The 57,671-nt window shown below is 64.5% G+C and carries 41 protein-coding genes and 1 pseudogene (1 of these 42 running past the window's edge); 15 read left to right on the top strand and 27 right to left on the bottom strand.

All coding sequences use genetic code 11. The annotated features are described in order from the left end of the window. The 9 genes from ACIA5H_RS30145 to ACIA5H_RS30105 all read right to left on the bottom strand — a co-directional run. Window positions 1-3,703 carry the 5' portion of a neuraminidase-like domain-containing protein gene (locus tag ACIA5H_RS30145; protein ID WP_397078952.1) on the bottom strand. The gene continues 2,702 nt to the left of window position 1, outside the view, so 3,703 of the gene's 6,405 nt are visible here — the first part of the coding sequence; the start codon lies at window positions 3,701-3,703; its stop codon lies off the left edge, out of view. Window positions 3,704-3,724: 21 nt separating this feature from the next. Beyond that, window positions 3,725-11,728, bottom strand: coding sequence for a SpvB/TcaC N-terminal domain-containing protein (locus tag ACIA5H_RS30140; RefSeq protein ID WP_397078950.1), 8,004 nt, complete (start codon window positions 11,726-11,728; stop codon window positions 3,725-3,727). 461 nt (window positions 11,729-12,189) lie between these two features. Further along, a complete protein-coding gene (locus ACIA5H_RS30135) occupies window positions 12,190-12,639 on the bottom strand; it encodes a hypothetical protein (RefSeq protein WP_397078948.1) in 450 nt (149 codons plus the stop codon). Between the two features lies 1 nt (window position 12,640). Next, complete coding sequence (locus ACIA5H_RS30130) at window positions 12,641-14,824, bottom strand: site-specific integrase (protein WP_397078946.1); 2,184 nt, start codon at window positions 14,822-14,824, stop codon at window positions 12,641-12,643. Then, entirely contained in the window at window positions 14,821-16,584 is a 1,764-nt protein-coding gene (locus tag ACIA5H_RS30125; RefSeq protein ID WP_397078944.1) for a hypothetical protein, read from the bottom strand. The genes ACIA5H_RS30130 and ACIA5H_RS30125 overlap by 4 nt, the downstream gene beginning before the upstream one ends. Next, window positions 16,584-18,047 carry a tyrosine-type recombinase/integrase gene (locus tag ACIA5H_RS30120; protein WP_397078942.1) on the bottom strand — a complete coding sequence of 488 codons (1,464 nt, stop codon included), beginning with the start codon at window positions 18,045-18,047 and terminating at the stop codon, window positions 16,584-16,586. Before ACIA5H_RS30120 ends, ACIA5H_RS30125 begins: the two co-directional genes overlap by 1 nt. A 51-nt stretch (window positions 18,048-18,098) precedes the next feature. Further along, window positions 18,099-18,761 carry a hypothetical protein gene (locus ACIA5H_RS30115; protein ID WP_397078941.1) on the bottom strand — a complete coding sequence of 221 codons (663 nt, stop codon included), beginning with the start codon at window positions 18,759-18,761 and terminating at the stop codon, window positions 18,099-18,101. Window positions 18,762-18,849: 88 nt separating this feature from the next. Further along, window positions 18,850-23,283, bottom strand: coding sequence for a caspase family protein (locus ACIA5H_RS30110; protein ID WP_397078939.1), 4,434 nt, complete (start codon window positions 23,281-23,283; stop codon window positions 18,850-18,852). After that, the gene (locus tag ACIA5H_RS30105; protein WP_397079100.1) at window positions 23,280-23,657 is read right to left on the bottom strand and encodes a hypothetical protein; all 378 of its coding nucleotides are present in this window, start codon (window positions 23,655-23,657) and stop codon (window positions 23,280-23,282) included. The genes ACIA5H_RS30110 and ACIA5H_RS30105 overlap by 4 nt, the downstream gene beginning before the upstream one ends. Window positions 23,658-24,102: 445 nt before the next feature. Here ACIA5H_RS30105 and ACIA5H_RS30100 point away from each other — a divergent pair, with 445 nt between their 5' ends. Beyond that, entirely contained in the window at window positions 24,103-25,296 is a 1,194-nt protein-coding gene (locus ACIA5H_RS30100; RefSeq protein WP_397078937.1) for a lipase family protein, read from the top strand. Between the two features lie 261 nt (window positions 25,297-25,557). Here ACIA5H_RS30100 and ACIA5H_RS30095 read toward each other — a convergent pair whose 3' ends face one another. From ACIA5H_RS30095 to ACIA5H_RS30080, 4 genes and pseudogenes are all read right to left on the bottom strand, one after another. After that, the gene (locus tag ACIA5H_RS30095) at window positions 25,558-26,025 is read right to left on the bottom strand and encodes a hypothetical protein (RefSeq protein WP_397078935.1); all 468 of its coding nucleotides are present in this window, start codon (window positions 26,023-26,025) and stop codon (window positions 25,558-25,560) included. Beyond that, entirely contained in the window at window positions 26,022-26,828 is an 807-nt protein-coding gene (locus tag ACIA5H_RS30090) for a hypothetical protein (protein ID WP_397078933.1), read from the bottom strand. The genes ACIA5H_RS30095 and ACIA5H_RS30090 overlap by 4 nt, the downstream gene beginning before the upstream one ends. Continuing rightward, window positions 26,753-27,538 carry a hypothetical protein gene (locus ACIA5H_RS30085; protein WP_397078931.1) on the bottom strand — a complete coding sequence of 262 codons (786 nt, stop codon included), beginning with the start codon at window positions 27,536-27,538 and terminating at the stop codon, window positions 26,753-26,755. Before ACIA5H_RS30085 ends, ACIA5H_RS30090 begins: the two co-directional genes overlap by 76 nt. 86 nt (window positions 27,539-27,624) lie before the next feature. Beyond that, window positions 27,625-28,015: pseudogene (locus ACIA5H_RS30080) on the bottom strand (hypothetical protein); the annotation flags it as partial. A 272-nt stretch (window positions 28,016-28,287) separates the two neighbouring features. On the opposite strand from ACIA5H_RS30080, the gene ACIA5H_RS30075 reads away from it, so the two are divergent. Both ACIA5H_RS30075 and ACIA5H_RS30070 read left to right on the top strand, forming a co-directional pair. Then, window positions 28,288-28,518 carry a hypothetical protein gene (locus tag ACIA5H_RS30075; RefSeq protein ID WP_397078929.1) on the top strand — a complete coding sequence of 77 codons (231 nt, stop codon included), beginning with the start codon at window positions 28,288-28,290 and terminating at the stop codon, window positions 28,516-28,518. Next, complete coding sequence (locus tag ACIA5H_RS30070) at window positions 28,515-29,417, top strand: hypothetical protein (protein ID WP_397078927.1); 903 nt, start codon at window positions 28,515-28,517, stop codon at window positions 29,415-29,417. Before ACIA5H_RS30075 ends, ACIA5H_RS30070 begins: the two co-directional genes overlap by 4 nt. A 124-nt stretch (window positions 29,418-29,541) precedes the next feature. On the opposite strand, the gene ACIA5H_RS30065 is transcribed toward ACIA5H_RS30070, so the two are convergent. The 7 genes from ACIA5H_RS30065 to ACIA5H_RS30035 all read right to left on the bottom strand — a co-directional run bounded on the left by ACIA5H_RS30065 (window position 29,542) and on the right by ACIA5H_RS30035 (window position 38,316). After that, on the bottom strand, window positions 29,542-30,027 hold the full coding sequence (locus ACIA5H_RS30065) for a hypothetical protein (protein WP_397078925.1): 486 nt from the start codon (window positions 30,025-30,027) through the stop codon (window positions 29,542-29,544). Further along, complete coding sequence (locus ACIA5H_RS30060) at window positions 30,024-32,048, bottom strand: hypothetical protein (protein ID WP_397078923.1); 2,025 nt, start codon at window positions 32,046-32,048, stop codon at window positions 30,024-30,026. Before ACIA5H_RS30060 ends, ACIA5H_RS30065 begins: the two co-directional genes overlap by 4 nt. Window positions 32,049-32,141: 93 nt before the next feature. Next, the gene (locus tag ACIA5H_RS30055; protein WP_397078921.1) at window positions 32,142-33,104 is read right to left on the bottom strand and encodes a hypothetical protein; all 963 of its coding nucleotides are present in this window, start codon (window positions 33,102-33,104) and stop codon (window positions 32,142-32,144) included. Between the two features lie 141 nt (window positions 33,105-33,245). Further along, the gene (locus tag ACIA5H_RS30050; protein WP_397078919.1) at window positions 33,246-34,070 is read right to left on the bottom strand and encodes a hypothetical protein; all 825 of its coding nucleotides are present in this window, start codon (window positions 34,068-34,070) and stop codon (window positions 33,246-33,248) included. Further along, on the bottom strand, window positions 34,070-35,533 hold the full coding sequence (locus tag ACIA5H_RS30045) for a hypothetical protein (protein WP_397078917.1): 1,464 nt from the start codon (window positions 35,531-35,533) through the stop codon (window positions 34,070-34,072). The genes ACIA5H_RS30050 and ACIA5H_RS30045 overlap by 1 nt, the downstream gene beginning before the upstream one ends. Window positions 35,534-36,295: 762 nt before the next feature. Next, window positions 36,296-38,152 carry a hypothetical protein gene (locus ACIA5H_RS30040; protein ID WP_397078915.1) on the bottom strand — a complete coding sequence of 619 codons (1,857 nt, stop codon included), beginning with the start codon at window positions 38,150-38,152 and terminating at the stop codon, window positions 36,296-36,298. Window positions 38,153-38,169: 17 nt separating this feature from the next. Next, window positions 38,170-38,316: a hypothetical protein gene (locus ACIA5H_RS30035; RefSeq protein ID WP_397078913.1), complete on the bottom strand. Its 147-nt coding sequence runs from the start codon at window positions 38,314-38,316 to the stop codon at window positions 38,170-38,172. Window positions 38,317-38,359: 43 nt separating this feature from the next. On the opposite strand from ACIA5H_RS30035, the gene ACIA5H_RS30030 reads away from it, so the two are divergent. Further along, window positions 38,360-39,754, top strand: a complete 1,395-nt coding sequence (locus ACIA5H_RS30030) for an IS30 family transposase (RefSeq protein WP_397079098.1) — start codon at window positions 38,360-38,362, stop codon at window positions 39,752-39,754. Here the strand turns inward: ACIA5H_RS30030 and ACIA5H_RS30025 are convergent. The 4 genes from ACIA5H_RS30025 to ACIA5H_RS30010 all read right to left on the bottom strand — a co-directional run bounded on the left by ACIA5H_RS30025 (window position 39,702) and on the right by ACIA5H_RS30010 (window position 42,831). Next, complete coding sequence (locus tag ACIA5H_RS30025) at window positions 39,702-40,382, bottom strand: IS3 family transposase (protein ID WP_397078911.1); 681 nt, start codon at window positions 40,380-40,382, stop codon at window positions 39,702-39,704. The genes ACIA5H_RS30030 and ACIA5H_RS30025 overlap by 53 nt on opposite strands. A 35-nt stretch (window positions 40,383-40,417) precedes the next feature. Continuing rightward, entirely contained in the window at window positions 40,418-40,786 is a 369-nt protein-coding gene (locus ACIA5H_RS30020) for a transposase (protein ID WP_364439255.1), read from the bottom strand. Next, complete coding sequence (locus ACIA5H_RS30015) at window positions 40,783-41,355, bottom strand: transposase (protein WP_364439267.1); 573 nt, start codon at window positions 41,353-41,355, stop codon at window positions 40,783-40,785. The genes ACIA5H_RS30020 and ACIA5H_RS30015 overlap by 4 nt, the downstream gene beginning before the upstream one ends. Before the next feature lie 951 nt (window positions 41,356-42,306). Further along, a complete protein-coding gene (locus ACIA5H_RS30010; RefSeq protein WP_364439264.1) occupies window positions 42,307-42,831 on the bottom strand; it encodes a TetR/AcrR family transcriptional regulator C-terminal ligand-binding domain-containing protein in 525 nt (174 codons plus the stop codon). Window positions 42,832-43,248: 417 nt separating this feature from the next. Here ACIA5H_RS30010 and ACIA5H_RS30005 point away from each other — a divergent pair, with 417 nt between their 5' ends. The 3 genes from ACIA5H_RS30005 to ACIA5H_RS29995 all read left to right on the top strand — a co-directional run bounded on the left by ACIA5H_RS30005 (window position 43,249) and on the right by ACIA5H_RS29995 (window position 45,748). Further along, window positions 43,249-43,761, top strand: coding sequence for a hypothetical protein (locus ACIA5H_RS30005; protein ID WP_397079095.1), 513 nt, complete (start codon window positions 43,249-43,251; stop codon window positions 43,759-43,761). Between the two features lie 444 nt (window positions 43,762-44,205). Further along, on the top strand, window positions 44,206-45,075 hold the full coding sequence (locus ACIA5H_RS30000) for an SDR family oxidoreductase (protein WP_364439252.1): 870 nt from the start codon (window positions 44,206-44,208) through the stop codon (window positions 45,073-45,075). Between the two features lie 412 nt (window positions 45,076-45,487). After that, a complete protein-coding gene (locus ACIA5H_RS29995; RefSeq protein ID WP_364439249.1) occupies window positions 45,488-45,748 on the top strand; it encodes a hypothetical protein in 261 nt (86 codons plus the stop codon). 573 nt (window positions 45,749-46,321) lie between these two features. On the opposite strand, the gene ACIA5H_RS29990 is transcribed toward ACIA5H_RS29995, so the two are convergent. Together ACIA5H_RS29990 and ACIA5H_RS29985 are read right to left on the bottom strand one after the other, a co-directional pair. Beyond that, the gene (locus tag ACIA5H_RS29990; protein ID WP_364439246.1) at window positions 46,322-46,465 is read right to left on the bottom strand and encodes an NAD(P)-binding domain-containing protein; all 144 of its coding nucleotides are present in this window, start codon (window positions 46,463-46,465) and stop codon (window positions 46,322-46,324) included. 820 nt (window positions 46,466-47,285) lie between these two features. After that, on the bottom strand, window positions 47,286-47,825 hold the full coding sequence (locus tag ACIA5H_RS29985; RefSeq protein ID WP_364439243.1) for a hypothetical protein: 540 nt from the start codon (window positions 47,823-47,825) through the stop codon (window positions 47,286-47,288). Between the two features lie 283 nt (window positions 47,826-48,108). Between ACIA5H_RS29985 and ACIA5H_RS29980 the strand changes: the two genes are divergently transcribed. Continuing rightward, window positions 48,109-48,555, top strand: coding sequence for a transposase (locus ACIA5H_RS29980; protein WP_397078907.1), 447 nt, complete (start codon window positions 48,109-48,111; stop codon window positions 48,553-48,555). Window positions 48,556-48,807: 252 nt separating this feature from the next. Here the strand turns inward: ACIA5H_RS29980 and ACIA5H_RS29975 are convergent, their stop codons facing one another. Beyond that, window positions 48,808-49,446, bottom strand: coding sequence for a TetR/AcrR family transcriptional regulator (locus ACIA5H_RS29975; protein ID WP_364439240.1), 639 nt, complete (start codon window positions 49,444-49,446; stop codon window positions 48,808-48,810). 114 nt (window positions 49,447-49,560) lie between these two features. On the opposite strand from ACIA5H_RS29975, the gene ACIA5H_RS29970 reads away from it, so the two are divergent. From ACIA5H_RS29970 to mmsB, 7 genes are all read left to right on the top strand, one after another. Further along, window positions 49,561-50,550, top strand: a complete 990-nt coding sequence (locus ACIA5H_RS29970; protein ID WP_397078905.1) for a pyridoxamine 5'-phosphate oxidase family protein — start codon at window positions 49,561-49,563, stop codon at window positions 50,548-50,550. Window positions 50,551-50,559: 9 nt separating this feature from the next. Beyond that, complete coding sequence (locus tag ACIA5H_RS29965; RefSeq protein WP_364439234.1) at window positions 50,560-51,435, top strand: alpha/beta hydrolase; 876 nt, start codon at window positions 50,560-50,562, stop codon at window positions 51,433-51,435. Window positions 51,436-51,455: 20 nt separating this feature from the next. Further along, complete coding sequence (locus ACIA5H_RS29960) at window positions 51,456-52,634, top strand: acyl-CoA dehydrogenase family protein (protein WP_397078902.1); 1,179 nt, start codon at window positions 51,456-51,458, stop codon at window positions 52,632-52,634. Window positions 52,635-52,831: 197 nt separating this feature from the next. Continuing rightward, window positions 52,832-53,419, top strand: a complete 588-nt coding sequence (hsaB, locus tag ACIA5H_RS29955; protein WP_364439229.1) for a 3-hydroxy-9,10-secoandrosta-1,3,5(10)-triene-9,17-dione monooxygenase reductase subunit — start codon at window positions 52,832-52,834, stop codon at window positions 53,417-53,419. A gap of 169 nt (window positions 53,420-53,588) precedes the next feature. Next, entirely contained in the window at window positions 53,589-54,437 is an 849-nt protein-coding gene (locus tag ACIA5H_RS29950; protein ID WP_364439226.1) for an SDR family NAD(P)-dependent oxidoreductase, read from the top strand. A 68-nt stretch (window positions 54,438-54,505) separates the two neighbouring features. After that, on the top strand, window positions 54,506-56,026 hold the full coding sequence (locus ACIA5H_RS29945; RefSeq protein WP_397078899.1) for a CoA-acylating methylmalonate-semialdehyde dehydrogenase: 1,521 nt from the start codon (window positions 54,506-54,508) through the stop codon (window positions 56,024-56,026). A gap of 145 nt (window positions 56,027-56,171) precedes the next feature. Continuing rightward, the gene (gene mmsB, locus ACIA5H_RS29940) at window positions 56,172-57,071 is read left to right on the top strand and encodes a 3-hydroxyisobutyrate dehydrogenase (RefSeq protein WP_397078897.1); all 900 of its coding nucleotides are present in this window, start codon (window positions 56,172-56,174) and stop codon (window positions 57,069-57,071) included. Window positions 57,072-57,671 lie beyond the last annotated feature (600 nt).

The following is a 57,671-nucleotide window of genomic DNA, read 5'->3' as shown; positions in this document are numbered from 1 at the left end:
CCGCCCGCGGGCCCATCGCCGCGGCGACCAGGGAAGCGGCGACCTCGGCCGGTGTAGGTGGCGTCGGGGGTTCGGCGCCGGCAGCGGGCTCCGCGTCCGCGCGGGCGGCCTTCAGTCGCGCCAGCGACTCGGTCAGTTTGGCCGCGATCCCGTCGAGCAGCGCGGTCGTGGTGTCGGCATCGGGCCGCAGATCGTTGACCGGATCGACCCGGTGAGCGAGCAGGTAGTCCAGTTCGGCGGTCGTCAGCCCCGCCTTGGCGATCGTGATCGCGGCCTTGACGAAGGGCAACGTCGACCGCTGCGGATGGTCGTCGGCCTTGGCCGCGATCGGCCCGGCGGCCAGCGGTTCGAAAGGATGCAGCCCACTCAGACGCTCGATCGCCAGGACGTCGCTGACGGTGGCGTCGAGGGAATCGGCGAGAAACACGTACCGATGCACGTCGGAGACCGATTCGAGCGAAAGCTTCAACGTCGACCAGGCCTCGCCGGAGCGGTTCACGATCGCCTGCAGGTCCCCGGCGCGCACGCCCAGCGCGCCGCACAGCGTGGCGGCGTGAGCGCTTGCCAGCGGTGCGGCACCGACGGCGTCTTCGGACAGCACATCGCCCAGTGGTGCGGCAAAGGACGGGTCGCGTTGCCCGGGTGCCCGCTGTCCGAACAACTCTGTGTACAGCGACGAGGCGCCGTGCGTGCCGATCGTGCTCCACGCCGAGACCCAGCGCCGCCGCGCCGACTCGCCGGTGTCGAGCAGGGTGCTCAGCTCGGTGACATGGGCGAGGTAGATCAGGGCTGTGCGCATCGGCGCACCGAACAACCCCGTGCCCACGGTCCCACCGGGGACGAACACACGAAGCGCCTCGTCGAGGTCGGCGGTGGACCAGCCGGTCGCGCGCTGCAGCCGGACGAAAAGGTCGAGTTTCACCACGATTTCAGGGAGACGTTCGTTGTCGAGGGCCTCGCCGGTGGCCGCGGATCCCAACAGAGTGCGGTCGAAATCGCAGGAGCCGTCGGGGTCGAGCAGCACGACAACGTCGGCGAGTGTGTCGTCGTCAACGGCGCGAAGCCATGCCTCGGCGGTTCGATCGCCGGTGAGGCCATAGGTCGTCGTGACTGTGGTCAGCCGTTGCTGTACGGACTGCACCTGAAGCCATGTCTCGTGTTCGCTGGGGTCGGTTGGCTCCGGGGCCGCGATCATCGGCTCGTTGGCGCGCCACAGTATCGCGTCGGCGACGCTGACGCCGGCCGTGCTGAGCACACCGAGCTCATCGAGGGCCGGGTTGATGAAATGCGTGCCGAGGAGGTCGGCCAGCTCCTGGTAGCTCACGCCGAGACGACCGGCGAGTTGCTTTGCGCGTTGCAGGTTTTCGACGGCGACAGCCTTTTGGTCGTCCTCGACGCCGAAGCCGAGGCGCGTCCACCAATCCGTCAGCGGGTCGTCGTCGGTGAGGACGTCGGAGGCCACCCGGGTCAGGCCGAGCCGTTCGATCGCGGCCGCGTACCGGTCGTCGGCGGCATCGGCGAATACCGGGAACAGCCCCACCAGCGATGAGAGTGGTTCGCCGAACCAGCCCAGGAACTCCCGGACGGTCTCGTGCCATAGATCGAAAGGCAGTACCGAGGGGAATGTGGCCTTGCGCAGCTGTGCGTACGCCTTGTCGACGACGAACTCCGGCTCGGCCATCACGTCCTCGGAGTCCACCGCGCCGCTGTCGCGAACGGCGTTGGGGGAAAGGGTCTCCGCCACCACGAGGTACTCCAGGATCTCGTTGACGATGTCGATGACGGGCAGTTCAGTGTTGGTGTTCTCGCAGCTGAGTTGAAGATGGGCCAGGTCGGGCCTGCGGGCGATGAGTTCCTCGTAGGGGCTGCCGTACGGGTAGGCCTCGCCGTTGTGGTGATTCGCCCAGTTCGCCTTGAAGCCCTCCCAAGCCAGCGGATCGGGGTCGAGGAACTTCAGCACATCCACCACGTAAGCGGCGGGACCGAGCACCGAGCGGCAATGATCGCAGTCGCAGTAGTCCATCGAACCGAACAGCGACTCCATCGTCGGTGTCACAGGCAGGACACGCTTGATGTTGTCGACCGCCTGCTGTCGCTGCTCGGCGGTGCCCGACACGGGCGCGATCGCGGGCGCATCGGCCGCCTGCTTGGCCATCGAATAGGAGCTGTAGAGGACAGCCTGCACCTGTTCGGACTTGCGAAACACCAGGCGGGCTTCCCGATCGGAGGGGAACAGTGACCCGTACCGGTCGATGAAGATGGGCTCAGTCAGCGCCGCGATGTCATACGCCGACGTAAGCTTGTGATCGAGCAGCACCTTCATCGCCTCATTGCTCGGCGACAGTTGGTAAGCGCGCTGCAGGGTGGCCAGCGCCGACTCGATGGGAGCGCGGCGAGCATCGGGGACGCCGTCGAATACGTCGGGATGCTCCGCGAGGAACGTCTTCATGTTGGTCGCACCAAGTTGCAGACCTTGCTCACCCGCCCGGATCAGCACCTTGGCGAGCCTGTCGTCGGCCTCGGCATCGCCGACAGGAGCGATATCAGCGCGTTGCACCATCGCGGCCACCACGTGCGTGGGATACGCGACGCGAACCCGTCTCGCCAGTTCGGAAGAGTAGGCGCTGACAGGATCATCGTCGTCTTTGAAAGCGGCAGGAACGACATCGACACCACCGAGTGCGGTCAGTGCCATCGACCACTTGCCGGGGGCATCCCAGCCGGCGGCGGTCAGGCCCTCGCCGAAGCTGACCTCGTCATCGAGGTCAGCCTTCACCTGGGCCATCAACGAGACATTATTCGTCGTGAGAAAGGCAAGTCGCGCTTGACGTTTCAGCGATGCTATCTGGTCGTCGCCGAGTCCCGCGTTGGCGGCCCGGGCCCACAGAGGCTGATCGGTCGAGGTATCGAGGACCACCTTCTCAAAGCGTTGCCGCGGCGAGTTGTCTCCGCCCTGAGTCGACAGCTCGGACGCGTCGAGCAACTCCTGCAGCGTCGACACCCCCCCGCCGGGCCGGGACGCCAGCCGTTGCGCAGTCGCGAACGCCTCGAACGCTGCCACTTGCCGGTCGCGCCCGGCGGCGTCCAGCGATATCACTCCCGCCTCCGCGGACTTATCGAGTGCCGCCCGCACGGTCGCCGCAGGCACCCGGGCCAGCAGGTCGCGGTCGGACGGCAGCCCGCTGCGCAGCAGCCCGTAAATCGCTTCCTCGGACATGCCGATCGCCGGTTGCCCGTCAGTCGCGGCGCTTAGCCGAGCCGAGTAGACCGACAGCGCGAGAAGTCTTGCATCCCAGCCCGTCTCACGTTGAATCACGCTGAGGTCGCGACGCGCCGAGTTCTCGGTGGCCTCGGCCAGTGGAAGGCCGCCCAGCGCCGGTGTCACCGCGCCGGTCAGCCGGGTGAACTCACTGGCCAGGTCAGCGTGCGACTCGGGAAGTACCAAGCGCATTGCCGACGGGTCCTGCGCGGTAGTCAGCGGGGTGAGCACCACGTCCCCGACGCCGTCCTGGTGGATCCGGGCGACCAGGATTGCGCCCGGGTCCACCGCGATGTCCTCCGAGGTGAACTGCCCGGACTCATTGGTCTCCAGCGTCGCGACTACTTCTGGACCGCCGCCTACACGCTCCCGAAGGAGTTGGAACGTCACACCTTTGGCTGGCAACCCGTTGGCAACGCGGATCTGTCCTGCGAACTCAGCCATTGTCTCGTCCTTGCGATTGGATCAATCCGGATGTGTGAATCTTTGCCAGGTGTTGTTGAGGACGTCGTTCTGTTTTACGGTCGTCTTCACGACAGCCAGCTCCGGCTCCAGCCCTTGTTCGACAAGAACCCGATTGGCGGATGGCCATTTGTAGCCGAGCACACTGTGGGTTACGTCTGGGTTGTAGCCCTTTTCGAAGAACTCGGTGGCGTCTCCCAAAGAGAATTGAGCGATCCCGGACGTGGGGTGGGTGTGCAACGTCGATGTCACGTTTGGACCAATTTCAATCCGCGTGCTGGTTGCATCACCCCACCAGATTTTGGCATCGCCCCCCGCCATTTGAGATATCGATACCTCCTGTTTGACCGAAACGCTGTCCAAGAACCGTGCGGTCTCCGCTTCAGTTGCCGCGATAGTTTGTTGGCCGGTCACGCGAACTCCAGTGAACCCGCCCGACGAAACTCTGCCGACCGGTGGCTTGCTCAGCGCTCCCGCGGCGCCCTTTGCCAGGTTTACGCCACCCTCAACGGTCAGGAAGATCTGTGGTCCGTCGGTAGCGATATCGGTGATGGCGCTGGCGACCTTGGCATTGGCGCCCTGTTCGTGTGCATGCGACTTGAGCATCCCCCCAAGCCCGACAAACTCGGGCCGGTAGTAGGCCACGTCGCCGAGCGCATTGCCGACGGTCTTCAGTTGGCCGTGAAATCCCTTGACTATGCCAACAGCCATCTCGACGGATGCCTTCTGTCGCCGATCGATAGCCGCGTTGAGCTTCTGCTTGGCGCCCTGTTCATTAAGGTGGGTTGCGGCGTAAGCGATATCACCGTAGTCATTGCCGGCCTGCTTGCCCATCTCACTGGCGCCCTGGATCATTCCTTCGCCGCGTTTGGCCATGTTGTTCAGAACGGCGGCGGCAATGGGGCGGGCTTCCGGTTTGAACGCGTTGTCGACGGCCTCGAACACCGCGTCGCCGGGTTTGACCGCCGCGACGGCGCGGTTGGCGCCCTCGTTGACGAAACTTTTCGTCTTGTCCCATAGTCCGCGCCCCGTGACGTCGACGTGGCGCACCGGGTTGTTCGCGACGTATTCGTAGAGATTCGTGGAATCCGTTGTGCCCGAGGGGTCGCAACTGATCCACCGACACAGCCACGACGCGTAGTAGCGCACGCCCATGGCGTCGAACCCGGTTTCCTCGTCACGCTCGTGGCCGGTGTAGCGGTAACGTTTCGGTGTCTCGGTCTGGCTGCGGACCGCCTGGTAGGTGGCGGCGCCGAATGGCGCGTATTCCTCGTAGCTGATGATCCGGCCGATCTCGTCGAGCTCCACGTGAGACGACGAAAGGTGATCTGCGAGCTGGAATCGCATGAGCTGTGCCGGAGCGGGATCGTCGCCGGCCGTGTCCACTGTGCGCGATTCGATGAGCGCGACTCGATTGGTGCCGTCGCGGACATGGATGGTCTCGCGCTCTAGCATGGCGGCGCCCTGCCGTCTACGGAAGATGTCGACGTCGCCGAGATCGATGCGTTCTTCGGTGAGAGTGACCGATTTCTCGCGGATTGTTCGGATCCGGTGTCCGCCCGCGTCGTAGACGTAGTACGTGGTGCCGCCGCCGCCGTGATCCACGCGCACCAGTTGGTCGAGATGGTTCCAGTGCATGTTCGGCACCGGGTTGCCGTCACCGAGGTGTGTCATCCGGATGACGTTGCCGTGCTCGTCGTACTCCAACGGCTCGGCCGGCGCGTGGGCGACGAAGCTGACGGTGAGCCGGTTGCCGTGCTTGCGCAGACCGGGTGCACCGCCCTCGAGTGTGCTGACCGCTTCGCATTCGAAGGTCCGCGTCCAGCTGAACGCGGCTTCGCTGGAGATGTGGTGCAGCTCGGTCAGATTGCCGGCGCGGTCGTAGGAGTAGTGCTCCATATAGGTGCCCATGGCGGTGCCGTCGTCGGTGCCCCACGCGATGCCGATCTTGCCGGGATCTTCCGCTCGCGACGGCGCGTCGGCGGCCTGCCCGAGGTGTTCGCGGCCGGTCGCTGAAACCAGTTGATACGTAGCGTCGTAGATGTAGGTGGTGCTCGGCTCGACGCGGCGGTTGGCGAAGAAGATCCGCTGTTGCGCCCCGTCGGTGATGCGGGTCGGGTTCCCGGCGGCGTCATAGGTGAAAGTGATGTCTTGGAGCCCGCACCCCGGCCAGTCCGCAGGAGGCGGTTGGATGCAGTCGTCGGGAAACGCGGCCTTGTCGCGGCGGGTCCTGACCCGCATCAGTTGGAAGGTCAGCGGGTCGTACTCGAGGTCGGTGGCGGTGCCGTTGCCACGCTCGACGCGCAGGCGTTGCCCCTTCGCGTCGTAATCGATGTTGGTGATCACCGGTGTCCACTGCGTCTGCCCTGCGGCCAAGGCGCTCTGCACATTCACGTCAACGCGTTCCAGCAGATTGGCGGAGTTGTAGCTGTTGCGGATCACCGAGGCCGCCGATGCCGGGCCATGTGGGGTGACCAGTTCGCGCGGCCGGTTCAGCGCGTCATAGGTGCTGTGACTGGTGTATGCGGTGTCCTCGAGACGTTGTGCGAGCGCGCTGTCGAGCGCCGCGAGATCCAGGAGCGCTTTCGGATCCACAGGCAGCTGGGCATCGATAAACATCCAGTCGACGTCACCGCGGTAGCGGGTCCCGCTGGTCAACCGGCGGACCGCGCCGAGGGGGTTGCCCTTGAAGTCGTGGCCGGCGTTGGTCAGCGCACCGGCCTGGTCGAGATGTAGGTAGACGGTGCCGCGTAGGTTGTGCAGCGCGCCGTCGGGGTGCTGCTCGCCGTAGATAACTCTCTCCGTGAGTATCTCGTGGTCCGGGTCAGCGGCGTCAGTGCCCGCGACGAATTCGTGGGTGGGTCGGCGCAGCGCATCGTGGGAGGTGCGGTGTTGGTGTCCCCGGCTGTCCCATCGGCGGATGACCTTGCCGGTGACGTCGAGCAGCGTCCAGCGGGTGCCTGCGTCGATGCTCTGTTCCCGGACCGGGTGTCCGAGCAGGTCGTAGGTGGTGCGGGTGATCTGTCGGCCACGCGGGTCTGTTGTCGGGTTGCCGGCCGAGTCCCAGGCGTCGGTGACGCCGTCGCGTACCGACAGTTTGTTGCCGTCGATGTCGAGTTCGATTCGGTGCTCGATGGTTTCGTTGCTGCCGTCGAGCGGGTGCGCCGGGTCGGTGACGCGATTGTGCAACACATGCAGGATCGGCCGTCCCAGTGGATCGACGTGCACCACGGTCGGTGTGTCGGCATGTGCGGCGGTCTGTTCGGCGGCGTCGCGCGCGAACGGACCGAGTGCGCCGCTGATCCGCTGTTGGTACCACGTCTGCCATGGATTGGCCGGTTCGGTGTCGATCGCGTCGATGTAGCGTTTGACGAGCGCGCCGACGTCGATGTCGGTACGTGGATCGCCGGTCTGTCCGTTGCGGGGTGCCGATGTGTCGTTGACGTCGAAAGTCGCTGTGCGCCAGGGGCCGACAACCACCTTTGTATAGCTGTTGTTCGGGTTGAGCGCCGCGACCACGCGCTGGGGTGGATCGTAGAACAGCACTGGGCTGACCCCGTGCAGCCGCCCGAACTCGAACTGATGGCCCTTGTCGAGCCGGCTGAAGAACGGTTCGTACTGTCGGACGGGGTTTCCCTTGTTGTTGAAGATGGTCCAGCCACTGCCGACCCACCGGGGGCCGATGATCGGTCCTCCGGCGACCACCGGGCCCGGCTCGGCCTGGATCTTCTTCTGGATGACGCGCCCGAAGCCGTCGGAGTAAGCGAATGACATCTGGATGCGCAGCGATTCGCCGTCGAGGGGCTGGCTGAGGTGAGTCTCGCGGGCCAGCGTCACGGTGTAGACGGGCTGCCACACATCGGGGTTGTCGGGAGCGGCGGCCCGCGAGGCACGAAAACGGTTGAGGTCATACAGAATCCGCGTGGTCGCACCGCCGAGCAGGTCCGGTGCCAACTCGTGGGGATCGGCGGCGGAGTGGAACGCGTCGAGTTCGTCCTGGCCGACGTCGGCGACGAAGTCGGTGAGCTCGTCGCCTTCGGCGGTGGCCGGTGGCGGCTTGCCCATGGTTGCCGTGCCGACCACCATGCCGAGCACGTCGAACGCGACGGCGGCGCGGTTGCCGTTAGCGTTGCTCAGTTGTTGCGGTTGCAGCAGTCTGTAGTCGTATGAGTCGACCGTGGCTGAGTTGCCGACGGGGTCGGTCGTCTGCACGACGAGCAGATCGTGAGCGTCGTAGCGCACCACCGTGTCGTGACCGAACGAGTCGCGGTATCGCCGCGGCATGAAGAAGTGTTGGACGGCCTCACCGAATTCGGCGCTAGCGGCCGCATCGGCATCCGCAGCGAGGAACACGACGCCGCTGGGTATCCACCAGTCGGCGTCGGCCTCTTCGGTCGGGAAGCCGTGCAGGGCCTTGAGGGTGGCGCCGGACAGATAGCCGCCGCCATCGCCTCCAGTTGCCGCGAAAACGGGATCGTCGTGCAATACCAGCTGTGTCGTGTTGCGCCGATATGCCGCGTCGATCAGGCCAGCGGTGAACGCGAGCGTGTAGGTCTGTCCGGTGAGCCCGCGGGGATCGAGCTGACCGAGAGGCAGAAGCGACGACAGGTCGTCGGCGCGGAATACGGTGCAACTGCGTTCGATGAGTCGGCGCTGCATCCCAGGTGGCGTGGGCTGCTCGTAGCGAAGCGGCGCTGTCGATTTCGAACGAACCCGTCGAGGGTTGTCGGGATCCGGTTCGACGAGGTCGCTCGCCTGGAAGCGGCCGTCGGGTCCGGTCGTGTCGTAGCCGGTCAGCTCGTAGGTCGCGGTCTGCCAGGAAAGCGGCAGCCGGAGATCGTCGGGGTGAGAGGCGATGTCGTCGATCGCGTTGGTCAACGTCGTCTCGGTGTAGGTCATGAGTGGTCGTGATTGGACGCTCTGTTCGGTGGCCGCGAGCGCGGCGAGTCCCGGATTCGTGACATCGATGCGCTGGCCACCGGCGCTGAGCACGCGGATCGTCGGTCGACGCGGGTAGGCGATGTCGGCCCGCTTGAGGACCGTGGCGTACTGGTCCACTTCTAGGGTGATGCCGTGGCTGACACGGGGATCAGCAGCGTCACGTTCGTAGTTGGCGGTCAGCGTCTGGCTCATGTAGCTGAGGTACACACCGTGCCGGTTGCCGCCGCGGCGCTGCAGCCGCCTCACCTCGTAGCAGTGCTCGGTCACCACATAGGGAATCGCGTCCTTGGCGGATCCGTCGCGGCCGAACACCTCTTGGCGCAATACCAGTCCCTTGAGTGACCGGCACAGCTCACGGCGGTCGATGTCGTCGATAGGGTCGGGCACGACGTTCGCTGGCAACCGCCGGGCCACGGCCTCTTCGTGGCGCAGCCCAGGTTCGCAGAACGCGTCGCGCCAGTCGGGGGCCCGCATGGAACCTGTGTGGTACCACGTCTTGGTGTGCACCGGTGCCAGCCGCAGCGAGTCCGCGACCACGTCGGCGGCGGGATTGTCGATCTCCTCGGTGTCCCACTGCTCGACGAGGCCGAATCCGCGGAACTCGCGTTCGTCGCCGTCGAAAAACCCGTCGTGGTAGGCGTATCGCGCGGTGTAGGAGGTGCGGCTGACCAGGTCACGGGTCACCACCCGCTCCACGACGTGCACCGGAAAGGGAAGCCGGGTCCGCCACGGCCTGCCCTCGCGCCGATCGACCAGCGAAAAGTGGGTCGAGGGAAGGTAGTACACCTCCGTGTCGGTGCCGAGGTTGTTGCTCGCGCCGACCAACAGGTGAGGTTTGGTGGCACCCATGAGGTTCACGTACGTGAGAGGTCGCCGGTCACGCCCCGGCCGCGATGACGACCACACCAGGCACGCAGTGCCGTTACCGAGCAGATCGGTGACCTCCACCGAGGTGAGGATGTCCACCTGGGGTGCGACGGTGAGCATTTGGGGCTCGCTCCACGCATTTCCGCACAGGTTGAAGTACAGGCGAACACCGTCGCGGTGCAGGTAGATGATGTCGGTAGTTCCGCTGCCGTCGATGTCGGCCAGGCGCAGCCGTGCCGGATCGAACGCGTCCGGATTGTCGAACTGCGGGCAGTGGTCCATGGTGACTTTAGCGCCGAAGCGACCGTGTCCCACGTTCGGCCAGTAGCAGACCTCGCCGTTGCATATCCGGACGAGGTCGGTCAGTCCATCGCCGGACAGATCGGCGAGCACCATCGCTTCGGCGCTTCCCCCGGCCACCGCTCGTGGACCCCGCTCGTCATCGAGTGCTGCCGCGACGCGTCGGCGTGCGCCGAAGCCGTCCTCGCCGAGCGACGGGTGCCACGCCCACGCGTCGTCCTCGGCGATCAGGACATCGGCGTGCCCGTCGCCGTCGAGGTCGACGAACGTGACTTCCCTGGAGTTCAGATCGAAGTCAAGTCCAGAAGTGAAGGGACGGAACGGATTCCATCCCTCGCCCTCGTCGTGTTCGAAAAACCCCGGGGTGGGCGCCGCGAGCATCACCAGGTCGGGTTGACCGTCACCGGCGAGGTCCATGAAATGCGCCTTGTCAGCGGTCAGGGTGGCGGAGGGACGCATCGTGACGAGCTCGGTGGGCGAGAACAGAACGTCGTTGCCCGCAGCGGGGCTGACGTTGCGGGTGTAGAACCACGCATCCCCTTGTTCGGTGAGGATGCCGGGGATCCCGTCCCCGTGCAGGTCGATCCATCGATAGACGGTGCCGTCGACGCCGATCGGCAGGTGCTCGAGGTTGCGTGGATCAACCTCCTCGACACGTTGGTGGATCTCCGGCACGGAGTAGGTGAACTCCACCGGTGGCAGGCTGCGCGTGTCGTAGGTGCCGTCGTCATTGCGGCAGTAGCCGGTCTGGGTGACCCTGGCGAGGGTGCTGTAGGCGGCCACGCCGCTGGCTTGTTGCGTGACCGGCTCGGTGTAGGTGAGTTCGGTGGAGCGGACCACACCGTCGTAACCCGCTGTCCCGTCGACCTGATCGGGTATGTGGTGGAACATCAAGATCCGACGGCAACGCCGGTTTGTGCGGCATTCGAACCCGGCGCGGTAAGTGGAAAACGGATCCAGGCGTACGCCCCAGATGGCCTGCTCGTCGGGCCGCGGATCGGCGACGTCGTGCTCGCCGTAGTCGAACACGACCTCGAACATCCACTCGATCCCCTGCCGCACCGCGGGCGGCAGATCGGTGAACAGTCGGGGCCGTGAACCGTCGGCGGCCAGCACTGGGTGCCTGTTGCCGTACCGAATGCGCTTGACGTAACGGTTGACAGCGCGGGCGCGGTCGTCGCGGACTCCGCGATTGCGCTGGCTCGGCAAGGTGAGGTCGACCTTGTCGCCGTTCTCCGCTTTGTACTCGTAGACGATGGCATTGCCGCGGTCGTCTCGCGATTCCGAAATCAGCCAGGAGAAGACCCGATTGGGGTCGTCCGGATGACTGATGCGCGACGCTGCGTCGGCGCCATAGACGGTGAGGGTGTTCTCCCGTGAGAGTGCCCGCCAGTGCACGGTGCCATCGGCGCGGTTCGTCCACCGCTCGACCCGCGCGAACAGGCCTTCGATTCGGGGGCGGTAGCGGTCGATCACATAGCCTGGTGCGGTCTCGTCGTCGCGGCGGCGGGCTCCGTCCGGCTCCAAGGCGGGCACGAGATCCTCGGCGCCGGAGAAGATGAAGACGTCGGATTCTGTCGCGTCGTCGTAGAGCGGAACACCCTTGTCGGTCCGTCGTGTGATCGAGGGGAGCCCCAGGCTCCACCCGAGCCCAAACGGGCCGTTACCCGAGCCCGAGTCGTAGGACAAGGAGAGGGTGGGACCGAATGCGCCGCGTCCGGGCGAGGTCCACACGGGCACGGTCATCGCGCCCGTGCCGGTGACCGGGTTGGCAGTGAACTTCTCGCCGATCCCGCGGATCGCGCCTCCGCCTCGCGGTAAGGAGAGGTTCGGTGCCACCACCGCCGCGCTGTTCCCGTCGGCGTGATCGGCCCTACCCGTCGACCTTAGCTCGCTCATCCGGCGTAGCCGCCGCGCGTAAGTACATTGCCCGACCCGGCGTCACAATCGGCCAAGACCAAGGTCCACCGAGCCGACCAAGATACAGCCGGTTGCCCGGCAAGGAATTCGGGCCGGGCATGGCTAAGACTGCCGACAATGCGTGCGCACATCGGCGAGCCCGACGTCGGACGCCCAGGCGAACTGGTAAATGCCACCCCCCAAGCTCTGCAAGCCGCAATGCGTTGCATGCAGGCAGTATCGCACCGTGGACCAACTTCGTGTGAGCAATTGTCCACGTGTCTGATCGCTGGCAGTGGGAGTTCAACGAGTTCACGCGGCAGCTCACCGCTACCACTCAGGCCACCGACTCGCTACCGAAAAAGCAGAACCGCACCTTGCAGCCGGAGTTTCACCAGGTCCTCACTCTGATGACGCTCTGCTGCCCAACCAACGTTGAGAGTAGCCACTACCGCTGCGGGTCAGGTCACCGGATGCTTGCGACCCGTCGGGATCCCACGGACGGTGCCACCGGACGCCAGCGCGGCACGCAGTCGAGTGATTTCGTCATACTGGGCTGCCAGTCGCGACACTGCCTGGACTCGGAACGCGGCCAGTTCGGCGTTGCGCTGCTCCTCGACGGTTACACGGTTCTCAAGGTGCTCGACCTGCGCCTTCAAACGCTCGATCTGATATTCGCGCGGATCGGAGATCACCCCGACAGTGCGCAGCCGCTCACGGCGCTGCTCGAACTCCTCCTTCAGGTGCAAATAGGTGCTGTAGAGCGCGGCGCGGGTGACGCCGCCGCTGGCGGCGAGGGTCTTGACGTCGCACTTGCCGCCAGGTGGGATCTCTCCGCGTAGCAGACGGTCCATCGCGGCCCGGATCGCGGCTTCCTTCTGTGCGCGGGTCTGTTCGCTGAGCCGCCCCACCTCAGTTCCCTTCCATAGCAGTGTCTGCCGGGGTGGCGGCGGTGTCGATGTCGGCCAGCACCCGGAGCCCGCGGTCGCGTTGTGCTTCCAGTCGTGCCCGCTCGGTCTTCTGGGCGCGGCCGAGGTTGCCCAGGAACACCGTCGTGTTCTTCACTGTGTGTTGCCATATCGGTCGGTGGCGGGGGTGGTGGGTGGCTTGTGGGCAGCGGGCTGAGTCGCACATGCCGATCAGTGGTCGGTCGGCGGTGGGTGTGCCGGCCAGGCGTAGGCATAGGGCTTTGGCGGGGTCGGTGAACCAGCAGTAGTTCGCTGCACCGAGGTGCAGGGTGTTGGCGCGTTTGGCCAGCATTCGGCGTAGTTCCTGGTCGTTGAGGATGATTTTCGGGGCGGTGCGTTGTTCGTCGGTGAGTTTGCCGTCGACGGTGTCGAAGAAGTCGATCAGCTCGCGGGCGTGCGGGCCCGAGGGCCGGATGCCGTGTTGGTAGTTGTCGATTTCGTCGAGGAGGAGTCCGAGGTTTCGTTTCTGTTCTTCGGCGCCGACCTCGGCGAGGAACTTCGCTTGGGCGCCGCCGGGGCGACCGGCGTAGCCCTCGGTGGTGACCACGCTGATGTGTTTGAGTGCGAGTTTGGCGGCCAAAAGTCCGCCTGGCCGGTAGGCCAGTTCGATCGCGAGCGTGCGGCGCAGCATCCGCAAGTCGATGTGTGTGTCCGGGATCGGTGCGAGTCCGAGGTGTCGGCCCGCGGGGGAGTTGACCCAGGTGCGGAAGGTTGCGTAGGTGTTCTTGAAGGATATGCGGCCGAACAGCGACGTTCCGGGTTCGGCGTCGACGTCCAGGAGTTGTTCGGCGAGCGTGATAGCACGGTGGACCTCGCCCAGGACCACCCATTCGTCGGGTTCGCCGCCGTAGCCCCGGTTCTTGATGATTTTCCCGGTCACCCGGTAGCGGGTGAGGCCGGGGGCTGTGTGTTCGGGCGGGAGACGGCAGCCTTTGGCCAATTCGGACAGTTCGCTCGCGCGCATTCCTGTGGTCGCGGCGATGACCAGGAGGCAGGCCGTGCGCAGGAGATCGGGCAGGACGCGGGCGTGGCGTTCGGACAGCGGCCGGGTCCACGGCACCCGTCCTTGTCCATCGGCGCGGGTGACGAGTGCCGCGTCGCGGCCGATCGGTTCCTCGATCCCCACCCGGGCGACGGCCTGTTCCAGGGCAGGGCGCAGGACCGGAAGCCATTCGTTGCGGAAATGACCGCATCCGGCTTCGGCCGCGACGTCACGCAGTGAAATCCCCCAGAGAGGGTCGGACTCGTCGACGACGTACTTCTTGACCGCCTCGACGCGCGAGGGAACCTGGTTGAACGGCCTGCCTTCGCTCACCCGCTTCTCAATGGAGCCCAGCAGTACATCCCAGCCCGGGCTACGTAGGTGGGGTAGCTGGTTGATCCGGTCGCGGTCGGTCTCGACATTGCGTATCAGCGGCACGACGTGGGGGCCGAGTGTGTCGATGAGGTAGAGCGCCGCGGCCAGCATCGGTTGCAGGATCTCGGTCGGTACTGGGGGTGTGCTGTTCTCGGCCGGTGTACTCAGCCCGGCGACCGCGCCAGGCGCCTTCCCCGCGAAAGGTCGGAAGCCCAGCCGGTAGCGGTCGGTGGTGAACAGGTCGCGGTATTGGGCCAGGCCGGTCACGACGTGGGCGGCGTTGTTGACCGCGCCGGGTCGTTCGACGATCGCGCCGTTCTTGTCGTGGCCGGTGCGGCGTTCGGCGATGTAGGAGTCGCAGAGGTGATCGTCGACCTGTGCGAGTGCGGTGATTCCGTTGTCGGTCAGCCAGTTCAGCCAGCGGATCAGCTCGTAGTGCCTGTTCACGCACGCCGAGACCGTGCGGGCGACCCGGAACGCGTCCGGGAGGTCCCGTACGGCTTGATGGGTGGGCACCATCAACGCTACCAGGTACTCCTTGGCCACGATGCGCCAGAGCGGGTTTCGGATCGCGGCGAGGTTCCAGCGCTTGTGCGAGGAGGCCAGGTAGGCGGCAAGGCCGGTGGCGGAGTTGAAGTCCCAGACGTCTTGGTCGAAGTTCGGTCCCGCGGCGCCCGGCGCGACGGCGATGCCGATCGGGCGGCACAGGTCCAGGCCCGCGAACGGAGACCTACCACCGGAGTGCTCGGTGGCGGTGACGGGTGCGGTCATGAGGTGGTGCGTTCCTCCGGGAGAAGGGGCAGTTCAGCGTCGGTGTCGGCGACCTCGCGAGCCGCTCGGACGAGCAGGGCGGGATCGCGGTCGCGGAAGGCGGCCGCGATGGTGTCGATGCGTTGGGCGTAGGGGCCGAAGACCGCCATGAACTGCGCGGACGGCATCTGCTGCCACTGGCGGGCGAAGAACGCCTGCATACGCAACAGGTTCACCACGTGCCGTGGGGTGAAGACCGCCAGCGGGCACAGCAGACACACCCACGGCCGTGCCGGGCACGGTTTCCCGACCGGCCCGTGCAAGCCGGACACCGGATCCGCGCACGCCGCGACGAACACGTCCCGGTTCGCGGTATCGACCAACTCGTCGATCGTGGCATCGGTCAGGCCCGCCGCCCGGATCACTTCAGGGAACCGGGCGGCGAATTCCGCGGTCGACTCGGTGCTCAGCACGATCGGCGGCGCGGCCTTGCGTAACAGGTCGGCCTGGCTGTTCTCGGTGATCGTCTCGACCGCGTCACGCTGCGCGGGGGTGGTCGCGGTGAGGTAGTTGTCGCCCTCGACCCCAGGTGTGTGGTTGGGATCCACGGCCGAGCGGGCGCTGCCGAACCAGGACCTGCGGTCCCGCAGCGACAGGAACGTCGTGCGGATACGGCGCCGGTCGATCCGCAACGGCGCGCCGTCATCGGCCAGCAACGACAGACCGGCCTCGTGCGCCGCCGGATGGCGGCATTGCACCCACCGGGCGAGCTGATTGAAGGTGAACCCCTCGGCGGTGACTCGGTTGTGGCGAGGCGAGTAGCGAGTCCACAGCTTCGCTCGGGTGTCCGGCGGGGCGAGGTCGCGGGTGAGCGTCGAGTGCTTGAGCCATTGTTCTAGCAGGCGCACGGATCGCCGGTTGAGGGTCACGCTCTCGGTGGTGGTGCGGCCCTTGAGATAGCCGAGCAGGATGGTGGCATCGCCGGCCCAGTCCAGATCGCCCATGCCGAGCGCATCGATGCCGTCCGGGACGATCCCTATGTAGGTGCCCAACAACAGGCGATACGACAACGCGACGTCGCTGTCGACGAACAGCGCCGCAATCACCCTGGGCAACAACGTGACACATCGCTTGCCCGCGCTGTACCCGTGTCGCTGGACGAACGTGGCCCACGTCATCGGGCCTTCTCGATCGATCAACCAGCACAGGTTGTCGAACGACCACCCGAACTCACGCGGATCGCGGCCACGCTCCACCGCGGCCCGCGCCGCCTGGTGGTCGGCGAACGCGGCGCGGATGATCGTCCGGCTCACCTGCCGGATCTGCTGCCACTCGTCGTTGCTGTAGGGCACGAATGGTCGCTTGTCGCGGCGACGTGTCGCGTTGAAGTGGCGGCCGTCGACCAGTGCCCGCACATCCGGGGCGAGCACGGAGGTCTGCTGGTCCAACGCGGCCAGCATCCGTCGGGTCTTGTACTCGCGGGCGTACCCGGCGCCCATCCAGTACTCCGCCAGCCTCGCCCGGGTCAGGTCCGCGGCGCCACCGACGTGACCGTGTTCGGCCAGCTCGTCCACGGACCGGCGGATCGCGGTGACATACTGCTGGAAGGTTTTCAGCTCGTCGACCGGTCCGTGCGGATGAACAATGTTGCACAGCCCGAGCAGCATCTCGCGGGCCAACCGCGGATTGCGGGTCTCACCGATGTAGACGGTCGCCGCCGAGCGCCGCGCGGTGGACACGAACTCGATACCCAAAGGGTCGTCGATCAGTTCCGCCGGCATCAGACGGCGTCCTCGAACTCGTCACTGAATTCGTCGTCGGCTTCGCGTTCGGCATCCGCGATCTCGGCGAGCCCGTATTCCTGGCCCGCTCGCTCGTAGGCTTCGCGGTAGATCCGGGTCATGTCCAACCGACGCAGGTACTTCTCCGTGGTCAACACCGAGGAGTGTCCGAGCAGATCCCGCAACACCATCAACGGGTCGGATTTGGACAGATACAACGCCAGCGCCGCATCGGCATCGGTGTCGCGCACCAGCTTCGCCGCCTGGGTGTAGTAGCCCTCGACCAGCATTTCGAGTGTCCGGATCGCGAACGAATGACGCAGCCGGTGCGGGTTGACCGTGGGAAACCGAGGCTCGAACCGCTGCCGGATGCGATCGGAGGCACGCTCGAAAACCGTTGCCCACGCCGTGAACGGGCCACCATCGCCACGCACCGCGACCAGCATCGACCCGCCATCCGGCGCGACCAGACGCAGCCTCTCGGCCGGGCGAAGCGCCGTCCACCGCACTCGCTTACCATTCACCCGGCCGCCCAGCGGGCCGACATCGGTGACCGACAACGGATCACCCGAGCGTGCCGGAGGCCGCCAGGTCGAACCCTCGACCGCGAGCGGACGAGCCAGGTCGAGATAGCGATGTACCTCGGCCAGCGCCTGATAGGTGATCCAGGTCGTGCGGAACTTTCGCCCCTTTGTCACTCCCGCCGGTACCCGGAACGGGATCGGCAACGCCGACGGATTCGGAGGCAGCGCAGGGATTTCCGGCACCAGTAGGTAGGTGAATTCCTGGCGACGTAACCCCGTCGCCAGACCCAGGCCACCGATCGCGGCGTTGCGGGCGAGTTCGCGACCGCGGTAGTGGGTGTCTTCCGCACCGTCGGGCGTCAAACCCGCCAAGGCCTTGAGGAACAGCGCCTCGAAATCCCGTTCCAGATACTTGATCGTCACATGCGCCTTCGGACGGCGTCGCACCGCCAGATTCTTACGGACCTCCCGAACCTGTTCTCCGTAAATGGTTTTGGCTTGCGTGTAGGTGAACGGCTCGGCCCGCGCGTGCCCCTCGGCGACCGCCCACCGGTAGAAAGCGGCAAGAACGCTGACATGCCGATCCCAGGTGGTCACTTCGAAGCGAGCATCGATCGGGCCGCACGCCCGGTGCACCGCGTACGCACTCAACGCGTCTTTGAGCGGACGCCTCTCATCGAACAGGTCCACGCCGAACTCGCCCAGGAACTCCATCCACGACCGCAACACCCGCGCATACGATTCCCACGACGACGGTGCCGGGCAACCACTCGACGGCAACTCGCGCAGCCACCGATTCACCACCGTCGCCGGCCGCGCACCGGAGGCATCCTCGAACACCAAATCGTCATCGACGAGGACAGGCATGCCGTTCGGGATGACCGGCCGCTGGACGTCCCAGGACTCCCACCCCGCAGACGAAAAGAAGATCAACTTCATGCCTCGTACATACATTCGAGACGGGCCGGGGTGCAACACAGATACTGCTGGTCACCGACCGTCCGACTCCCTATCGAGACACGACATCAAAGCGGAGAGAAAGCATTGGCGGCAGCAGGATTTCGGCCACCACACCCCGAACAACCCGAACAGGTATCCCTGGCAACGGGCGCGGGACCAGCCCGCGGCGTGCAGCGGGTAGATCGGGTGCCGGCGCCCACCCAACGTCACCGACGAATCCGTGGCGATCCGGCGAGTTTCCTCGGCGTTGTAGCCGACCGCGTGCACATACCGCGCGGAACCCAGATGCGTGGCCCGCCATGTGTCGAGCGGTACTCCTTTTGCCTTGGCCGAACAGGTGCGGTTGCCGCCGAGGGTGGGCAGCACGCCGTTGCCGCGGTGCTCGTCGCTGAGCGCGTAGAAGCCGTACTTCTGCGGGTCGGGGTGCAACTGCACCGGTTGCCGGGTGTCCTGCAACACGACGATCCCGTCCGCGGCCGACGGGCCCTTGCGGGCCACTTCGACCAGGCGAACCGAAGCCTGTCGCAGCAACGGCAGGACGTGGGTGGCGACCAGGTCGCAGGTGCTGGTCCACTCGTCACCGGTCTGGGCGATCAACACGATCAGGTTCGACAGGTCATCCAGTAGTTCCGCGGGCCGAAATGCCGGTTCGAGCAGTGTGCGCACTATGCCGCAGGTGCTTTCCACTCCCATGCTTCTCCCGCCAACTTCACCTTGTTGCACTTGACGGGACTGATTGTGTGGTCGAACTCGACAGTTCGATCCGATCGGTCAGCGGGTATCAGCGAGGCGTGCGGTCTGGGCACAGAGATGGGAAACGGTGTCCTGGAAGGTAGGTGGTGAGGTCGCTGGTGATGGTGGAGGCGGTGAGGGTGCAGGTGCGGGTGATGGCGTGGTCGGGGTTGAGGTCCCAGATGCGCAGGGTGCCTTGGTCTGCGGCGCCGATGAGGTAGTCGGGGTGTGGGTGGTAGGCCAGCTGCCAGCGGGTCGGTCCGGGCGAGGCGATTGATTGCCCGTAGGGCATGGGGTGGTGAGGGTTGGTGAAGTCGAAGAGGCGAACCGTGGAGTCGGCGCCGCCGGTGATGAGAAAGTGGTCGTCGGTGGTGAGGGCGACGGCGGAGACTATGGTTCGGCTGACCTGGATCGGGTCGCCGACGGTGGCGATGCGTTTCGGGTCGGTGATGTCGAAGATGCGGATCGTTCCGGCGTCCCAGCCGGCGACGACGGTGTGGTCGTCGGCGCTGATCGCCACACCGGCTCCGTTTCCGCTCCAGTTGGCTGGGATGCTGCCGAGGGGGCCGGTGTGGTCGCGCAGGGTGTGTTGGATGTCCCAGATCTGCATGGTGTCGGCGAGGGAGGCGGCGAGCCTTCCGTCGCGGCTGGCCGCGATTTCCAGACCGGTGGTCAGAGCGCGGGGTGAGGCGGGCAGGACCATGGGCGCGTTGCGTTGGATTGGATGGGCGGGATCGCTGAAGTCCCAGAATGTGATCTCTGGAACGGGTAGAGCTTGTAGGAGCAACAGCACAGGCTGGAGCGGTGAGAATCCGGCGCCGATGGCGGCTGGAAAGCGGAATATTTCCCTGGGGGCGGCCGGTTCGGAGATGTCGAATACGGTGATGACGCCGTGGGTGGGGTATGCGGCGAGGTGTCCGTCGTGGCTGAGGGTGGGGAAGCTGGTGCCGGAGATGTCGGGTGCGGCGGTGCCGGGGGCGTCGATGGTGCCGAGCAGGTGCACTGCGGCGGGGTCGCGGATGTCCCAGATGTGCGCGGGGCTGCCGTAGGCGGTGGTGAGCATGCGGCTGCCGTCGCCGCTGATCGCGGGCCGATCAATGCGGCCGGCTTGCCCGGCGAGCGCGGCGGCCGGTACCGACCAGTGCTGCACCACACCATTCGGGAATGCGATCGCCACCTGTGTGGCGTCGGGAGTCATGGTGAGTGCGGTGGGTGTAGTGGTGCATTGGCCAGGGGTTTCGGGACAGGGCGCCGCGCCTGCCAAGGGCGGGCCGAGTGCAGTCGGGTGGACCGTGTCGGCCAGGTTCCACAACGTGGTGGCCGAGCCGGTGACGGTGGCTAGCACACGTCCGTTACGGCTGAGCGCGATCCCATCCAGGTCGTAGGCCGAGGGCAGCGAGATCGCGGTGGCCACGGGAGCCGGGTGAGCGGGGTCATGCACATCGACCAAATTCAGCTGGGCATCCTCGGTGAGGCGCTGGTCCGGCAACCGGCCCGCCACAGCCATCAGGGGGATGTCGGGGCTGGTGGCGAACACTAGCGGGCCGTCGCTGACCCGCGCGAGTTCGGCCGGGCTCACCTGGCCCGGTTCCGAGAGAATGGGCCAGGCCCACACCGTGCTGATGTGGCTCAGCGGACCGGTGTCGGTCGTGGTTTCGGCGACGACTGCCGCTGGACCGGCGAATCCGACCGTTTCCACGCGACCTCCCGGCGAGGGCAGCGTGGCGATGTGAGCCGGTTGGTCGGGGTTTGTGATATCCCACAGTTCGATCGTGGTCGTGGTGGCGATCGCGAGGGTGCGCCCGTCGCCGGACAACACGGTCGTCACGACAGCAGCGGCGGTGTCGAGGGTGTGCAGTAGCCGGGGATGGTCGGGATCGGATATGTCCCGGATGCGTACGGTCCGGTCCAGGCTGCCAGAGATCAGGGTCGTCGAGTGCGCGGCGAGAGCGACGACCTGATCGGTGTGATCGGCGATCGGTGGTGCCGCGAGGGTCGGCGCGTCGCGTGGGCCGGTGTTCCACACGCGGATGGCGTGATCGTCGCCAGCGGTGATCAGGCGACCGTTACCGAGGTAGGCCATCCGTCGCACAGAGCCGGGGTGGTCGATGAACGTACTGGCGACGGGAAGCGTCACGCTGCTGATGAGGCGGGTGGCCACCTGTGGGTCGCCGGGGCGCAACCGTTGGGCCAGCACATCCAATTCCGCCGACAGGGTGGGATCGCTGTTCTGCAATCGATCCGCCTCGGCGAGCACCGTCGCGAAGAACACCGCGTCACGTTCGCGCCCGGCGATTTGCGCCCGCACCGCAGCAGCCACTGTGACTACCAGTAACACGGTCAGCACGACTGCCACCGTCGCCTGCAGGCGACGCCGCAACCGCTTGGCCCGGACCGAGACAGCGAGAAACTTGGCGGCGACCGGGTCGGCCAGGATCAGGTCGCGGTCTGCGGGTACGTTGCGGTCGGTGATCGCGGCGAGTCGGCTGCCGCGGTAGAGCAGGGCGGGATCGGAACCGGACCGCTGCCATTCGTAGCTGTCGGTGATGAACCGCTGGCTGTGGTGGCGCCAGTCGCGGTCTGCGTCGATCCATTCCCCCAACCGCGGCCACTCCCGCAAAAGCGCCTCGTGGCCCAATCGCACGGTGTCGTGGTCCATCGTGATCAGCCGCTGGGCGACCAGCTGCCGCAAAACAGATTGCGCGGCAATAGGGTCGGAGACGCCGTGGGTGAAGGTCATCCGATCGGTGGGCTGGGCGGTGTCGGTGTCACCATTCTCACCGACACGGACCAGCCGGGGCAACATCACGCGCAGCGCGTCACGCCCAGCCTGGCCTGTGCTGTTGAAGATGTCTTCGGCGGAGTGTTTGATCGCGTGGGCGATTCCCCCTGTGGCCCGGTAACCAGCCACGGTCAGCGTCGTTCCGGTGCGATTGCGCCAAGTGGAAGACATCACGTGCGACAACAGCGGCAGCGCCCGCGCCGCGGCGGAGGCGTCGGGTCCGAGATCGTTGAGGATGAGTTCGGCCAAGCCGTCGGCCACAGACCAGCCGTTCATCGCTGCGGGGCGCTCGATCACCTCCTGCAACTGTGGTCGGGTCATGGGTTCGATCAGAATCTGACTATCCCGCAGTGCCGCAGCGAGTTCGGGATGAGCCGCGGCGTGACCGTAGAAGTCGGCACGCAACGCCAGCGCCACGAGGGCCCTCGGCCTGCCACTGGCGTCTGCCGCGGCGAGAGTAGCCAGAGCTGCCAGGAAGACCGCCGGTGCGGTGGGATCGGTGCAGACGGTAAATAGCTCCTCGATTTGATCCACGATCAGCACAAGTGTCCCGGCAGACTGGTGCGGTCTTACGACGTCGGTGAGCTCGCCGATCCGATCGGTGTCGGCGTCGATGAGGATGCGCGTATCAGGTATGTTCAGCACGCCGGCCAGCCGCTGCAGCGGATCTGCACCGGGGGTGAACCGCCGCACCGGCCAGCCCACCGACCCGTCCACTCCGGGCAGTCCTCTTTCCCGAACCGCCGCAATGACTCCGGCATTGAGCAGTGATGTCTTCCCCGCCCCGGATGCCCCGACCAGCACCCGCAGCCCGCCATCTCGGGTAGCGGTCGCCAACTCGACGAGCAATCGCTCCAACATCTCGCTGCGGCCGAAGAACATCTCCGCGTCCTCAGGCCCGAACGGTGCCAGCCCCGGATATGGACAACGCCCTGGCGCCTGCCCCTGCTCCAGAGCTTCGTGGAGCGTGGCCGCGGGATTGCGGGCGATGATCAGACCGCCCGCGTGGTCGCCGGCTTGGCGGCGCGGCAGCGGGCCCCGTTGCGCGTCGCGTAGCAACCGATAGACCCCGTCGAAGACCGAATCCAAGGTCAGCATAGTTGGTTCGCGTGGGTCACCGTGCTCGAGCAACTGCAGCAGGGCACCAGTGAAGGCGGTGTGGCGTTGCCCGGCAGGAGCCGAGGACAGATGTTCTGCCGACCCGATCAGATAGCGGCCGTGCGCACCGCTGGCGAATTCCTGGATCGAGGCGGTGTCCGCGTCGAGAGAGGCGATTCCGGAGAAGCAGCAGTCCAAAATCACCACCACCGCAGGTGCCCGGCACCTCTGCACTGCCTGCGCCAACGCCGCGAACGACAACGCCTGATGTGCAGCCAGCCCAGGGATCAGCTCGTCGGTATCCACCGCCGCCAGATACAGCTCCCCGCCCGGGCCACGCAGACCGTGTCCGATGAAATACACCACCAGCACCGATCGAGCACGCGCCGCCTCGTCGGCGATCACCGACGCCATCGACCGCGCGTCCGGCGGATTCAATACGCCGACAACATTTTCCGCGACCGCGCCACACCGGTCGACGAACGCCTGTCGCAGATCCTCGAATGTCGTCGGCACCGTCGCCAACGGCGGGAGCGCGGCACCAGCATGGGTGGCGGTAGCCAGAATGACGATCCGGACGCCCGCGCCCGAGAGGTCGGTCATTCGCCTGTGGGGGGCCAGTCCCGCTCTCTGGGATCGACGGTGCGTAGCAGCGTCTCGGTCAACTGCTCCAACCCCGCAGCATCCAACCCGCTCACCTTATTTGCTTCTACCTCCAAAACCCGGTTTTCCGCTCCCCGCACAGTTATTCGCACGGACGAGCGCCGACTACGCACCCAGGCGATCACAGCGGTCGCAGTCGCCGCCGTGACACCCCCGGGGCCGACCAGAATCTCCAGGGCCTCGAGCACCGGCCCCATATCCTCCGGACCAGGAGGACGCGATCGCTCCCGCACGCACCCGCGTAACTCGTCGGTATCTACCAGGTAACTCCCCAAATCACGCAGGTCCTCGGAATTGTCCGCCGTGATGATCATTTCAACCCCCGCCCGCCTGGGCACCGCATCGCAGGTCGATTGCAGCACATCAATTTTCGGTCACTCTACCGCGGTCCCGACATGAACGAACGAAACAACCTGCCTGCAACGATTCCGCACCGACGGGCCTGTAAGCTTCGGACAGACAGCTACTTTGCAGCACAGAAGCACGCCGACCAACCGGGGCTTTTGGTGCTAACCTCGCGAGCGTTCCGGCCTGCCGACCATCTGGCAAGCTGCGCTGCTCGATCTAGATGCTGGGGGTTTCGTGCGTTTCCGGTATGCTGTAGTGGGCGTAGTGGCTGGCGTGTGTGTCGCGCTGGGGACGGTGAGCGTGTGTCCGGCGAGGGCTGAGCCCGCCTTTTCTCCTCTCTCTGACCCGCGTTCGCCTTCGCCGCAGTCGGCGGATTCGCCTCCACTCGTTGCACCAGTGTCGGAGTCGCCGATGGTGCCAGCAGGTTTGCCGCCTGATCTGGCCGTACTGGATGCTGCGGTGCAGCCGACGCCGGTGGGGGATCCATTCTTCGACGTCTGGCCCGCGCAGTTGGGGAAATATAGGCCGGGACAGGTCATTGAGATCCGCGATGTGACCTCGACCGTGTCGGCGACCGCCGGGGTGCAGACACGATCTGTTCTACAACTGAAGTTTCGGACTGCCGATTCTCGCGGCGCCCCATCCTACGGGACAGCAACTTTGATGATCCCGGCTGCTCCGTGGCGTGGTCCCGGCAATCGTCCTGTCGTTGTGCAGGCTATGGCGGTCGATGGGCTCGGAATAGCCTGTACTCCGGGCTATTCGCTGCTACACGATGACTCGGCAGGGCCGGTGTCTGGGCTGGGCACGCCGTCGACGCCGCAGTGGGGGATTGCACAGGGATTTGCGGTCCTGGTGCCCGATCACGAGGGCCCGCGCATGGCGTATGCCGAGCCGACCGTGGCCGGCCACGTGGTTCTGGATTCGATACGCGCCGTACGTAATCTGCTGCCTGCGGAGTTCGGCGACACTCGCTACGCGATGTACGGCTATTCCGGTGGAGCGATCGCGGCACGCTCCGCTGCGGTGCTGATCGATTCTTACGCACCGGATGTGGCGCCGGTGATCGTCGGTGCGGGTATCGGAGGAGTTCCGGCCGACTACGCGCAGTTGACCGAGACGATGAACGGCAACCTGGCCTCTGGCACCCTGTTGGGGGCGGTGTTCGGTATCGCGCGCGAGCACCCGGAGGTGCTGCCGCAGATGAGCCCGGCAGCACGCGCGGTCGCCACTTCCCCGGCGAAGGACGACTGCGGCAACCTGATGGTCGCCTACGGCGTGTTGGGGTTTCCCTTCGACCTCGCTGCTGCTTCCCTGGACCCGCTGCACAGTCAGGTGGCGGCGAAGATCCTCCGCATCACGGACATGAATGCGCTGAAATCGGCAGTGCCGCTGTACATCTACAACGGGAAGGCCGATCCGTGGATCCGCCCGGCGATGGCGCGCGAACTATTCGACAGGCAGTGCTCGCTCGGTACCGCCGCGGTCTACCGGTCGGTCGAGGGCGAGCATTTCATCGCAGAGAAGTCCGGTGTGGCTGGAGTCCGGGACTGGCTCGCGCAGCGGCTACGCGGGGTTGAAGTGCCCGACGAATGTGCGCGATGACCGACCGCTCGGACCTTTAACGCCGAGTTGCCCTGCTGGTGGTCTGGCTGTGGTCGTGAAAGACGTTGGTGTGCTGGCTAGTTCGGTGCAGTGGTGACGATGGTGGCCGCGTCGCAGCTGGCCGGGGGCGGCGAAGACCCTCGCGAAGTATTCGTTCTCCGCCGTCGCGGGGGCACTGCTGTAGGGCATAGCCGTGGACGGGTTCCGGCCCAGCCGTTACGACGTCACTGTGCACGATCTGTCTCGTGGGCGCCGCCGTCGTCACGATGACTGCCACATTGGCGGCGGTTGATCAACCGCCGTCACCGACCTGTGTTCGTCAGCTCGGGCGGGGGGGGGGGGGGGGGGGGCCGTGACGTTCGCCGGGACGACTGTGTGCAGTCGGGTGTTCTCGGTGGCGAGTTCGTGGATGATCTGGGCGTAGACGACGAGTCGCTGCTCAAGTTGGGCTTTGTCGGCGCGCAGTTGCTCGTTGCGGGCGGTCAGGTCGACGACGCGGGCTTGCAGATACTGGTAGGCGGCGGGCACGCCGTTGGCCTGGGTTCGCCTGGCCTGGAACTCCTCCCGCAGATCGGTGTGCTTGTGAGTGAGCAGCCAGCGTTTGACTCCGGCTTCGGCAGCCAGTTGCAGTACGGTCAACGCTCCGGTGGAGTTCGTCGGCGTCCCGGACAGCAGCCGTTCCATAGCCGCGCGGATCGCGGTGCGCTCCTCGTTGTCGGTCATGGTCACCTGGTGCTCCGATGGTCGGCGATGATCTTCTCGATCCGGGTCAACTCCCGTCGTTCCCGCATGGACCGGATCGGCGGCGCGAGCGGGTCGGCCACGACGAGACGCAGTTGGTCGGCCTGCTGGGTAAGTTCGGCGATGTCGCGGTCGGTGCGTGCGATGTTGGCGCAGGTGGGGCGACAATTGGTGATGTCGGGGGTGCGGCGGGTGCCCTGGTCGTCGCCGGCGAGCCGACAGGCCGCCCGCGCAGGATCGAGGACACATGTCATGGCGTTGCCTTCGTAGATCTGAAGGTCGGGGTTGGCCAGCAGTGCTGCCGCGTCGCGGGATTGGCGTAGTACTCGCCCGACGAAGCGGGTAGCCGATTCGACACGTTGGCGGTAGATCTCGGCGGCGGGGCCGGAGACGTGCTCGCCGTGACGCAAACGTTGGTGGGCGTCACCGAGGGCGTCGAGCCGGGTGAGCCATTCCTCGAAGACGAGGTCGTCAGGGAATCCGGAGTCGTAGCTTCCGGCATAGCCGAGAGTCATCGCGGTGCGGACGTGGCCGTACTGGATGGCGGCGGCGACCAGGCCGCGCGGGCGGCGCACGATGAACCACGCCAACGTGCGACGCAGTCGTCCCAGGCTGATACTGGCTTTGACCGGATCGGGTGGGATGGCATCGGATCGGCCGTGCTCGGCACAGTACTGGTTGACCCAGCCGATGAATCCGTCGATGTCCTTGGTCATCAGCTGGTCGTTGCGTGCGGCGTGGATGGTCCGGGCTTTGAGCCGGTGTGGCGAGGAGTGACCGTTGACCTCCATCGTGTTGGGAACAGTAGTGGTGAGTCGTGCAGTCTGCCCATCACTTCCACCGCGGTCGCCACAGGTTGCACGACGACCCATGGATCTACACGTTTCATCCCTTCCGCTGCCGGTGTGCCGTCAGTATTGCGAAGTCCTTTGAAGTGCTTGCCGCGCAAAACGATCAGTCCGGTGGCGGAGTCGTGATCGATGCAGCCGCGTTCCAGGTTCAAGGTCTCGCCGGGCCGCTGACCGGACAGGTAGGCGATGACCACGAAACATGCGGCCGTGAGGTGACGGGCGAGCACGGGTGCCTGCGTGTAGCTGATCGACCGGTTCTGCCATCGACGGTCGTCGAGGGTCGCGGTGACGGGTGTGAACAGGTAGGTGTCGTCGTCGATGGGCATCGCGCCGTACTCGGCGAAGACCGACGCGAGGGACTTGCTGTTGATGGTGATACCGGCCTGGGCGCTGAGGAAGTAGGTGTTCGCCACTAGCCGACCATCGGTACTGCGCTTCCCCGGCAACGCCAGTCCACGTCTGCGGTACTCCTCAAGATGCGCGAGCAGCAGTTTCCTCGTCACACCGTAGTGCCTTCGGCGGCTGTAGATCTCGTCCTTGGGAAGGCGGGTCTGTTTCGACCGGTAGGACGCCCCGGACAGTTCGAGGTACTCGGTGAACGCCGCGATGATGTCGTCGGCGAAGTCTTCTCCAGATTCCGTATGTCTCATGAGACACCGTGTCACGCCTCGCGGCGTCCGCAATCACACAGCTACGCAGTTGCTTCTGGGTGCGCTAATCTGAGCGATCGGATCCGCTATGACGGCCGGTGCGCATTCCGCCAGGCGTCCCAGATCTCGGGCCTGAGTTTGTGCCCCGGTCTGGGACGGTGAGCTGGTTGGCGCGAGCCCAGGCGCGGACTTCGGCAGCGGATGGCTCAGGTGCGGCGGGCTCGGTATCCAGGTCGGTCGCCTCGATGGTGGCGAGGGCTATGCGGTCGATGATGGCGTGCTGTCCTGTGCCCACGTGTGCGCGGCTGCCAGGAACCTGTAGGTCCATTCCTCAGCGAGCTGACGCGTCTCGCTTAACACCAGAGGCACACTGGGCCAGCGGATTTGAAGTTCGGCCAGCCCGTCAGCGACGAGCGCGGGCCGGATCCGGTCCAACTTGAACACCGCCGAGTATCGGTCTTCGACCACGAATGCCGCTACGAGACGGCCCAGTCGCAGCCGCAGTGGACTGTAGGGTCCGGTGTCGCCGAGTCTGCCGTGCCGGTGAGGGCACACAGCGTGGCGCGCACTCCCCAGCGGTGGATCGCGTCGGGGGTGGCGGCGCCAGGGGCGAGAGTACGGCGCACTGCCCCGCCAGATGGACTCCGGTCCGGACCACCCGCCCGATCAGTGGCCGGTACCGGTATGCACCCGCAGCCGAGCGGGGAAATCGAGATCACGATTATGCGCGGATCCGTATGTCGCGGCCGGTGGCAGACATCCGCATGAATGATACTGATGACTCCACTGGCCAGATATACACGTATCACGAAGGGGTGATCATGCCGAAACCTACACATGAGGGAAAGGCCGGCGAGACGGTATTCGACGGGACAACGACCTGGCTCTGTCTCGGTGGCAATAAGTGGGTGGACAAGTTGGGCCGGGAGAGCGATCCCCTCAACCGGAGAAAAGATGAGGATACTGGTGGCGAGTTTTGACAGCTCCCGCCGGGCAGGCCCCAGAGCCCAGTCGCTGGACTACCGCGGCAGCGGAAACCCGCACCGCCGCGAAATGGCTGATCGGTAGCCTGGCTGCGGCCGGTGCACTGATTTTCGGGGCGGGCCCGATCGTCACCAAGCCGCAGCTGTCCTGGAGTAACAACATGTGGCAGCTGCTCATCGCCATGATCGCTGGCACCGCCGGTCTCGTGGCGCTGATCATGTTGATCGGTTCGATCGCGCGGGTGTTGGCGCCTATCCGAGTAACCCTTACCAGCCTTCCCCCCGATCTCCAGGAAACCATAGACAAGGCCGACCTGCCCTCTAAGAGCAAGAACTACGCCGATTTCGTGAAGAACTACCAGAGGTACAAGCAGATTGAGGCCGATCTCTCCGCGCGACTCGACCACTGCTCCGGACTCGAACGGACGCAGACCGAGACGTTGCTCGCGGATGCCCGCCACAATGTCGAGGTGTACAAGCGCGCCGCGAACGGGTATTTGGAACGGGCCGAATATCACGAAGCGAACAGGTTGTTCTCCCGCAGCCGAAAGCTTGTCCTTGGCCTCGCGGTCGTGGCCGCAATAGGCGCTCTGGGATTTCAGCTGTCCCTCACCACTGCTCCCAAATCCGACACCTCGGAAAAATCTCAACTGGCTTATATCATTGAGCCCCGCCAGTCCGACCAACTGTGGGATCAACTCGACCTGGCTGCCTGCGCTACCGCTGGCAAGGTTCCCGTAATGCTCTCCGGCGGAACGGGTACGATTTCCGCCCCCTACAAGGTCACCGTTATCACCGCGACCGACCACTGTACAGCGAAGTCTTTCGATCTCGCAGGGTCGAGCCTGACTGTGGAGAAGCCCGAACCCGCGAGGATCGAGATCAAATACCGTTGACGAGAGTGGTTCGGCCGGTCGAACCGACTCTCGTTGCGCGTGGCCCCGGTGATGCCTGACTTCAGCGAAAGAAGCAAACTTTCTGGGGACTGCCACTGAAGCGAGCATGACCAGTGGTCGCTGTTCAGCATGGGCCGATCAGTGGTGGGTCCTGATTCCGTGTCCGGCCGGAACGGTGTGCGGCGAGGGAAACGAGTTGGCCGCTGTGGTCGAGTTCTTGGCGGAGCAGGGTGTTGTCGTGGTGGAGGGCGGCGATCGCGGTCGCGGCGGCGTCGAGTCGGTGGTGAAGTTCGGTGCATTCGCGAGTTTTCTCCGCGAGCTTGGTGCGCAGAGTGATTAGTTCGGCGTTCTTGCGGGCCTCGCTCGGGGTGACGCCGTCGCAGTCGGCGACGCGGGCGTCCCATTCGGCCATGATGCGAGTGGCTCGGTTCATGGTGGCGCGGCTGACTTTGGCCTCTTTCCAGAGGTTGTCCTTGACCAGCCGCCCGTCGGTGCGCTGGGGGCGCCCGCTCAGTAGCCGGTTCATCGCCTCGCGCAGGCTGGCTGCGGTGCCGGGAGCTACTCCCTCGTCGTGTTGCGGGTAGGCGGCGGTCTCGGGGGTGGTGGTCACCGTTGTTCCTTGTCTGCCTTGTGGAGTACTGCCTCGACGTGGCTGAGTTCTTGCTGCAGGGCCGCTTTCCGGCAGGCCGGCAGTTTCGGGGTGTCGATGAGGGTGAGCAGGGAGCGTTTCTCGGCTTCCCAGATCGGCAGGTGTTCCGGGCCGATCATGCTGTTGGCGCAGCGGTCCGGCCGGCACCGGTCCTGCAATGGGCCCGTGTGGTCGGCCGGGGTGATGGTGTCTTCCAGGCAGACGGCGCCGGTGGGGTTGTTCTCGTCGAAGGCGCAGTGGTTCAGGGTGCCGAACCGCAGGGAGATCCGCGCTTTGCGGAGCAGGGCTCGTTCGACCGTGGCATCCCCACCACGGGTCTTCACAGTTTTTTGAATGTTGGCGAATGTCTTCGCCAAACGGTCGGCGGCGGGCCCGTAACCGATGGGGTCACCAGCCTTGTGGGAGGCGTAGAGGTCTTCCAGGCGCCGGAATCGGGCTGCGTCGATAGCAGAGTCGAGGTGTTCGGCCCATGACAGATCGGCGGCGGCATAGCCCTGAGTACTGCGATTGGCCAGCGCTCGGGTGGCGACGTGCTTGAGTTGGATGCCCAGAGCGATCTCGGATCCTGGGAACTGATCGGTCAGCATCGCCATCGTTTTGCGAAACATGTGTGGCCGGGCTGGACCGGCGGGGATCTCGTCCAGTCCGGTCCAGTGGCGGGTGGCGTTGATATGTGCGATGAAGTTGTCGACCATGACGGTGCCGTGTACTGCGCCGGCGGCATCGTCGGCGTGAACCGGGGCGAACACCCGATCGGGGTGGACCGAGAGTTGTTCGGCGACGGTGATGGCCTCGGCCACTGGCGCGGTGATCCACCAGGTTTTCCTTGGCAGGGCGGGGTCGTGTTTGTGCTTGGTGGAGGTGACCGCAGGGTAGCCGTAGTGCTCGACGACCGAGTTCCTGGCAATTTCATGGATTTCCGAGTCACGCATCATCGATAACCCGGCGATCAGGGTGAATGCGGCATCACGCAGGCGGGTCCGCTCGCGGTGGATCGCGTCAGCGTCCAGCCCGGGATGCCACGGGCCGTGGATTTCGTCGGGGCGCTGCACTTGGGCAAGGTCGTCGATGAAGCCGGTGGTGGTGGGATGCCCGGCGGCGATCGCCTGTAGGACAGCCTCGCGGCGGCGTCGGCCATCGGGCCGACCGCTGCCGAACACCGCCTCGTCGCGCGAAGCCGCGATGCCCAGTTCCAGGGTCAGCGCCCGCCAATTCGGCCGCGGATCAGACAAGGGGTCGTCGCCTGTGGGACTGGCGTAAATCGGGATGGGTTGGGCGCGCGCGGTCAGCCACTGCTCAAGCTGGAGAGTGACGCCGGCTGTGGTCGACCGTGCCGACGCGCACAGGGTCGCGTATCGGTGCTGGGCGTGCAGGATGTCGCGGGAGAAGGTGTGCACGTAGGTCCAGGCCGCGCGGATCAGTGGAAACCAGATCTCCGGGACGACTGCGGGTGTGGAGACGCTGGTGGTGTTCGTCCAGCTCTTCGTCGCCTGCCATACAGAGGTGCCCTGACAGGGGTCGTTGCGAAGTCCTCTGCAGGACAGCACATCTCGGAACTGGTGCAGCAGGGACAGGGTCCGCATGAAGGTTCGGAGCGTGTTGCCGGCGAGCGGGGACTCCGCTGTCGTGCTGGTCGACTCGCCTCGGAGGTAGCTGATGAAGCCTCGCACACTGCTGTCGGTCCACGTCGCCAACTCGGCGGGCAGGCCATTCTCGGTGGCCCAGCGCGCCAGCCGCCGCAGATTCGACAGGTAAGCGATGACGCTGCGAGGATGTGTCGGCCGAGGCTTCCCGGAGATTTCCACCGCGAGAACGGCGGGATGGCGGGGGTTGAGCAGGATCATGCTCAACTCGCGGGCTCGCAGATTCCAGGTCGGCTCGACCAGTTCCATCGAGAACAGCAGCTTCCATGCGCTGACTGGCTGATTGGCGGGCCGGCGGATGACGCCGTTGAGGTCCCAGACCTCGGCGTTGCCGAACACCGGGACGATTGCGCCGTCCAGCAGGGGGGGACTGGATGACCAGCTCACTGGCACCGAACACCACGCTGGAACGTGCCGCCGGACCTGGGCTGGTCATGCGTCGAACTCCACCTGCGCTGACAGCGGCAGATGCAAAGACGCCTCACCATCCTGAATATGCTTGCGTGCCAACGCTTTCTCCTCATCGGTTCGCTCAGCCAATACATGATGGAGATTGATATGACTTTGCCCCCACAACGCCGCGAAATGCTCCGGCACCAGCCGTTGCCGTAGTTGATCGAGATGATCGGCGAACAACAGCAGCTGCGGCAGGTTACTCGGCAGAACCCACGAATTACGGCACTCGAGACAACGCAGCGGGGCCACGCCACACAACTGCCCTGTCCGGCTGTACGGGGAGTCGTAGGGGTCGCGGCACTGGCCCAGGCCCATGTCCAGTGCGCCTCGGCGGATGTTGTCGGCCTGCTCCGGCGTCAGACCGAGCGTGCCCAGGTGGTTCGGCTCGTCGAGCACCTCGGTGTCGGTCACGATGGTGGGCCCGTCGACTGCTCGGTGAAACCAGTGGTCTTGTGCGGTGGTGATGACCCGGCCGGACAAGACCCGCAGAGTGCTGCCCTGGGCATAGTGACCGCGAAAGGTTTCCTCGTGATGGTCATCGGCAGCATCGGCCACCCGGCCGCCGAAGGCCAGGGCCTTCTCGACCTTCGCGGATTTGCGCAGCCTCCGGATGTCCGCCGCCCCGGCGACTTCGACCCCCGCGGCGGCTAGCCAGTCCCGGAAACGCATGGTGGGGCGGGTGAAGTCGCAGCGGTCGAATAAGAGGTGCCCCGCCGGAGTGACCGACGCGGAAATGAATAGCCAGCCTTCGCGGTCGGCAGCGTGTCGGCGGGCGTGTTCGGTGATCGCCAGCAGACTCCGGACGACCGTGCTGACCTCACGGTGGGGCCGGTCGACGAAATGCTCTGCCGCGCGCACCACTGTGTCCGGCAGCGGGCCGTCCTGGTCGCGGAACCACCTGTGCCGTATCCGGCTCGCTCGCTGCTTGGTCATCGTCAAGCGGACACCAGCGGGGACGAACTCGATGTCTTTCTCGGTCAGCCCGGTGACCTCCTCCGGGGCGCACCCGCCGGTCGCCGCGACGAGAACGACACGAACAGCGTGCAGATCCATGTCGCAGGGATAGAGCTGCCGGACCAGCTACCGGACCAACATCTGCTTCGCAGACTGGGTGTAGACCGGACGGTCGGCTGTCTCGATGCACGCCCTCAGCTCCGGTGGCCACTCCCGCATCATCGGAAGATTGGCGCGAATGTCGATCGGCGTGATCTCCAGGTGGGCCAGTCCCCACAACAGGTTGGCAACATCGGTCCAGCCGTGATCGGCAGGATGGGAACCGCGAGCCGCCCACGCCCATCCTGCCGTCAAACGCCGTTCAAGCTCCGCTGTCCATGTCCGTGCTGCTCGGACCACAGCCCTCTTGTCCTTGCGGGAGAACTCGTCCAGCTCATTGGTGGCGCCCCACGCCACCCCCATATGTCCCCGTAGCAGCCGCCGCATTCGCGGATCCACCGGCCGATGCTCCTGCTGGGCGCGGTAGCCGATCAGCGCCCGCACCTCGCTGGCCAGCAACGCCGGCACCGTCGAGCCGGGCCGATAGCCGGACGGCAACCGGCGCTCCCAGTCGGCGAGTATGAATGCGAGATCCGGCTCGGACCGGGCCAAACTCGCTGTCCCCGCGGTCTCGCCCAGCGCGTCATCCACGGCTCGGCAGAACAGTTGGATCGCCTGGCGATAGTTGCGTGCCTGCTGAGCTGACAGCCTGGTCATGGTGGCGTAGTCCACCCATTCGTCGGCCAGTTCCGCTGCCAGGTCCCGGCAGCAGAACTCGGCCGGATCGACCCATACCGTCTCCGGCTCGCCCCGGCGGCTGTGGCCGCGTATGACCCGCACGCCGATCCGGGCGGTTTCCGGGGAGCCCTCGACAGCCGGGAAGTCGCGACAATGGTCACCGCGGCGGGGCATCAGCGTCGCTCGCCCGAGGTCAGCATGCGATCGGCGATGTCGGCGTAGGTGTCTTCCTCCCGCACCATCCATTCGCGGAATGTCTCGTCGACGGCGTTCATCGGGTCGTCGGAATATTCGAGGTAGGCGAAAGTGGTGGCCGGAGTACTGTGCCCAAGCCGGCGGCTGACCGTCAGCAGAGGGTTGTGCATGATATGTCCGCCCAGGTAGGCGAGGTGCCGGCGGCGGCGGGCCACCGCGTCCGGCTCCTCACCGTCCATCTGCTGTTCCAGATAGCACAGGAGCCGCAAGGCGAAGGTATGACGGATATCGTGCCATTTCCACCGCTTACGCGGCAGCAACGGCGAGTGCGGATCGCTGGCGTGGCCGAGCATCCGCTGCCACGCTTCGCAGCGGATGCGATACCAGGCTGAGGCGCCGAGCATCTGCCCGCCATGGCCGATGAACACCGCCAACGACTCCAACCCGTCGTCGGTCTCGCGCACGGTGATCCGCCGCAACTCCGGCCCCATCGCCGATATCACGAACGTGCGGCGGCGGCCCTCGAAGATCCCGTGCAGCTTGCCTACCTCATGGTCGATCTGGTCAACGACGAACAACTCCCGATACCGCCCGGCCAACGTCTTCGCTGAGGCCGCAACGAGATCGGGGCGCTCCAGCAACAGGAAATTCTCCACCGCGTCCAGCGCCCCGGTCGGCACGAAAATCTCGCGGTACTTGCCGTACTTCGCACACGCCTGCACCGGAAACTCCACGCCCTCACCATGTCGACGCCGCTCCAAGCCAAGCTCGGGCAGCAGCACAGTCGACCACTCCTGCGCGCGCATTCCCGTGCAGAGAGCGAGGTCCGCGGCGGCCCGGTTACGCAACGGCGCCTGGCCCCGAAACATCTTGTTGGCCTTCGAGTCCGGAAGCTGACCGCCCAGGCCGACGTCGCGGAAATACCGGTACTGGCTCAAGGTCATATGCCGAATGTCCATGCCCCGTCGCATGCGGGGCGCCAGCGGGTTTCCCCCCTTGCGGGTCAACCGCAGCGGACGGTGCGCGAGGTGCCCGCGGGTGACCAGCCATTCGAACAGCTGGTTGATCAGCTGAGCCTCTTTGCCCCACGCCGCGTCACCGATCGGCTTGGGTTGAACCGATGTCCGCAACACGTGGTACGCCATCACATCCGACTCAGTAACGGCCAGCAGATCCCGGCTACGAGACTGCAGGAAGTGGACGAATCGCCGGGCGATATATGCGTACTCGCGCAACGTCTTGCCGTCCTTGCCCTCATAGGCCAGATGCCGAAACCACGAACACAGCGGCTCCACCGGCCGCATCGACGCCTCATCGAGGAATATCGGCATGCCATCCGGGATAGCTCGATAGTCCAGCAGACGGTCCACCTTGACCGGCTCGGCGGCCCGACCGTCCAGATGCTTCCGGACCAGCTGTCGGTCCACGAACGACAGGAACACTCGAACTCCCTCTGTGACAACGGAGGTGGGCACAGACGCAGCGGTACTGGTCGAAGCTATCCAACCAGCTGGTTCCCGACGATGAGACATTCCCAAACCCTGAAAAGAAGAAGACCTCGACGAACCTCAGCGACCACGCCAGCAAGGCGGTCATCGTGTCGGGATGCACTCGCGGCGTGCGGTTCTCGCCGACGTCTCGGCCATTGCCGAGAACATCGCGGATGCGGTCGCCGTTCCACGGCGGGGCCTGCGGAAGCCGATCGGCGGGGCGCAGGCGCTCGCGCACCGACCACGCCCGTGCCACCGCCGCGAGAAGGTCTTCGCGGTGGCCGTGGGAGATTTCTGCGGCGCGGACGTGGACGGCGTAGGCGTCCAGGTCGGCGTCGGTGACATCTGCGAGTTGCACGATGCTGCGGGCGTGCAGCCACTGGGCGAAACTGCGCAGGAACCGAGCGGCCGCCGCGACGCTGGACACCGCCAGCCGTGCTGCGGTGAATCGATAGTTCACGTCCTGGCCGGGCTCGTCGTTGAGCAGCAGCCACACGATGTGCTTGACCGCCAGCCGGAACTCGTCGGGCACCTGGAGGAAATCGACCGATACCGCCTTGGTGTGGTGTTGCAGCACTGCGGGGCTCAGGTTCCATCGGTCTTCGCCGAACCGGGACAAGCCATTCCGGTCGGTGCTGCTTCTCAGCGGTACGTTGAGCAACACGAGGGTGTCGGGGTCGGGCAGATCATCGCCGGCAGGATTCAGGGCTGTGGTCACGGCATGTCCAGTCCACGGGCGAGGAAACGGTCGACAAGCAATCGGTGGAAGCGGGTGGCGTTCGCGCGGGCGTCGGCGACCGCCGCGGTTGAATGCTGGTCGAGCAGGTCGACCAGCTGGGTCACGGGTTCGGCGAAACGTTGAGCCCATTTCAGCGGTGTCATCTCGGGCCGGCGGGCGAGCAGGGCGTCGTGCACGAGAACCTGGACCGGCAGGTGTGCCGGTGTCGCCCGCGCGCATGGACACGACAGACACATCAGAAACGATGCCTGGCAAGGCTTTCCGGCGTGCGAGTAGGGGCTGTTGAGGTTATTGGTGCACCCGGCCAGCACTGTGTCCAGTCGGCCGTCGACCAGCTCGGTCACCGTCTGTGTCGAGATGCCGAACCTGGCAGCGACGCTTGCCGGGTCAATGCGTGCCAGCGCGACATCGTCGGCGGACAACACCGGAATCGTTGCCGCGCGGGCCTTGCTGACCTGTTCAGTCAACACATCGGCAACGACCTGCTGATATTCGGCGAGGTTGCCACGATTGCGCGCCAGATACTCGTTCACCAAAGTGGTCTCGGTGTGCGCGACCGGCCGCTGATATAACTCCAGAAACGTCAGGCGAAGCCGACGAGACCTCACCCGCAGAGTGCCTGGGACACCCGTGCTGGGGTCGGGGGTGTCGGCAGGCAGCTCTAGCGCGTCGCCCCAGTGCAGCAGGATGGACTTGGGCACCTGCACCCGGAACCCGGCGACGTCGCGTCCCTTGCCGTTGCCCTTGGGGGTGAAGGCGACAAAGAGGCTGTCGCTGCCGGCCCTGGCCCTGGCGCGGGCGCCGAGCTCCAGCAGCAGCGTGTACAGCCCGAACGGTGTGGTGAGGTCGTCCCGCCCGGTCGGGCGCGCTCCATCGGGAGTGACGTCCTGCAACGGTACGGTCATGGCCGCACGCCGAGGTCCGCGACGTGGCTTGAGCCAATCGACAAGGATCGTCGGCGCACCGCCAGCCTCAGCGTCGGTGCGGTGATGATGGACGGTGGCCGCGCGGATCGTGCCGAGGTTGTGTCCGGTCAGCCCGATCATCAACGCGACCGCGGCACCGATTTCCATGTAAGTCGGATACAGATGCGCCGGCACGGCTGCGGCCCCGCCATGGCGATTCACGACATCCGCCTGATGCGGCTTCTTCGCGTTGGGCGCCACGGCTCCGGCCCGAGGAACATCACCTTCGCGGTCGACGTAGTCCAACAACCACCCCAGCTCCCAGCGCCGCGCATCAGTGGCCTGGTCGATCTGGCCGGCTCGCCACTGATCCAGGAGGCTGTTCGCGGCGCGGATTCGGGTCGCGGAGGCGCGGAGCTGGGTGCGCGCGTTACCGAGGATGCGGTTGAATTCCTTTTCGGTGTAGCTGGTTTCGCGTTCTTCCGCCTTGGCGACGCGCGCCGTGGCCAGCCGCGCGGCGAACTCCGCAGGGACGTCGGGTGCGAATCGAAACACCGAACGCAGCGTTGGCAGATCCCGATGCAATGTGGTGCCCACGCCGCCGGTCAGGATGTAGCCATTCAGGTGGACAGCCCGCAGTCGATGCGGCGACTGGGGTGGATTGTCGAGCCCGGCGAGATAGCGGGCGAACCGAAGGAACGTCGACACGATGTCGCTGGCTGAAGTCGCGGTGCGGCGTGGTCCCGACGGCCCGGTCGCCCCGGCGGCCGCTGTGGCGAACCAGTCGCGCAGTTCCTTGGACAGCGGCAAGTCCATGAAGTCGAGCTCGACCGGATCACCGCCGAGCTCAGGAAAGAACAGTACACGGCATTCGTCCGGCCCGAGAAACAACCGTTCCGGTGGCCTGTAACCGGCGGCGGGTTGCACGGCCGCTCGACCGCGGGTCACGCGCCCGCCCCCGTCGGTCGGCTGATCACCTGCGGGTGCTCGGCGAACATCTCCGCGACCAACGCCGACATCGCCGCACCCTGCGCGTGCTCGATGAGCACCGACACGTCCAATTCACGGAACGGCTCCAAAGCCGGATTCAACTGATCGTTGCAACACCTCGATCGTGGAGGTGTCGAGGTGGGAATTGGTCCGCAGCAGAAGCGGGTTCGTGAGTACCGGGGCCAGATTCCGTCGCCGGGTCGGCCGACGGTGGCCTGGCGTGAGGATCGGGTGCGGTTCTGGGCGGCGATCGCGCGCGGGGTGATGACCGAGGACGCGGCGGTGGAAGCGGGGGTGTCCTCGCCGGTCGGGTTCCGATGGTTCCGGCATGCTGGCGGCGTGAATCCGCGTTTGCCTCAGTCTGTTTCGGGCCGGTATTTATCTTCGGGCGAGCGGGAGGACATCGCGTTGCGGCGGGCTCGGGGCGAGGGAGTGCGGGAGATCGCTCGTCGGCTCGGTCGGAGTCCGTCGACGATCTCGCGGGAGTTGCGTCGCAACGCCTCGACCCGTTCGTACTGGCTGGACTACAAGGCCTCGACGGCGCAATGGCATGCCGAACGTCGGGCCAGGCGCCCCAAGATCGCCAAACTGGTCGCCAACGACCGGCTGCGCGCATACGTGCAAGACAAGCTCTCCGGGGTCGTGCGAACTGCCGATGGACGTGCCGTGGCCGGCCCGGTCGGTCCGGAGTGGAAAGGGCGCAACAAGCCGCATCGCGGTGATCGGGCGTGGGTGTACGCGTGGAGCCCGGAGCAGATCTCGAACCGGCTGAAACTCGAATTCCCCGACGACGAGTCAATGCGAATCAGTCATGAGGCGATCTACCAGGCACTGTATGTCGATTCTCGGGGCGGGCTCAAACGCGAACTCGTCGGCTGCCTGCGCCGAGGCCGGGCGTTGCGGGTCCCGCGCGCACGCGCCAAGCAGAAAGCGTGGGCACATGTGACCGCCGAGACGCTCATCGGTAACCGGCCCGCGGAGATCGGCGAGCGGGTGGTCGCGGGGCATTGGGAAGGCGATCTGATCATCGGGTTGCAGCGTTCGGCGATCGGCACCCTGGTCGAGCGGACGACCCGGTTCACGATGCTGATCCACCTGCCTCGCGAGGACGGATACGGTGTCATCGCACGCACCAAGAACGGACCCGCTCTCGCTGGCTACGGCGCGGTGACCATGACCGACGCGCTCACCCGAACGCTGCGCCCGCTGCCGCCGCCGCTGCGTCGATCGCTGACCTGGGACCGGGGCAAGGAATTGTCCGACCACGCACGGTTCACCGCCCGCACCGGCGTCGAGGTCTACTTCGCCGATCCGAAGAGCCCATGGCAACGCGGCACCAACGAGAATACCAATGGCCTTCTGCGCCAATATTTTCCGAAAGGCACCGACCTCTCTCGCTGGGGTGCTCGAGACATCGCTGCTATCGCGCACACGCTCAACTCCCGACCCCGCAAAAGCCTCGGCTGGAAGACGCCCGCTGAAGCCTTCACCGAGCAGCTACGATCGCTCCAACAAACCGGTGTTGCGACGACCGATTGAATACGGCCTGGCTGCCCGCGTCGGTGTGAAATATGAGTCCGGGCTCGACCGGGTGTCCGTAGTGGCCGCGCCGCCACACCGCCATGTTGAGAGCTTTGTCCACCAACGCTGTCGTCTTGGTGGCCGCGGCGGTCCAGCCCACGATCGCGCGAGAGTAAGCGTCGAACACGAACGCCACATACGCCCATCCGGTCCAGGTCGAGACGTAGGTGAAATCCGCGACCCACACCCGGTCCGGAGCGGGGGCGGTGAAGTCGCGGTTGAGCTTGTCGGTGGCGCGCACGCCGTCCTTGCCCGGGATCGTGGTGCGATGCTTGCGGCCTCGCACGACACCGTTGAGCCCGAGTTCGCCCATGATCCGGTCGACGGTGCAGAACGCCACGTCGTGGCCTTGGCGGCGCAGGTAGCGGGTCATCTTGCGGCGGCCGTACATTTGCTCGGGCTTGCCCGCGAGGTCTCGTAACGCGTTCTCGAGGTAGGCGTCGGTGGCATCGCGGGCCGAGGGTGGTCGGTGGCGGGCTTTGCGGTAGGTCCGCGGCGCGATCTGGACTCCGTGCGCAGACAGCGCGCGGCAGATCGACTCGACGCCGTAGACCTGGCGGTACTCGTCGATGAACCCGACGATCACCGGTGTCGCGGGTCGAGTTCCCGGATGCTCCTATGTCAAGCCATCTGCAAAACAACCGTTTCCGTATTCGCGGGGCAGGTCTGTGCGGCGACTCGCTCGTCGGTGATCAGGGAACGGAAGACCACGTCGGACAGACGTCGGCGCAGCAATCGCACGGCCTCGACGCGGGTCTTGCCGCGGCCGACGAGCTTGTCGACGTAGTCCTTGCCGGGCCCGAGGCCGCGGGTCTGGGTGAGTGCGATCATGTGCAGGGCGCAGTTGATCCAGTGATTGCCGCCGCGGTTGAGGCGCACCTTGCCCGAGGTGGCGCCCGACTTCACCGGGATCGGCGCGGTCCCGGTGAACCGCGCATAAGCATCCTTGTTCCGGAACCGCCCGGCCCCAGCGGTTTCCCCGATGATCACCGCGGCCGACAGTACTCCGCAGCCGGGGATGGCGAGCAGGCTCGCGCTAGCGCCCGGACCCAGTCGCGCAGTTGGCCTTCCTGATCGTTGACTTGTCGGGTCAGCTCCCGGCAGCGTGCGGTCATCTGCCGTGCGAGCCGGGCGACCAGCCCGTCGAAGCCGGTCAGTCGTTGCGCGAGGTCGTGGGTTACGCAGTAGCGGCGCAGCCCGCGGGAGGGGATCTCCAGACCGGGGTCGAGTTCGTGCAGGTGCCAGCGCAGACGGTCGGTGCGCTCGGTGACCGGGATGTGGCGGTAGTCCGACAGCAGCTTCACCTCTCGTGCGGGCCCGTCCAAGCGCGCGGTCGGCAGATCCAGTTCGCGCAACGCGGCATGCGCGACGGCCAGGGCGTCGATCGGGTCGGACTTACCCTTCTGCCGGCTACCTTGGCGGGCGGCGGCCATCAGATGTGTCGGCACCGGGACGACCTCGAATCCCGCGGCCAGCAGATCGCGTTCGAACCGACGGGTGACATGGCGGCAGTCCTCCAGCGCGAACCTCACGCCGGACCCTTGTTTGGCCCACTCCACGGCCTTGAGATGTTCTTCACTGGTCGTTCCGATCGTCTTCACCGCCAGTCGGCGGCCACCATGGTATGGCTGCGCTTGTGAGCATCTACGCCGATCACGATCAGGCTCAACGGTTTTCGTCCTCTCCGCAGTTCATCCAGATCTGACGAGCCGAGTAAGGGCGGGTACGCGTCAATTGGGCAGTTCACGCGCTCATATCAAGCCACGAACCCCACTGGCCGGGCCCAGCGGGGCCGCACATCGTGACAAGCCACCAGCATTCGAACGCCCGGGGCAGCGAAAAACGAGCGAACCTCGCTGGGCCCCAACAGCAACGCGAAGAAAGTCGACGCCAGCTCCAGGATCTCGTTGGCCTGCTTGAGGTCGCGGACCTCTCGCCGCGGTTCGGTCAGTTCCTCGCGCTCGGTCGCGGACAGGCCCGCGCCGGCCGCTTCGCTCGGCCCTCGGCCAACGCCTTCTTGATCCAGATCCGCAGCGTCTCGAAATGGACATCTACCAACCGCGCGATTGCCTGCGCAGCGGCATACGGGGTGCCGTACTCATCGAGGCGCTCGAGAGCCAGACGCACAGCCTTCTCACGAACCTCGGGGGTAGCGCTTCGACATGATGGGAACCATCTTCCACTAGGAGGAAGCGGTCCCCGACTCGTGACGGTTCAAATCCCACCACCTTCGCAGCCCCGACACGGCACCGCAGGCACCCAAAAGGCGCAGGCCGAGCGCACTGAGCCAAACGCCCGCTACACTGTCGCCCAAATCACCGAAACCTTCGGCGTCTCCCGCGAAACCATCTACCGTCACCGACCACCTGTAACAAGCAGCTACGGCATATCCGCCCGAAATTCGGCGCGTTCTACGGCTACCTGAAGCCCGTTGTCTTTCAAGTCCTCAGGGAAGGAAGGTACCCCGGGGTCATCCATGGTTCCGATCAGTGCTCTCCATGGGTCGTCGACTATGTCTGTGAAGAAGAGTGTGTTCCCGGCAGTAGGTTCTCAGAGAGCGCGATCGCGGCGGAGCGGTCGAGGGTTGCGTGTCGAACTGCAAGCCGATACCACACGAAGCCGAACGCTTGGTCGATGATTAAGGGGAGATCGATATCCTCGCCGAGTTCCCCTCGCTGTTGGCCTCTTTGTAGCAACGCTGCCAACGCTTGACGCCGCTCGTCAGTGTAGGTGTGAAGGATCTCGGCGGCTCCAGAATCGGTTTGTGCTTCGGCAAGCAGTGTTCGCAGAGCACGAGCGACCGGGCGGGAGTTGGCTGCTTTGAAGGTGGCTTGCAGGAACGCAGTCATGTCGCCGAGAACGCTTCCGGTATCCACGGTCGGTACGCGCGCGCGGGCTCGTTCACTCAAAGCCTCCGCGACCACGGAAGCCTTGTTCGGCCACCAGCGATAGATCGTCTGCTTGCTGACCCCGGCGGCTGTGGCAAGCGCCTCCATCGTGATGGCGGTGGTGTCCGAAGCCATTAGAAGATCCATCATTGCCTGCAACACTGCCTGGCGGGCTTCCTCGTTGCGGCGTCGGCCAGTATGGGGCCGACGGGAACCTCCGGCCGGTGTCTGCTGTACCAAATCCGCTGCCTCCGTCACGTTTGAGGATACCGCCTGGCGCGGTCCTGCGAGGTGCCTGCGCCAGCCTCATCACCCCGCCTACCTGTTGGAGTCGGCGCAGCATGCAAACTCCTGAGGCTGGCGAATTCGAGCGGGTATCGCGCACTGTCATCCTCTAATTTATCAGAACGATGCGTCTTGACAACATGATTTGTCAAGACTTACCGTACCGGTATTCTGCGAGGAGGTGCGGGAGTGAGCGGCACGAACAATGCGGTTCAGCCAAGTGGCGGATGCGACTGGCCCGACTTGGTCGAGGAGGTCCTGAACGGCGACTTGGCCGTGATGCTTGCCGACGTCACGCCGGCCGAGGGGGTTGTGCTGAGTCCCCTCAAAAATTTCGGTCTGCAAGACCGTTCCTGGGCCGAGGCGTGCCTCCGAAGTGCTCGCGCTTTCGTCTTCGAGCAATGGGCCGACATCCAGGTCGAAGTCGAGGCCGGCAACGAGTTCGCCACACGTCAGCACACCCTTCTGCGACTGACCCTGCTGAATGCGACTAATGCAGCAGAACAATGGTCCTATCGGACAGGCGGCGGCACCGCTCTGCGCGAGGGCGCTCCGCAACGATCTCTCCGCGACATCCACGCCGCCACTCAGCACGTCCTGATCGGAGACGCCTTCTACAAAGACTTGCGGACGAGCTTTGCTCGGCGTGGCCGAGGGAAAGGCATGGAGTCTGATCGGCCTGGTCTGAAGCTCTGCTCGGTCGCCGGTCGGAAGACGAGCCGACGTCGTGATGAACCCCACCGAAGCGCATCCCTCCGATCGTGTTCCTTGACCAGATGCTCATCTGGTTGAGGAACACGACATGCGGTGTGAGGAATTTGCGCGACAATCTTCTTGTCTGGCATTGCCGGCCCTTCGATCTGGACTCTTAATGGTGCACAAAATAGTCGATAGCGCACTCGTTGTTGCAGGTGCCCGTTGCGTGCGGCGGTGCGCGCTTTTCGGTCCTGTCAGGACGGTCGGCATGGGTGGTCACCAACCTTCCCCGCCACTCCCCTTTAGGGCGAGATCACTGCGGGATGGATAGCAGTGTAGCCATCCTCTGGCGTCGCAATGGCTAACTAGGTCTTGGCCGCAGCAAGCTAATGCTGGCTATTGGCCAGACGTTGATCATCTAAAGATCAATGCCGCATCCAATCCATCCGCCGAGCGCTTTGCCGGCGCTCGGCTTACCACAAAGCGTCGCCGTCAAGTCAACTCCTATCTGGGCAAGCCAGCGAAAGGACAGCCATTCCAATGACGAACATTCTCATCACCGGTTGCAGTAGCGGCTTCGGTCAGCGCAGTGCGCTCGAGCTCGCACGCCGCGGCCAGCGCGTATTCGCCACTATGCGTGATCTCACGGCGGCCGAGCCATTGACGCGAGCTGCCCAACAGGAAGATCTACCCCTGTCACTGCACCGCTTGGACGTCACCGATTCGGACTCCATCGAAAGTGCCTTGCAGGAAATCAACGCCGAAGGCGAAATCGATACTTTGGTCAACAATGCCGGTCAGAGAGGTCCCTTAGGGCCGCTGACGACGTTCTCCGACAACGACCTGACGCAGACCTTCGATGTGAACGTACTCGGTGTAGCTCGTATGGTTCGATATGTCGTCCCGTCGATGATCGCCCGCCGATCGGGGACGGTGGTGAACATCAGTTCCATGGCGGGGCTCGTCGGAGCGCCGTTCGAGTCGGCGTACAGCATTAGTAAGCACGGTGTAGAGGCACTTTCCGAAGCGCTGCGCTGGGAGCTGGCGGCACACGGGGTAAGGGTCGTGGTGATCGAACCGGGGGCATACGACACCAACTTCTTTGGTGCCGCGAGATATCCCGCCGCCTTCGCCGACGACCATCCCGAGCGCGAGACATTCGCCTGGATGACGGAGGCCATCGACCGCACGATGATCACTGGGCGCCTGCAGGACCCCAACGAGGTCGTAGAGGCAATTTGCGCGGCAGCTCTCGAATCGGACGACACCTTTCGGCGCGTCGTTGGTAAGGATGCGCAGGCGATCACGGTACTCAAACGCAAGCTGCCCTTCGAACAGTATGAACAAGAAATCCGCCGCATATTCGGTCTGGATCACGGCTCCGGGCCAGCGTCCGCTGACAGCGAATGAGAGACAGGCGTATCCGGTACTAACGCTGATCTGGCCGAGCTCGACCGTGACAGTCTGGAAGCATTCGCCTGTGGCGCGAAACACGGATGGCCCGACCGCTTCGCTGCTCGGGTGCTGGGCGCGCTGGCGGTCGAGCAGTTGCTCGCCCGCGAGTATCTGGTGCGCGCCAAGGCCACCACCATCGCGATGACCGCTAACCAGCTGATGGTCCTGGGCCAAGACCGTAAAGACTGGGCACGGCGCATGAGCGGGTTGCTGCTCGGCGATGTCCGCTATCGTCGTGACAAACAGCCCAGGGATCCCGATCCCGGAAAAGCCGTCCCGGGCGGTGAAATCTACCTGAGCTTCCCGGACTCGGGCATGTCCTCGCCGCCCGGATCGCAGACGAAATCGGGGCCACAACCAGCAATACATGACCGCGAACGCGCTGCAATGCTACGTAGGCACCGCACCGGTCACCCGCAGATCCGGACGCAGCGAATTCGTCGTCAACCGCAGACTCGCGCACAACGCTACCTCGGCGCTGCGGTCCATCGATGGGCGTTCTGCAGCCTGTGCACCTCCAAATGGGCACTCGAGTTATACGACTCCAAGATCGCCAAAGGCAAATTCCACCACCGTGCCCTGCGCGCGCTGGCCAACCGGTGGCTCGACTTCCTGTGGCACTGCCTGACCCGCGGCATCGCCTACAACGAAGAAACCCACGTCAGCAACCGCCAACGCGCACTCGCCGCCTGAGATCGACAGAAGGTGTCTCATCGCAGCACCTCAAGCCGGTCCGGCTCGTCACGACCGCGCGTAGGGCGGTGAAGGGAGATGCAGTCGAGGTGCGCGACGTCGGCATTCATGTGTTCGGTGACAGGCGATGGGTTGTGCACGCGATTTTCAGCGGGCTACCTGCGGTGTCGCCGGCACGGAGCGCCAGCGTGAGGTCCTTGACCAAGAGGGATGCGATAAATCCGGGTGCGAAGTCTCGGCCGCTGGGCGTGCTGTTCACAACGTCGGCGACCGGGTGCCAGATGCGCGCAGCCCCGTTATCGCTGCACGAGCGGGTGAGTCCAGCCCCAGTTGCTCGGCCAACACGACCCCTTCACATGTGGCGGCGAGACAAATCCCGAAGCTAATGTTGCTGACGATCTTCGCGGCTTGTCCGAGTTTGGCACCGCCTAGATGGACGACATAGCTGCCAAAATCCTCGAGGATGGCCGAGCTGATTCGAATGACTCGTCACCGCCCACCATGATCGTCAGCGTCCCGCCATAGCGCCGTTGACTCCTCCGGAAACCGGCGCATCGAGAAAACGAACCGAGCGATATTCGGCAACCGTGTGGAGTCCGCGGGCCTGGTCCACATCGATAGTCCGAGCAATCGATGACAACAGCTTCCGCATCGGCGAGATCGAAGACGCCGTCCCCTGCCTGGGGCAGGGCTTCGGCCACGGAGTCGGCGTTCGGCAGCATAGTGAATACGAAATTCGGAATCCGGGACGGCGGTGGCGATGTCGTCACGACGACCCGGCCGAGCTTGCCGGAGAGCAGGGCGCGCCTGATCGTCCCTGAGCCAGGGTCGAGGCAGTTATTCGGCCGCCATTTGCCCCCTGAGCACGTTTCGACTCGGGTCGAGCCAACCAGCGACAGCGTTCCAATCCTCCGATGTCATTCGAATGCCACGTTGCTCCGATGTGAAACAGAAACAGCACTCATGACTATGTCGAGGACGATCCGTTTTCGAGTACAACTCGGTTCCGCATATCAAGCAATGTACTTCAATCATGGAACAAAATATTCCCAAATACTTAATCGTTAGACGATGGACGAAACTCCGCTTCCAGCGGAGGGGCTTGCATGCAGACAGAGCAGGCCATATGTCGCATTCGACGGCATTGAACTGAATGACCTCGAGTTCACTGCCGACCCGAGGATCACGCCATTGTGAACTACCGTGGCGTCATTGCCAGGGAGTGAGGATGCCGAGCATCCGCACCTCGGGGCGGCCTGAACCGGAGTAGGATATCGTTGAAACAGGCTCAGATAAATGCATCCAATGGATCCGGCTTCGCCTGCCTGCTCATTCAACTGGGACTTCTGATCGGCCCGAAAGTCGTCGTCCAAGCCTGTATCAATTTGGGTTTTCCATACGTGCCTCTCATATTCGTTGCTGAGATGGTCGATGGGCTCTTTGCGTTACTGGCGGTAGTCTTGATCGCGCCTTCAACATCCGATTCGACCTCTTCGAATTCCACTCGCCCCCAACGGTAGTTGAAGATGCCTTTCCCGTAACTCGTTAACCATTTCGGTATAGCCTTCGCGAGCCTCGCCCAGATGGAACCAAGCCTGGCATCGCAGTTCGGTATCTACTGAATGCAGTACTGTCCACCAAGCCTCGGCGTAGGTTTTTGTGATGTGACTGATGACCTCGCCCAGTGAATGTGTATGCTTCCGTGCGCCTTTCGCGCGAGGCACATGGACCGCCGCCCATGCATCGATCTCACCTATGACTCGATCGATCCTGGCGCGAACTTGCTCACTATCGAAGTCGCGTAGCCGCGGCACCCGGTCGAGTTCGAACCGCATCAATTCGGCATGCAAATCGCCAAGTTCCCGTGCCCATCCAGACAATGGTAAGACGCCGGAGAAGCGCCCGGAGATCGCCTGAAACAGCTGTGCTGGATCCAACAGCGGCACATCGCCCATCGAAGAGGGATGGTCGCCTTGTCGCTCCTCTGGTGACGCATCCCCGTTCAGATACATGGTTCACCACCTCACTTCGACGCATCTTCGGGCGAACTCTGTGAAACGTCCGCATCACCTTCGGGTCAATTCGAGTTGTCAATACCGTACGTCTCGACAAGACGTTTGTCAATACGGTCGGTTCCGGTAAATTTTCCGGTGATCCATCCCTTCTCGACGAGCCTCACTCCTTGGGTGCCGACCGGATCGGAGGGGCCATGATGTCGCAACCGGTCGATATCAACGCTCGAGGACGGTTGACACTCTCCGTCGAAGATTCTGCGGCCTGCTGCTGGATAACGTTGTGCCGCAGGATATTTCGGTGTGGCGAGGGAGTCTGGATGATGTGTTGGCTCGCGTTGGTGGGGTTGTTCGGGCGGGCGGAGCCGCAGGGTGGGCGAGGGCGTATGTGGCAGGGTTGCTGGCGCTGGCGGAGTGGAAGAACTCACGACAGCTGGCCGAGGTCGGCGGGGGCGGTGAGTGTCCCGACGGGTGCCGGCATCTGCTGAACCGGGCGCGCGAGGTGCGCGATCAGGTCCGCGCGTATGTGGTCGAGGCATTGGCTTCACCGGACGGGGTGCTGGTGGTCGATGAGACGGGTTTCGTGAAGAAGGGACTGTGCTCGGTCGGGGTGCAGCGGCAGTGCTCAGGCACCGCGGGCAGTATTCAGATATCGCAACCGACGGTGTCTGCGACACGGGTCAGCTGCACGACACCAACTACCGGCACAACTGGACTAGCGACCAATTAGCTTCGACCAAAGCGGTATGGGACATGCTGGCCCTGCATGATCCCCAGTTCCTCAACCCGCAGGAGTATTCCGTCACTGACGCCATCAATCGGTAGGGTCTGCCGACGGCCCTTCCGCCGCCGGTATTCGACTTGCGTCCCGAGTATTATCGCGACTGGCGAGCCCGCGTACCGCCAGTTTTGTTGCCTATGCCACGCATGAGCATCGGGGCGTGCCTTCCGGACTGGGTCGTGCCCCTAGGCTGATCGAATCTCATTCACGCAGATTATTCAGTATTGGCCGGAGCAGATAGGTGGCCTCTTCCGCGGCGGCTGTCTCGTCGAGGGGGGCGTGCCCGACCAGCAGTCGATACCAGATGAAACCGAACGCATGGTCGACCACAAGGGGGAGGTTGGCATCGGTTGTGAGTTCGCCGCGCCGTTGTCCGTGCTCGAGTATCGCGAGCACTACTGATCGACGTTGAGCGGTGTAGGTACGAAGAACCTCGGCGGCATGAGGATCGTGCTGAGCCGCGGCCATCAGTGTTCTGAGTGCGCGCGACACCGGCGTCGAGTTCGCCGCTCGGAACGAGGCCGCCAAGAAGGCCGTGAGGTCTCCTAGTGTGGTACCTGTATCAGTTTCCGGTATCCGGTCGCGGGCGTCGTTTGTCAACGCATCGGCTAGGACCGCAGCTTTGGATGGCCACCATCGGTAGATGGTTTGAACACCGACACCTGCTTCTTTCGCCAGCGCATCCATTGTGATGGTGGATGAGTGGGGTGCTGTCAGCAATGCGATGGCCGAGTGCAGAATCGCCTGCCGCGCCTCCTCGTTGCGGCGCCGTCCGGTGTGGCGGCGTCGCATAGTCGAGGCTGGCGCGTTGTCGGTGCCGCCTGATGTCTCATTCGTCACCAAGTCAGCGTAGCGCGCGAGTGAACACCACTTTGTCGAGACTGTGGGTCTTGACAATCAACCTTGTCGAGAATTATCCTCTTGGCAACATCACAGCGATCGGAGGCTCTCTCAATGAGTGGTTCGGACGGTTCCAGCGAGCGGCAAACAGGCGTTGTCAGCTGGACAGACGAGGTCGAAACCGTCCTGAGTGGAGACTTGGTGGTCATGTTCGCAAGCGTCACGCCGGCGGGTGGGGTAGTGATGACGCCACTGACGAACTTTGCTCTGCAAGACCGTGCGGATGGCACAGTGACTCTTCTGAGTTCGTTGGCGGCCTGGCGCAAGCTCGCGCGGATACGACGCAATCCTCGGGTCGCGCTCGCCTTCCACACCCGACGTCACGGTTACGCCCACGAACCGCACTACGTGCTGATGCAAGGAACCGCCTCGTTTTCGACCAACGTGGACCGAGCGTGGTTGGAATCGATCGAGGCGAACTGGGAACGATTCATGGGACCGCGAGATCGCGGCCTATGGGGTTGGTGGATGAAGGCTTACCAGTGGGAGCGCATCGGGATTCGCGTGGCGGTGGAACGGGTCTCGACATGGTCGGATCTGTCGTGCCGAACGGAGAGGGTGGTGCATGGAGTACCCACACCGGTTGGTCTGCTGGCATCGCAAAAACCGCCGGGCAAGGGCACCAGTCCCAGGGTTGATATCGCCCAGGTGGTGAGGCGAGTCTCGAAGCTACCTGACGCGCTGCTCGGCTGGGTCGACGGGGACGGCTTCCCGATGGTGGTGCCCGTCGGTGGAGTTCGGCAAACCGAGCACGGAATTGCGCTCGATATTCCCCAAGGGCTCGTTCCGGGTGGTGGCCGACGTGCGGGTTTGACAGCGCACTGGTTCAGTAAGGCCGCGCTCGGCCAAGAGCAGCGCCTCTACACCGGCTGGCTCGAAGCGGAGGCCGGGGCCGATGAGGTGTCGTACGCACCCCACACACAGGCGGGATATCGGCTACCGCCGTCGAAACTGCTGTATCGGGTGGTGATCGGCGGCATTACCCGCTACGGACTGCGGCAAGCTCGCCGATCAGGCTTCGTCTCCGACATAGCCAGCACATGATGTGCCGTCTTGATCAGCACCAAGTTATCCACTGCAATGAGGCAAAGGACACGAATGACAAGCAACTACAGGGCAGCCACGGCCATCCTCAACGAGACCGAGCTGCACTACGAGACGCGCGGAGACGGTCCACCTATCCTGTTCATCTCCGGCGCATTCGGTGACGCCGGTGGATGGGAAGCGGTGAGCGAGTCGCTTTCCGAAACCAACACCGTGATCACCTACGACCGACGCGGAAACTCCCGCAGCCCTGCGCCAGATGGCTGGACGGCGACGTCGCTGCACCAACAGGCGGGTGACGCGGCAGCTCTGCTGGAGTTCCTGGACGTAGGACCGGCTGCGGTATGGGCAAATAGCCTAGGCGGAGCGATCGGGTTGAACCTGGCGTTACAGCGGCCGGACCTCGTCCGCCTGGCTGTGTTGCACGAGCCGTTCCTGGCATTCCTGCTCGAGGACCCCACTGTCGCGACCGGTCCGATGCTCGAAGCCATTGCCCCGTTCCTCGCCGCCGGTGACTATCGAGGCGGGGCGGAAGCGATGCTTCGTCTCGTCGCGGGCAGTGACGTCTACGACGCGATCGCACCCGCACTGCGAGATCGGATGCTGGGTAATGCCGCAACCCTCTTCAATACCGAGTTCCCCGGTCTGTCCGAGCTCACCGCCGAAACTTTCCAGCCGCAGGTCCCGCTGACTATCGCAATCGGAGCCGAATCCCCGTCGTACCTGACCGCTGGAGCGCACCGACTTGCCGATTTGCTGCACATCGAGGTACATCGGCTTGCCGGAGCGCACGTTCCGCACGTCACCCACCCGGACATTGTGGTGGCCCTGTGTCGTCAACTTCTCGCCGGCGCGGTGCTGCCCGGGCCGACCAGCGGACGGTGATTGCGATGTCGACTGTACGAGTGGGCGCGCTGCCGACTTCGGCCGCCGAACTACTAGGCCGCGCGGAGTCGCTGACCGAGTTGTTGCGAGCCGAGGCACCCGCCAACGACAGCCTGGGACATTTGAATGACAACACTGTCGACGCCCTGCGTTCGGCAGGCCTTCTGAACTTCTGCGCACCCGAAGAACACGGCGGTTGCGGAATACCCCCGCTCGAAGCTCTTCGGATACTCGAAACAATCGCGATCGCCGATGGCTCGGCGGGCTGGGTCGCCATGGTGACAAACAGTCTGGCCATGATGCTGTCTTATCTCGATCCGGCAGTGGCTGCCCGATTGTGTGAACAGGGAACACCCATGATCGCGGGTCAGGGAGCGCCTACCGGGCGGGCCACGCCGGCTGAGGGAGGCTTCCGAATCAGCGGACGCTGGTCCTATGCCAGTGGGTTCCATGTCGCCGACTTGATTCTGGGCACCTGCCTCATCACGAGACCAGACGGCAGCCCTCAGCTCGACGCCAACGGCGCACCCCAGGTTCGGGTCTTCCTCGTGCCCAGGACCCATGTGCAGGCCGCGGGCAACTGGAATGTGCTCGGACTGCGCGCAACCGGCAGCGTCGACTACACCATCGAATCCGTCATTGTCCCGGGCGACAATGGCATCGACCTGACCGGCGCGCCCACGCACGGTGGACCCTTTGCGATGATCGGCTTCCCGGCCTGGGCTCTCTTGGGTCATACCGCTGCGGCTCTCGGCGTTGCGCGGCACGCGCTCGACGAAGCCGTCGTCATCGCGAGTTCGGCTAAAGGGCCGTTCGCGCCACCTGCATACAACGAACGTGTACAGGCCGCGTACGCGAAAATCGAAGCGGCACTGCGCAGTGCACGTGCTTTCGTCTACGAGCAATGGTCGGACCTGGAAGCCTCGATCCTAGCCGGTGAACCATTCTCGACCCGCCACCAGACGATGCTGCATTTGGCGCTGCTGCATGCCACGACCATCGCGGAACAGGTCGCCACGTGGTCTTACCGAGTCGGCGGCGGAACAGCGCTGCGTGACAGTGCATTGCAGCGATGTCTGCGCGATGTACATGCCGTAACCCAACATGTCCTGGTTGGCGACTCATTCTACAAGGACTGCGGGCAAGAGCTTCTCGGCGCCGCAGAGGGAAAGACGTGGGGCTTACTCGGACTTTCATGAAGGCCGCCGCTACGGCGGCCGCCTTAGGGTCATGAACGATCAAAGGAATTGAGAAATATGACGACGAAAGCACGGATCAGCGACTGCGGCAATGGCGCTGCACAGCGCGCCGCTTTGGCTCCTCGCTCGACGAGGTCATCTCGTCTCCTCAAATGCCGACATTGCCGCGGACTTCGATGTAGACCTTCTGGGAAGGCATGCATGCCGCGGGCCGGGCTAGTTCGTACGTGAGTCACAATGAACACCTAACCGTATCTCCCACTGACAGCCGCATAGACCCCGCCCGATTTCGGGAGACACTGGGACATTTCTGCACGGGAGTTACCGTTGTCACGGCCATTCACAATGGGAAAGCCTATGGATTCACCTGCCAATCATTTGCGTCCGTTTCGCTGGAGCCGCCCTTGATATTGTTTTGCCCACGCAGATCCTCGCGCAGTTGGTTGCACATCGAGCAGGCCGGATCGTTCTGCGTGAACGTACTTTCACGCGAACAGGAGAAACTGAGCGCACACTTCGGAACTGCGGGAGATCGCGGATTCGAATCCGTCGCATGGCGGCCCGCACCCACCGGATCGCCAGCCCTCGATCACGCCTTGACCTGGATCGACTGTACGATCGAGACCATCCATAATGCAGGAGACCACCACATCGTCGTTGGGCGAGTCTTCGCTGTCCGCGAGCCTGCAATACCACAGGAACGACCTTTGCTGTTCTATCGCGGTACCTATTCGACCACACAATCACAACCTGTGTCGGCAACTACTCAGCGTCTTCCCGAATAACCTTCTGGTGTTCTAGCTGATAGTTGCATACCAGACTGACTTCGTTGCCCGCCACTATTTTGACAGACGGAGCCGGCGATGCCGCTCCAGCCGGGCCGACCCGAAATTAATGCAACACGGCCGCGGTAGTGGAATATTGCCGTGAATATTGAATTTAAGGAGCCGGTAAGTGTCGACCGAAATGAAAAACGTTCTTGTGACGGGCGCGTCGGGCGGGATAGGAACCGCCATCGTCACGCGGTTGGCAGAGCTAGGCTTTACTGTGTACGCCGGCGTGCGTAACCCGGACGGCCGGTTGAGCGGCCGTCACGGAATCCAGCAGATCGAACTCGACATATGCGATCCGGAGTCGATCGCAGCGGCCCGTGACGAGATCAGCGCCCGCATCAACGGCGGCCCACTCTATGGTCTGGTCAACAACGCTGGTATCAGCGTCAACGGCCCGCTGGAACTGGTGCCGATTGCCGCGCTGCGCCACCAAATGGAGGTCAACGTCATCGGGCACGTCGCCGTGACCCAGGCCATGCTTCCCATGTTGCGGCCGGCGAACGGCCGGATCGTGAACATCGGTGGTGCCGCAGGCCGAATGACGCTACCGATGTATGGAGCGATGTCTGCGTCGAAAGCCGCCTTGGATTCGATCAGCTCCGCACTTCGAATGGAGCTCAAATATCAAGGTGTGTCGGTCAGTTATATCGAGCCTGGGGCCATCGCGACTGGGTTCTTCGCAACTGCCGAGAAGAACTCGGCGTACGCGGGTAGCCCAGAAGCGAAGGCTATCTACACTCGAGCCATCGCGGCGACAGGCGAGGCTTTGGCAAAGGGAAAGGCCGATCCGCCTGCGGCCGTGGTGCGTGCTGTGATCAAAGCGCTGGTCTCGCGCAAGCCTGCCGCCCGGTACGTTGTGGGCGCTCAGGCGAAGGGCGCATTGCTGTTTTTCCGCTACGTGTCGGACGCCACGAAAGACCGCATCGTGATGTCCACTCTCGGCTTGGGACGCAAGCAGTTTGCGCCCTAGCGGGATGTGCGCCCCTCGGCCTCCGCGACCTTCCGCAGCATCTGAAACCTTCTACCTGGATAGCACTCATGATTTCGCAGATTCAACATTTCATCAATGGACAGCGTACTGCCGGGCAATCGACCCGAACCGTCGACGTCGTCAACCCCAACACCGGCGAGACGCAAGCGCAGGTGGCGATGGGCTCGCCTGCCGACGTCGCCGTCGCCGTCGCAGGTGCCGTCGAGGCGCAGAAGGAATGGGCTGCCTGGAACCCTCAGCGTCGAGCCCGGGTGATGATGAGGTTCATCGATCTGGTCAATCAAAACCGCGACGAGTTGGCGCGAATGCTGTCGATGGAGCACGGTAAGACAATGGAGGACTCGTTCGGTGACATTCAGCGCGGTGTCGAGGTGATCGAATTCTGCGTCGGCATCCCGCACCTGCTCAAGGGTGAGTACACCGAGAATGCGGGCAGCGGAATCGACGTCTACTCGTTGCGCCAGCCACTGGGGGTCGTCGCGGGCATCACCCCGTTCAACTTCCCTGCGATGATCCCGCTGTGGCAGGCAGGACCTGCAATCGCGTGCGGAAACGCTTTTGTACTCAAGCCTTCCGAACGCGACCCTTCGGTGCCGTTGCGGCTCGGCGAACTCTTCGAACAGGCTGGCCTCCCGCCGGGCGTCTTGCAGGTGGTGCAGGGCGACAAGGAAGCCGTGGACGCCATTCTGGAACATCCCGAGATCAAGGCGATTGGCTTCGTCGGCAGCTCGGGCATCGCGCAGTACATTTACTCGAGTGCCGCGGCCAACGGAAAGCGCGCGCAATGTTTCGGCGGAGCCAAGAACCATATGATCGTCATGCCCGATGCCGACCTCGACCAGGCTGTCGACGCGTTGATCGGCGCCAGCTACGGCAGCGCGGGGGAGCGGTGCATGGCAGTCAGCGTCGCGGTGCCGGTCGGTGATCAGACTGCAGATCGGCTGCGCGCCAGGCTGGTTGAGCGGACAAGGGACTTGCGAGTCGGCCACAGCCTTGACCCCAAGACGACGTACGGCCCGTTGGTGACCAGCGCTGCGCTGGAGCGGGTGCGCGATTACATCGCCGCAGGCGTGGCCGTCGGTGCCGACCTCGTCGTCGACGGTCGCGTACGGGGTGCGGACGACTTCCAATTCGGCGACGATAAGTTGGAGCACGGTTACTTCATCGGCCCGACGCTGTTCGACCATGTCACATCAGACATGTCCATCTACACCGACGAGATCTTCGGGCCGGTTCTGTGCATGGTGCGAGCCAAGGACTATGAAGAGGCCTTGCGGCTTCCGTCGGAGCACGAGTACGGCAACGGCGTCGCGGTGTTCACCCGCGACGGCGACACGGCGCGTGATTTTGTATCCAGGGTCCAAGTCGGCATGGTCGGTGTGAACGTGCCCATCCCGGTGCCGGTGGCGTATCACACCTTCGGCGGCTGGAAGCGCTCAGGCTTCGGCGACCTCAACCAGCACGGTCCGGCGTCGATCCAGTTCTACACCAAGGTCAAGACCGTGACATCGCGGTGGCCGTCCGGAATCAAGGATGGTGCTGAATTCGTGATTCCGACTATGGATTAAACCCGCGCATCAACCTAGGTGCAAAGCCAGTTATGGTAAGTGCGCCGCACGCGTTCACGCGCTCAACCATCGGACCTGTCAGTAAATAATTGCCGCACGCTCCGTGTTTATCTCGATCGCAGGCGGTACCTGAAAGAGATTGATCATGAGTAAGGATGCAAAACCCACGATCGCGTTCCTCGGGCTCGGAAACATGGGTGGACCGATGTCGGCGCGCTTGGTCTCGTCCGGCTACAACGTGCGCGGTTTCGACCCTGCGACAGTTGCATCGGCCTGCGCAGCGAAAAGGGGCGTACTGATCTCCGACGCTGCGCGAGCCGCAGTGGAGCACAGCGATGTGGTGATAACGATGCTGCCCAACGGGGAAGCGGTCAAACGCTGCTATCGTGACATACTGCCCGTGGCTTCGCCGGAGACGCTCTTTATTGACAGCTCAACCATATCTGTCGACGATGCCATATTCGTTCATGAAGTTGCGAATAAACACGGCTTCGACCATCTCGACGCACCGGTGTCGGGTGGGGTAGCTGGCGCGGTGGCGGGAACGTTGACATTCATGGTTGGCGGCTCTGCATCGGTGTTGGCAGGGGCACTGCCGATGCTGGAATGCATGGCAGGCAAAGTAATTCACTGTGGGGCCTCGGGTTGCGGGCAGGCTGCCAAGATCTGCAACAATATGGTGCTTGCGGTGCAGCAAATCGCCGTAGCCGAAGCCTTCCTGCTCGCCGAGCGGCTCGGCTTATCGGCACAGACATTCTTCGACGTGATAACCCGCTCGACCGGAAATTGTTGGGCTGCGAACACAAATTGCCCCGTTCCGGGGCCCGTACCGGAATCGCCGTCCAATCATGACTTCGCTCCCGGGTTTTCGACTGTGCTGATGAATAAAGACCTCGGACTGGCGCTGGAGGCTATATCCGCGACGGGCTCGCCGGCGCCGATAGGTACTCAGGCCGCCACAATCTTCGGCAAGATGGCTCACACACATGGCGACAAAGACTTCAGTGCGGTGATCGAGCTGCTCGGTACTGCGCCGTACGTGTGAGGTCGCATCCACCCTTCGACCAGCCCTGCCGGGCCGAGCACGACTAGGCAACCCGAACTGTGCGAGGCGATCACGATCGGCGGCCCACGCGAGGTCTGCGCCGAGACCTGCACCCACCAAATCGCCGACCGGCTCACCCAACTGAACATCGCCCGCCACGAGAACTTCCGGTCCACCGGCACCCACTCAGGCCCTACTGGGCTGACGAACCACCTCGATCGTGGACGCCGCACTGGGCATTCCGGACGAACATCGAAGAGGAACACCGTCGGCGATCCCAAAGGCCGCGTGAGTTGCATCGAATGACAGACACCGAAATCCGCCGCTCCACCAAATTCGACGTGGCTTGGGCCGACCTCGAGCGTGGGCTGACGTGTGCGGTGCTCACTAGCGGCAAGCCGATTCTATATTCCTGGTCGGTTGGATCGGGTTGCTCTACGCGATCACTTCGTAGACGCCGAAGGTGGCCGAAAGGGACTTGGCTTTCTGTGGGGAAGTCATCGAAGAAGAAGGAGTTGCGATGTTGAGCACTATGCAGGACGAGCCGTTGTCGTTGGCGACGTTGCTGCGCTACGCATCGACGTTCGCTGGGGATTCGAC

The organism is Nocardia sp. NPDC051900 (assembly GCF_044452545.1).
GTDB classification, from domain to species: Bacteria; Actinomycetota; Actinomycetes; order Mycobacteriales; family Mycobacteriaceae; genus Nocardia; species Nocardia sichangensis.
Note: the sequence above shows the minus strand (reverse complement) of the source record. Positions and strands in the feature narration are given on the sequence as shown.

Coding starts and splice junctions, on each gene's coding strand:
- ACIA5H_RS29970 (WP_397078905.1), top strand. CDS start 49,561: ATGAGTGGTTCGGACGGTTCCAGCGAGCGGCAAACAGGCGTTGTCAGC.
- ACIA5H_RS30140 (WP_397078950.1), bottom strand. CDS start 11,728: ATGAGCGAGCTAAGGTCGACGGGTAGGGCCGATCACGCCGACGGGAAC.
- ACIA5H_RS29995 (WP_364439249.1), top strand. CDS start 45,488: ATGACCGCGAACGCGCTGCAATGCTACGTAGGCACCGCACCGGTCACC.
- ACIA5H_RS30010 (WP_364439264.1), bottom strand. CDS start 42,831: ATGGATCTTCTAATGGCTTCGGACACCACCGCCATCACGATGGAGGCG.
- ACIA5H_RS30120 (WP_397078942.1), bottom strand. CDS start 18,047: ATGAAGTTGATCTTCTTTTCGTCTGCGGGGTGGGAGTCCTGGGACGTC.
- ACIA5H_RS30050 (WP_397078919.1), bottom strand. CDS start 34,070: ATGCCCCGCCGCGGTGACCATTGTCGCGACTTCCCGGCTGTCGAGGGC.
- ACIA5H_RS30105 (WP_397079100.1), bottom strand. CDS start 23,657: ATGATCATCACGGCGGACAATTCCGAGGACCTGCGTGATTTGGGGAGT.
- ACIA5H_RS30085 (WP_397078931.1), bottom strand. CDS start 27,538: ATGAGACATACGGAATCTGGAGAAGACTTCGCCGACGACATCATCGCG.
- mmsB (WP_397078897.1), top strand. CDS start 56,172: ATGAGTAAGGATGCAAAACCCACGATCGCGTTCCTCGGGCTCGGAAAC.
- ACIA5H_RS30090 (WP_397078933.1), bottom strand. CDS start 26,828: ATGGAGGTCAACGGTCACTCCTCGCCACACCGGCTCAAAGCCCGGACC.
- ACIA5H_RS30125 (WP_397078944.1), bottom strand. CDS start 16,584: ATGCCGGCGGAACTGATCGACGACCCTTTGGGTATCGAGTTCGTGTCC.
- ACIA5H_RS29990 (WP_364439246.1), bottom strand. CDS start 46,465: ATGCGGAAGCTGTTGTCATCGATTGCTCGGACTATCGATGTGGACCAG.
- ACIA5H_RS30110 (WP_397078939.1), bottom strand. CDS start 23,283: ATGACCGACCTCTCGGGCGCGGGCGTCCGGATCGTCATTCTGGCTACC.
- ACIA5H_RS29945 (WP_397078899.1), top strand. CDS start 54,506: ATGATTTCGCAGATTCAACATTTCATCAATGGACAGCGTACTGCCGGG.
- ACIA5H_RS29985 (WP_364439243.1), bottom strand. CDS start 47,825: ATGTATCTGAACGGGGATGCGTCACCAGAGGAGCGACAAGGCGACCAT.
- hsaB (WP_364439229.1), top strand. CDS start 52,832: ATGCATGCCGCGGGCCGGGCTAGTTCGTACGTGAGTCACAATGAACAC.
- ACIA5H_RS30005 (WP_397079095.1), top strand. CDS start 43,249: ATGCTTGCCGACGTCACGCCGGCCGAGGGGGTTGTGCTGAGTCCCCTC.
- ACIA5H_RS30000 (WP_364439252.1), top strand. CDS start 44,206: ATGACGAACATTCTCATCACCGGTTGCAGTAGCGGCTTCGGTCAGCGC.
- ACIA5H_RS30100 (WP_397078937.1), top strand. CDS start 24,103: ATGGTGCCAGCAGGTTTGCCGCCTGATCTGGCCGTACTGGATGCTGCG.
- ACIA5H_RS30115 (WP_397078941.1), bottom strand. CDS start 18,761: ATGGGAGTGGAAAGCACCTGCGGCATAGTGCGCACACTGCTCGAACCG.
- ACIA5H_RS30130 (WP_397078946.1), bottom strand. CDS start 14,824: ATGACCGCACCCGTCACCGCCACCGAGCACTCCGGTGGTAGGTCTCCG.